At 70.9% G+C, this 45,803-nt stretch carries 43 protein-coding genes; 18 read left to right on the top strand and 25 right to left on the bottom strand.

Annotation, left to right across the window (positions count from 1 at the left end; all coding sequences use genetic code 11):
* The coding region (locus ACI3KY_RS14060) for a sigma-70 family RNA polymerase sigma factor (RefSeq protein ID WP_404930782.1) at nucleotides 1–1,036 on the bottom strand (1,036 nt) is incomplete at its 3' end.
* A gap of 185 nt (nucleotides 1,037–1,221) precedes the next feature.
* The gene (locus tag ACI3KY_RS14055; RefSeq protein WP_404930781.1) at nucleotides 1,222–2,061 is read right to left on the bottom strand and encodes an exodeoxyribonuclease III; all 840 of its coding nucleotides are present in this window, start codon (nucleotides 2,059–2,061) and stop codon (nucleotides 1,222–1,224) included.
* Between the two features lie 60 nt (nucleotides 2,062–2,121).
* Between ACI3KY_RS14055 and pyrE the strand changes: the two genes are divergently transcribed.
* The 3 genes from pyrE (at nucleotide 2,122) to ACI3KY_RS14040 (ending at nucleotide 4,362) form a co-directional block, all read left to right on the top strand.
* Complete coding sequence (gene pyrE / locus ACI3KY_RS14050) at nucleotides 2,122–2,700, top strand: orotate phosphoribosyltransferase (protein WP_194412411.1); 579 nt, start codon at nucleotides 2,122–2,124, stop codon at nucleotides 2,698–2,700.
* Between the two features lie 173 nt (nucleotides 2,701–2,873).
* On the top strand, nucleotides 2,874–3,464 hold the full coding sequence (locus tag ACI3KY_RS14045; protein ID WP_404930780.1) for a carboxymuconolactone decarboxylase family protein: 591 nt from the start codon (nucleotides 2,874–2,876) through the stop codon (nucleotides 3,462–3,464).
* A gap of 10 nt (nucleotides 3,465–3,474) precedes the next feature.
* Nucleotides 3,475–4,362 carry an RNA polymerase sigma-70 factor gene (locus tag ACI3KY_RS14040; protein ID WP_404930779.1) on the top strand — a complete coding sequence of 296 codons (888 nt, stop codon included), beginning with the start codon at nucleotides 3,475–3,477 and terminating at the stop codon, nucleotides 4,360–4,362.
* Between the two features lie 164 nt (nucleotides 4,363–4,526).
* On the opposite strand, the gene ACI3KY_RS14035 is transcribed toward ACI3KY_RS14040, so the two are convergent.
* Both ACI3KY_RS14035 and ACI3KY_RS14030 read right to left on the bottom strand, forming a co-directional pair.
* Nucleotides 4,527–5,099 (bottom strand): YdeI family protein, encoded by a 573-nt coding sequence (locus tag ACI3KY_RS14035; protein ID WP_404930778.1) that lies wholly within the window; start codon nucleotides 5,097–5,099, stop codon nucleotides 4,527–4,529.
* A gap of 9 nt (nucleotides 5,100–5,108) precedes the next feature.
* Complete coding sequence (locus tag ACI3KY_RS14030; RefSeq protein WP_404930777.1) at nucleotides 5,109–6,608, bottom strand: PLP-dependent aminotransferase family protein; 1,500 nt, start codon at nucleotides 6,606–6,608, stop codon at nucleotides 5,109–5,111.
* A 71-nt stretch (nucleotides 6,609–6,679) separates the two neighbouring features.
* Between ACI3KY_RS14030 and ACI3KY_RS14025 the strand changes: the two genes are divergently transcribed.
* A complete protein-coding gene (locus ACI3KY_RS14025; protein ID WP_404930776.1) occupies nucleotides 6,680–7,708 on the top strand; it encodes an aldo/keto reductase in 1,029 nt (342 codons plus the stop codon).
* 245 nt (nucleotides 7,709–7,953) lie between these two features.
* On the opposite strand, the gene ACI3KY_RS14020 is transcribed toward ACI3KY_RS14025, so the two are convergent.
* Complete coding sequence (locus ACI3KY_RS14020) at nucleotides 7,954–8,763, bottom strand: HAD-IIA family hydrolase (protein ID WP_404930775.1); 810 nt, start codon at nucleotides 8,761–8,763, stop codon at nucleotides 7,954–7,956.
* Nucleotides 8,764–8,825: 62 nt separating this feature from the next.
* On the opposite strand from ACI3KY_RS14020, the gene ACI3KY_RS14015 reads away from it, so the two are divergent.
* Entirely contained in the window at nucleotides 8,826–9,767 is a 942-nt protein-coding gene (locus ACI3KY_RS14015; RefSeq protein ID WP_404930774.1) for an SDR family NAD(P)-dependent oxidoreductase, read from the top strand.
* A 21-nt stretch (nucleotides 9,768–9,788) separates the two neighbouring features.
* On the opposite strand, the gene ACI3KY_RS14010 is transcribed toward ACI3KY_RS14015, so the two are convergent.
* Both ACI3KY_RS14010 and ACI3KY_RS14005 read right to left on the bottom strand, forming a co-directional pair.
* Nucleotides 9,789–10,442, bottom strand: a complete 654-nt coding sequence (locus tag ACI3KY_RS14010) for a metal-dependent transcriptional regulator (protein ID WP_404930773.1) — start codon at nucleotides 10,440–10,442, stop codon at nucleotides 9,789–9,791.
* Between the two features lie 41 nt (nucleotides 10,443–10,483).
* Nucleotides 10,484–11,872 carry an Nramp family divalent metal transporter gene (locus ACI3KY_RS14005; protein WP_404930772.1) on the bottom strand — a complete coding sequence of 463 codons (1,389 nt, stop codon included), beginning with the start codon at nucleotides 11,870–11,872 and terminating at the stop codon, nucleotides 10,484–10,486.
* A 176-nt stretch (nucleotides 11,873–12,048) separates the two neighbouring features.
* Between ACI3KY_RS14005 and ACI3KY_RS14000 the strand changes: the two genes are divergently transcribed.
* Nucleotides 12,049–12,696 carry a TrmH family RNA methyltransferase gene (locus ACI3KY_RS14000; RefSeq protein WP_404930771.1) on the top strand — a complete coding sequence of 216 codons (648 nt, stop codon included), beginning with the start codon at nucleotides 12,049–12,051 and terminating at the stop codon, nucleotides 12,694–12,696.
* A 12-nt stretch (nucleotides 12,697–12,708) separates the two neighbouring features.
* Here ACI3KY_RS14000 and ACI3KY_RS13995 read toward each other — a convergent pair whose 3' ends face one another.
* The 3 genes from ACI3KY_RS13995 to ACI3KY_RS13985 all read right to left on the bottom strand — a co-directional run bounded on the left by ACI3KY_RS13995 (nucleotide 12,709) and on the right by ACI3KY_RS13985 (nucleotide 16,425).
* On the bottom strand, nucleotides 12,709–13,932 hold the full coding sequence (locus ACI3KY_RS13995; protein ID WP_404930770.1) for an NAD(P)/FAD-dependent oxidoreductase: 1,224 nt from the start codon (nucleotides 13,930–13,932) through the stop codon (nucleotides 12,709–12,711).
* A complete protein-coding gene (locus ACI3KY_RS13990; protein ID WP_404930769.1) occupies nucleotides 13,929–15,008 on the bottom strand; it encodes a semialdehyde dehydrogenase in 1,080 nt (359 codons plus the stop codon). Before ACI3KY_RS13990 ends, ACI3KY_RS13995 begins: the two co-directional genes overlap by 4 nt.
* Nucleotides 15,009–15,105: 97 nt before the next feature.
* Nucleotides 15,106–16,425 carry an MATE family efflux transporter gene (locus ACI3KY_RS13985; protein WP_404930768.1) on the bottom strand — a complete coding sequence of 440 codons (1,320 nt, stop codon included), beginning with the start codon at nucleotides 16,423–16,425 and terminating at the stop codon, nucleotides 15,106–15,108.
* A gap of 144 nt (nucleotides 16,426–16,569) precedes the next feature.
* Between ACI3KY_RS13985 and ACI3KY_RS13980 the strand changes: the two genes are divergently transcribed.
* The 3 genes from ACI3KY_RS13980 to ACI3KY_RS13970 all read left to right on the top strand — a co-directional run bounded on the left by ACI3KY_RS13980 (nucleotide 16,570) and on the right by ACI3KY_RS13970 (nucleotide 20,720).
* The gene (locus ACI3KY_RS13980; protein WP_404930767.1) at nucleotides 16,570–18,567 is read left to right on the top strand and encodes a M13 family metallopeptidase; all 1,998 of its coding nucleotides are present in this window, start codon (nucleotides 16,570–16,572) and stop codon (nucleotides 18,565–18,567) included.
* 64 nt (nucleotides 18,568–18,631) lie between these two features.
* Nucleotides 18,632–19,543 carry a serine hydrolase gene (locus tag ACI3KY_RS13975; protein ID WP_194413715.1) on the top strand — a complete coding sequence of 304 codons (912 nt, stop codon included), beginning with the start codon at nucleotides 18,632–18,634 and terminating at the stop codon, nucleotides 19,541–19,543.
* Nucleotides 19,544–19,607: 64 nt separating this feature from the next.
* The gene (locus ACI3KY_RS13970; protein WP_404930766.1) at nucleotides 19,608–20,720 is read left to right on the top strand and encodes a 5-methyltetrahydropteroyltriglutamate--homocysteine S-methyltransferase; all 1,113 of its coding nucleotides are present in this window, start codon (nucleotides 19,608–19,610) and stop codon (nucleotides 20,718–20,720) included.
* A gap of 209 nt (nucleotides 20,721–20,929) precedes the next feature.
* Here ACI3KY_RS13970 and ACI3KY_RS13965 read toward each other — a convergent pair whose 3' ends face one another.
* Together ACI3KY_RS13965 and ACI3KY_RS13960 are read right to left on the bottom strand one after the other, a co-directional pair.
* Entirely contained in the window at nucleotides 20,930–21,721 is a 792-nt protein-coding gene (locus ACI3KY_RS13965; RefSeq protein ID WP_404930765.1) for an ABC transporter permease, read from the bottom strand.
* Nucleotides 21,718–22,437: an ABC transporter ATP-binding protein gene (locus ACI3KY_RS13960; RefSeq protein ID WP_404930764.1), complete on the bottom strand. Its 720-nt coding sequence runs from the start codon at nucleotides 22,435–22,437 to the stop codon at nucleotides 21,718–21,720. Before ACI3KY_RS13960 ends, ACI3KY_RS13965 begins: the two co-directional genes overlap by 4 nt.
* 119 nt (nucleotides 22,438–22,556) lie before the next feature.
* Between ACI3KY_RS13960 and ACI3KY_RS13955 the strand changes: the two genes are divergently transcribed.
* On the top strand, nucleotides 22,557–23,105 hold the full coding sequence (locus ACI3KY_RS13955; RefSeq protein ID WP_404930763.1) for a helix-turn-helix domain-containing protein: 549 nt from the start codon (nucleotides 22,557–22,559) through the stop codon (nucleotides 23,103–23,105).
* 255 nt (nucleotides 23,106–23,360) lie between these two features.
* Here the strand turns inward: ACI3KY_RS13955 and ACI3KY_RS13950 are convergent, their stop codons facing one another.
* The 4 genes from ACI3KY_RS13950 to ACI3KY_RS13935 are packed head-to-tail and all read right to left on the bottom strand — an operon-like array spanning nucleotide 23,361 to nucleotide 26,975.
* Nucleotides 23,361–24,311, bottom strand: a complete 951-nt coding sequence (locus ACI3KY_RS13950; protein ID WP_404930762.1) for a VOC family protein — start codon at nucleotides 24,309–24,311, stop codon at nucleotides 23,361–23,363.
* 52 nt (nucleotides 24,312–24,363) lie between these two features.
* Nucleotides 24,364–25,476, bottom strand: coding sequence for a 4-oxalomesaconate tautomerase (locus ACI3KY_RS13945; RefSeq protein WP_404930761.1), 1,113 nt, complete (start codon nucleotides 25,474–25,476; stop codon nucleotides 24,364–24,366).
* The gene (locus tag ACI3KY_RS13940; RefSeq protein ID WP_404930760.1) at nucleotides 25,463–26,176 is read right to left on the bottom strand and encodes a 4-carboxy-4-hydroxy-2-oxoadipate aldolase/oxaloacetate decarboxylase; all 714 of its coding nucleotides are present in this window, start codon (nucleotides 26,174–26,176) and stop codon (nucleotides 25,463–25,465) included. Before ACI3KY_RS13940 ends, ACI3KY_RS13945 begins: the two co-directional genes overlap by 14 nt.
* 43 nt (nucleotides 26,177–26,219) lie before the next feature.
* Entirely contained in the window at nucleotides 26,220–26,975 is a 756-nt protein-coding gene (locus tag ACI3KY_RS13935; RefSeq protein WP_404930759.1) for a PIG-L deacetylase family protein, read from the bottom strand.
* Nucleotides 26,976–27,120: 145 nt separating this feature from the next.
* Here ACI3KY_RS13935 and ACI3KY_RS13930 point away from each other — a divergent pair, with 145 nt between their 5' ends.
* Both ACI3KY_RS13930 and ACI3KY_RS13925 read left to right on the top strand, forming a co-directional pair.
* The gene (locus tag ACI3KY_RS13930; protein ID WP_404930758.1) at nucleotides 27,121–28,542 is read left to right on the top strand and encodes an aminomethyl transferase family protein; all 1,422 of its coding nucleotides are present in this window, start codon (nucleotides 27,121–27,123) and stop codon (nucleotides 28,540–28,542) included.
* Nucleotides 28,543–28,558: 16 nt separating this feature from the next.
* Complete coding sequence (locus tag ACI3KY_RS13925) at nucleotides 28,559–29,419, top strand: IclR family transcriptional regulator (protein ID WP_404930757.1); 861 nt, start codon at nucleotides 28,559–28,561, stop codon at nucleotides 29,417–29,419.
* A gap of 253 nt (nucleotides 29,420–29,672) precedes the next feature.
* On the opposite strand, the gene ACI3KY_RS13920 is transcribed toward ACI3KY_RS13925, so the two are convergent.
* The 4 genes from ACI3KY_RS13920 to ACI3KY_RS13905 form a co-directional block, all read right to left on the bottom strand.
* Complete coding sequence (locus ACI3KY_RS13920; RefSeq protein WP_404930755.1) at nucleotides 29,673–31,304, bottom strand: tannase/feruloyl esterase family alpha/beta hydrolase; 1,632 nt, start codon at nucleotides 31,302–31,304, stop codon at nucleotides 29,673–29,675.
* A 327-nt stretch (nucleotides 31,305–31,631) separates the two neighbouring features.
* The gene (locus ACI3KY_RS13915) at nucleotides 31,632–32,417 is read right to left on the bottom strand and encodes a DUF1932 domain-containing protein (RefSeq protein ID WP_404930754.1); all 786 of its coding nucleotides are present in this window, start codon (nucleotides 32,415–32,417) and stop codon (nucleotides 31,632–31,634) included.
* A gap of 11 nt (nucleotides 32,418–32,428) precedes the next feature.
* The gene (locus tag ACI3KY_RS13910; protein WP_404930753.1) at nucleotides 32,429–33,358 is read right to left on the bottom strand and encodes an IclR family transcriptional regulator; all 930 of its coding nucleotides are present in this window, start codon (nucleotides 33,356–33,358) and stop codon (nucleotides 32,429–32,431) included.
* Nucleotides 33,359–33,563: 205 nt separating this feature from the next.
* Nucleotides 33,564–34,949 (bottom strand): aminomethyl transferase family protein, encoded by a 1,386-nt coding sequence (locus ACI3KY_RS13905; RefSeq protein WP_404930752.1) that lies wholly within the window; start codon nucleotides 34,947–34,949, stop codon nucleotides 33,564–33,566.
* Between the two features lie 302 nt (nucleotides 34,950–35,251).
* Here ACI3KY_RS13905 and ACI3KY_RS13900 point away from each other — a divergent pair, with 302 nt between their 5' ends.
* The 5 genes from ACI3KY_RS13900 to ACI3KY_RS13880 are packed head-to-tail and all read left to right on the top strand — an operon-like array spanning nucleotide 35,252 to nucleotide 40,033.
* Nucleotides 35,252–36,031 (top strand): ABC transporter ATP-binding protein, encoded by a 780-nt coding sequence (locus ACI3KY_RS13900; RefSeq protein WP_404930751.1) that lies wholly within the window; start codon nucleotides 35,252–35,254, stop codon nucleotides 36,029–36,031.
* Complete coding sequence (locus ACI3KY_RS13895; RefSeq protein WP_404930750.1) at nucleotides 36,018–36,728, top strand: ABC transporter ATP-binding protein; 711 nt, start codon at nucleotides 36,018–36,020, stop codon at nucleotides 36,726–36,728. The genes ACI3KY_RS13900 and ACI3KY_RS13895 overlap by 14 nt, the downstream gene beginning before the upstream one ends.
* A gap of 2 nt (nucleotides 36,729–36,730) precedes the next feature.
* Nucleotides 36,731–37,612: a branched-chain amino acid ABC transporter permease gene (locus ACI3KY_RS13890; protein ID WP_404930749.1), complete on the top strand. Its 882-nt coding sequence runs from the start codon at nucleotides 36,731–36,733 to the stop codon at nucleotides 37,610–37,612.
* Nucleotides 37,612–38,742: a branched-chain amino acid ABC transporter permease gene (locus ACI3KY_RS13885; RefSeq protein ID WP_404930748.1), complete on the top strand. Its 1,131-nt coding sequence runs from the start codon at nucleotides 37,612–37,614 to the stop codon at nucleotides 38,740–38,742. Before ACI3KY_RS13890 ends, ACI3KY_RS13885 begins: the two co-directional genes overlap by 1 nt.
* Nucleotides 38,743–38,764: 22 nt before the next feature.
* On the top strand, nucleotides 38,765–40,033 hold the full coding sequence (locus tag ACI3KY_RS13880; protein ID WP_404930747.1) for an ABC transporter substrate-binding protein: 1,269 nt from the start codon (nucleotides 38,765–38,767) through the stop codon (nucleotides 40,031–40,033).
* Nucleotides 40,034–40,097: 64 nt separating this feature from the next.
* Here the strand turns inward: ACI3KY_RS13880 and ACI3KY_RS13875 are convergent, their stop codons facing one another.
* Nucleotides 40,098–40,766 (bottom strand): GntR family transcriptional regulator, encoded by a 669-nt coding sequence (locus tag ACI3KY_RS13875; protein ID WP_404930746.1) that lies wholly within the window; start codon nucleotides 40,764–40,766, stop codon nucleotides 40,098–40,100.
* Between the two features lie 322 nt (nucleotides 40,767–41,088).
* Here ACI3KY_RS13875 and ACI3KY_RS13870 point away from each other — a divergent pair, with 322 nt between their 5' ends.
* The gene (locus ACI3KY_RS13870; RefSeq protein WP_404930745.1) at nucleotides 41,089–42,585 is read left to right on the top strand and encodes an aldehyde dehydrogenase family protein; all 1,497 of its coding nucleotides are present in this window, start codon (nucleotides 41,089–41,091) and stop codon (nucleotides 42,583–42,585) included.
* A 19-nt stretch (nucleotides 42,586–42,604) separates the two neighbouring features.
* On the opposite strand, the gene ACI3KY_RS13865 is transcribed toward ACI3KY_RS13870, so the two are convergent.
* The 4 genes from ACI3KY_RS13865 to ACI3KY_RS13850 form a co-directional block, all read right to left on the bottom strand.
* Nucleotides 42,605–43,186 carry a dihydrofolate reductase family protein gene (locus ACI3KY_RS13865; protein WP_404930744.1) on the bottom strand — a complete coding sequence of 194 codons (582 nt, stop codon included), beginning with the start codon at nucleotides 43,184–43,186 and terminating at the stop codon, nucleotides 42,605–42,607.
* Nucleotides 43,187–43,249: 63 nt separating this feature from the next.
* A complete protein-coding gene (locus ACI3KY_RS13860; protein WP_404930743.1) occupies nucleotides 43,250–44,071 on the bottom strand; it encodes a helix-turn-helix domain-containing protein in 822 nt (273 codons plus the stop codon).
* A gap of 135 nt (nucleotides 44,072–44,206) precedes the next feature.
* Nucleotides 44,207–44,629, bottom strand: a complete 423-nt coding sequence (locus ACI3KY_RS13855; protein ID WP_404930742.1) for a hypothetical protein — start codon at nucleotides 44,627–44,629, stop codon at nucleotides 44,207–44,209.
* Between the two features lie 485 nt (nucleotides 44,630–45,114).
* The coding region (locus ACI3KY_RS13850; protein WP_404930741.1) for a DUF222 domain-containing protein at nucleotides 45,115–45,803 on the bottom strand (689 nt) is incomplete at its 5' end.

Here is a 45,803-nt window from a genome sequence, read left to right as displayed (position 1 = left end):
AGGGCTCCTCGGCCGGCGCACTCCAGGACGGCGCCAGCGCGATCGCGACGGCTGCGGCGGCGGCCACCGCGAGCACGGCGACCCCGATCCCGATCGCCGCGACGGGGAGGGCGGTGGTGCCGGCGCCCCCGGCGCCGACACCACTGCCGGAGGCGCCCCCCGGCGCCTGTCCCCCGGAGCCGGACGCCCCGCCACCCCCGGAGGGCGATCCGGCGACCACCGATGCCGCGGCCGGGGCGGCATCGGAGGTGTAGGCAAGGGCCCCAGCCCCGCCGAGGACAAGAGGCAGCAGCACCGCACGGAGCTTCTGCGACACGTGTTCGAGGTCGGCCGCGACGATGCGGCAGGCCTGACATTCCTGGAGGTGCGCGTCGAGGCGTCGACGATCCGCCCGTGCGACGGGCTTCTTGTCACTCGCGACGAGCAGCTCGCACACCCAGCGGCATTCGGCCGGCCGGGCCGGGTCGCTGATGTGCGCCTCGAGCCACGCCTGCTTGAACCCTTCCCGGGCGCGGTACGCGAGCGCCGAGACGGCGTTCGCACTCATACCGAGGAGGGGCGCGACCTCGCGCGGCTTCATCCCTTCGACCTCGATGTACCAGAGCAGCTCGCGCCAGCGCTCGGGCAGCTCGCGGAACGCCTGCGCCAGGACCGACCGGTCCGCCACCAGCTCGGCGAACTCGGCCGCCGAGTCGGCGGCCCGATCGTCGAGATCGTCGATCGGCAGCTCGTGCGTGCGGCGCCCCCACGAGGCGGCGACGTTGCGGATCGAGGCGAACAGGTAGGGACGGAATCCCTCCGTCGGGCCGCCGCCCCTGCGGATCGCCGACAGGATCGACGTGAACGCCTCCGAGACGATGTCGTCCGGGTCGACGTTCGGGCTCACGGCGCGCGCCGCGCTCCGCCCGCTGGCGACGTGCCGTTCCCACAGCACGGCATAGGCCGCATCGTCGCCCGCGCGCGTCGCGGTGACGAGGTCTTCGTCGGAACGCTCGCGCAGCGGCTCGCCGATGGCGGCGCTGTGGGGAGCGGTCACGATGTCTCCTCGCCGGGGGGCGCTTCGGGTTTCCGCCGGCGACGGCAGATCGGCGCCAGGCTAACGATGCGCGCTGGGAAACCGCTGTTGGAGGCTCCCGGGGTGCGCGCAGAACGGGGGGTTCACCGGGCAAGACGCCGCCGGCGCCGGATCATGACGCGAGCGGGAGAAGTTTTTCGAGATCGTCAGAAGATCATGGGGCGATCGTCGTCGTCGGGGCCCTCGAGATCGAGGTCTACGACGACCGGCACGTGGTCGCTGGGCGCTTCGCCCTTGCGCTCGTTGCGGTGGATCGTCGCGCCGGTGACGGCATCCGCGATCGCGTGCGAGCCGAGGATGAAGTCGATGCGCATGCCCTCGTTGCGGGGGAAGCGCAGCTGCTTGTAGTCCCAGTACGTGAAGCCGGACGGCACCAGAGGGCGCACCACGTCCTGCAGCCCGGCGGTCTCGAGCGCAGCGAACGCCGCGCGCTCGGGCGGCGACACGTGGGTCGCGAAGCCCTGCACGACGGCGGGGTCGCCGTTGTCGGCATCCGTCGGAGCGATGTTGAAATCGCCGACGAGCGCGAGCGCCAGATCGGGGTTCGCCGTCAGGGACTCGCGCGTGTACTGCTCGAGCGCCGACAGCCAGTCGAGCTTGTAGAAGTAGTGCGGGTCGCCGAGCGAGCGGCCGTTCGGGACGTACAGACTCCACACTTCGACGCCGCCGACGGTCGCGCCGATCGCGCGGGCCTCCTGCGGCGCGTCGGGCCCGTTGTGCCCCTTCTCGAATCCCGGCATGCCGGGGAACGCCGTGCGCACGTTCGTGAGCGGCTCTCGGCTCGCGATGGCGACACCGTTCCACTGCGAGAAGCCGTACGCCTCGACGTGGTAGCCCGCCTCCTCGAAGCGGTCGAACGGGAACTGCTCCGTCTTGCACTTGATCTCCTGCATCGCCAGCACGTCGATGTGCTCGCGCACCGCGAAGTCGACGATGCGGTCGATCCGCGCGCGGATGGAGTTCACGTTCCAGGTGGCCAGGCGCATGCGATCAAGCCTAGGCGGGGCCGAGGACGTCGACGGAGCGGCATCCGTAGACTCGTCACCATGACCGTCGCCTCCACGCCCGCGCTCGAAGCCGATCGCCAGTACCTGATCGCCCTCATCCAGGACGAGGCGGTGTTCCACGGCGACTTCACGCTCTCGAGCGGCAAGAAGGCGACGTACTACGTGGACATGCGCAAGCTCACCCTCGACCACCGGGCGGCGCCGTCGATCGGGCGCATCATGCTCGACCTCATCCGCGACGTGGACGGCATCGTCGCCGTCGGCGGCCTGACGCTCGGCGCCGACCCCATCGCGAACGCCGTGATGCACGAGTCCGCACGCACCCACACCCCGCTCGACGCGTTCGTCGTGCGCAAGGAGCCCAAGGACCACGGTCGCGGCCGTCAGGTGGAGGGGGCGGATGTCGCGGGCAAGCGTGTCGTGGTGCTCGAGGACACCTCGACCACGGGTCAGTCCGCGCTCAAGGCCGTCGAGGCGCTCCGCCGCGAGGGGGCGGAGCCGGTGGCCGTCGCCGTCATCGTCGACCGCAAGACGGGCGCGCAGGCCGCCGTGGAGGCCGCGGGTCTGCAGTGGCTGGCCGCGATCGACCTCGACGACCTGGGGCTCGAAGCGCAGTAGCGCTCGGCACACCTGCAGCGACGCGAGCGCGGCAGTATCCGGCGAGCGCGGCGTCGCGCGGCGCAGCGCTCGCAGCGAACTGCCGCGGTCGCGTTCTCCGCGGCGATGTCACACGCCGGCGCCGGCCGGTGTCTCCATGTCGAAGGACTCGTTCCCACGACACGGAGGAAGACATGACTGAGACGACCCGCATCCCCGCGACCGAGGTCACCGGCGTCTACGGCGCCCTCGTCAAGGCGGCGGCGCGCAAGATGATCGGCCGCGTGCCCGAGTCGGTCGGCGTGCTGTGGCACCACAAGGCCGTGATGAAGGACTCGATGGGCATCGGCCAGAAGGTCGAGCACTGGCACGAGCTGGACGCCGACCTGGCGACGTACGCCGCGATGGCGGCGGCCGCGACGATCGGCTGCAGCTTCTGCCTGGACTTCAACTACTTCATGTCGCGCAATCGCGGCGTCGATGCGGAGAAGGTGCGCGAGGTTCCGCGCTGGCGCGAGTCGACGCTCTTCACCCCGCTCGAGCGGCAGGTCATGGAGTACGCCGAGGCGGCCAGTCAGACGCCCCCGGCGGTGACGGACGAGCTGTCGGCGGCGCTGCTCGAGCAGCTCGGTGAAGCGGGCCTCATCGAGCTCGCGGCCCGCGTCGCGTTCATGAACATGTCGGCCCGCATGAACGTGGCCCTCGGCATCCGTTCCGAGCAGTTCTCGGACTCGTGCGGTCTGCCGCCCCTGGCCCAGCGACCGGCCGTCGCAGCCCGCGCGTAGGCTCGCCGTCATGAGCACCGCTCACGTCGCCGATCCGTTCGTGGAGCACCGCAATCTGCTGTTCACGGTCGCCTACGAGATGCTCGGCTCGGCGGCCGACGCCGAAGACGTACTGCAGGAGTCGTGGCTGCGCTGGGCCGCGGTCGACCACGACACCGTGCAGGAGCCGCGCGCCTATCTGGTGCGCATCGTCACGCGCCAGGCGCTCAACCACCTGCGCACGGTGTCGCGGCGTCGCGAGGACTACGTGGGGGAGTGGCTCCCCGAGCCGCTGCTCACGAGCCCCGACGTCGCGGAAGACGTCGAGCTCGCCGAGAACCTCTCCATCGCGATGCTCACCGTTCTCGAGACGCTCGGCCCCGCCGAGCGCGCCGTATTCGTGCTGCGCGAGGTGTTCGACGTGCCGTACGACGAGATCGCGGATGCCGTGGGCAAGAGTCCTGCGGCGGTGCGGCAGATCGCGCACCGGGCGAAGGACCACGTCGCCGCCCGCCGCCCGCGTGTGCGCGTCGTTCCGGCGGAGCACGAGGAAGCCGTCCAACGGCTCGTCACCGCGCTCAACACGGGCGATCTGCAGGGGCTCATGGATGTGCTCGCCCCCGACGTCGTGTCGGTCGCGGACGGCGGCGGCAAGGTGCGGGGTGCCGCGCGGCGGCCGATCGTCGGCGCGGAGCGCCTGGCGCGTTACCTCATCGGCGGGATGTCGAAGGTCGACGGCACGCTCGTGGCATCGCCGAGCTGGGTCAACGGGCAGCCGGGGATCCGGGTGGAGCTCGACGGCGAGCTCGCCGGTGTCGTCAGCCTCACCGTCGAGGAGGGGCGCATCACGCGGATCTACTCCATCGCCAACCCCGACAAGCTCGGCTGGCTCGACGCCGAGGCGGAGGTGGCGCGCTGACCCGGTGAACCCTGGCGCGCTGATCCTGCGGGCGGTCGCACGCTGATCCTGCGATCAGTCGTCGCGTCCCCGTCCGCGCCACAGTCGCCAGACCAGGAGCACCAGGGTCGTGAGCGCGATGAGGGCGGAGATCGAGAGCAGCAGCGTCTGCTCGGCGGGCGAGATCACGGCCGCTTCCCCTCGACGGCATCCGCGACGACCCTCGCGATGCGCGCGGCGCGGGTCTCGGGCCGGCGGGCCGAGTCGACGCTCGCGATGCCGATCTTGCGACTCGAGGGCGGGAAGGCGTCCCAGGCGCTGCGCGCGGACGGCACGGCGTCGAGGGCCGCCGCGAGGTCGTCGGGCTCGCGCATCGCCTCCGCGTTGTCGAGCACGGCCCACGACCCGTTCTGCTTCGCGAGTTCGATGGCACGGATGCCGGCTTCCGTGAGCAGCCCGTCGGCCTCGAGCTCTGCGATCCGCGCCTTGTTGGTCGCCGCCCAGCCGCTCGAAGGGCGTCGTGGGGCGAACCAGAGCCCGCCGCGCTGCTCGTCGAACGAGCGCACCGGGCCGTCGATCCACCCGAAGCACAGCGCCTGCCTGATCGCGTCCTCGTAGGCCACGAACTCGAGCCCGGAGCCCGGCCGCGCCCGCACCAGCCACGCGCCCTTGGAGGCGCGATGGTTCGCGTCCAGCCACGCGCGCCAGGCCGCGGCATCCGCTGCCTCCACCTTCTCGCCGTCGTCGAGCGCACCCATGCGGCGACCCTATCGGGCGGTGCCGTCGCCACGCGGGGATTCGCCGCCGGCGACGACCTCCGCGGGCGCCCCGCCTCGCCCCGCCGCCCCGCGGACGGCGGCGGCGAGGAGGTTCACGGCCTCGTCGACCAGCGGGTCGGCGAGGTCGCCGTAGCCGATCACGAGCCGCTCCGGAGCGAGCGCATCGGGCGAGACGCGGTACCGGCGGATGTCGGTGAGCGCGACGTCGTGTGCGGCACCGGCGCGCACGACATCGACCGCGCGCACCCCGGGAGGCAGGTCGAGCACGAGGTGCAGCCCCGCCGCGATGCCCGACACGCGGCAGTCCGGCAGGGCGCGGCCGAGGGCCGTGAGCAGCGCCTCGCGACGGCGCCGGTAGCGCGCGCGGGCGCCGCGCAGGTGGCGGTCGAGGCCCCCTGTCGTGAGGAAGCGGGCGAGGGCGAGCTGGTCGATGGTCGACGGCGCGGCGGCATCCGCACCGCGGACACCGGCCGGTGTCATGGCATCCCGCAGCCACGGCGGCAGCACCAGCCACCCGATGCCGAGCGCCGGCGTCGCCGTCTTGCTGAGGCTGCCGGCGAGCACGACCCGGTCGGGTGCCATCGCCTGGAGTGCGCCGATCGGGCGGCGGTCGTAGCGGAACTCCGCGTCGTAGTCGTCCTCGATCACGACGCCCTCGCACGTGCGGGCCCAGGCGATCAGGCCTTCGCGTCGCTCGGCCGAGAGGGGCACGCCGACGGGGAACTGGTGCGCAGGGGTCACGAGCGCGGCGCGCGCACCGGTGCGGACGGATGCCGCCACCAGCGCGTCGACGTCGACACCGTGTTCGTCGACCCTGACGGGCACCGGGGTGAGACCCTCGGCCGCCGCGACGTGGCGCATGCGGTGCCACGACGGATCCTCCACCAGGAGCGCGCGGTGCCCCAGGCCGTGCAGTGCCCGCGCGACCCGTCGCATGCCGTCGGCGGCGCCGTGCGTGACGACGACCGCGTCGGCATCCGCCCGCGCGAAGCGGGAGCGCGCCAGGTAGGCGGAGAGCGCCACCCGGGCCGCCGGAACGTCGCCGTCGAGCGGGAAGAGCTCCGCGTCGGGCGTGTGCGCCAGTGCCTCGGTCATCGCCCGCAGCCACAGCGCGCGCGGGGCGTGCCGCAGGTCGGGGACGCCGGGGGTGAGGTCGAAGCGCGCTCGCCGCTGCTGCCCTGCGGGGGGCGGCGCCGTGCGGGCCGCGGCCACGGCGACCCGTGCGGCGACGCGGGTGCCCGAACCGGTGCGGGCGTCGAGGATCCCCTCGGCCGCGAGACGCCCGTACACCTCGGTGACCACCCACCGGGAGACACCCAGCGACGTCGCGAGCAGCCGGCTCGGCGGAAGCACTGCGCCGGAGGGCAGCCGACCGGTGGCGACGGCATCCCTCACGGCCAGTTCGAGCCGCACGTGGCGGGGACCGGCGTAGGCCGAGAGGTCGAGGAGCGTCTCCCACGCGACCGAATTGGTCTGGACTTCTGCCATGGAATCGGATCGTACTCCCAGACCGTTCGCGCATCACGATGGGAGCACGCCAACCCCAGGAAGGGACCGCCATGCAGTACCGCACCATCTCCAGCGGATCGACCTCGTTCGAGGTCTCGACCCTGTGCCTCGGCACCATGTTCTTCGGCACGCGCACCGACACCGCGACATCACTCGCGATCCTCGACCGGTTCGCCGACGCGGGCGGCACGTTCGTCGACACCGCGAACAACTACAACGCGTGGGTCGGCGGCCACGGGCGCGACAGCGAGGACGTGCTCGGCGAGTGGATCCGCCGCCGCGGCGGCCTGGGCGACGTGCGCCTGGCCACCAAGCTCGGCGCCGCCAAGAAGGACCCCGCGCTGCCGCTTCAGAACGTCGAGCCGACGAACTTCCAGGGGCTTTCAGCCGACGTCGTTGCCCGCGAGGCGCGCCTCAGCCTGGAGCACCTCGGCATCGACCGCCTCGACGTGCTGTACGGGCACGTGGACGACCGCGAAACGCCCCTCGCCGAGACCGTCGCCGCCTTCGGACAGCTGCAGCGCGAGGGGCTCGTCGGCATCGCCGGCATCTCGAATGTCGCGCTCTGGCGTCTGGTCGAAGCGCGGGAGGAGGCGCTGCGGCAGGGCGTCGACCCGTACGGCGTCGTGCAGCAGGGCTACAGCTACGTCTACCCGAGCCCGGCAGCGGGGCGTACGAACGACGTGTCGGTCGAGCTCCTGGACTTTGCGGCCTCGGCAGGCGTCGACGGCCGGCCGCCGCTGACCATCACGGCCTACTCGCCGCTGCACCAGGGCGCCTTCACGCGCGACGACAAGCCGATGTGGGCTCCCATGCGCCACGCGTCGAACCGGGAGCGCCTCCGTGTGCTGCACGACCTCGCCGCCGAGATCGGTGCGACGCCCAACCAGGTGGCGCTCGCATGGCTGCTCGGCGGGCCGGTGCCGGTCATCCCGGTGGTCGGCATCTCGAGCGTCGCCCAGCTCGAAGAGGCGCTCGCCGCCGTCGACCTCGTGCTGGAGCCCGAGGAGCGCGACCGCCTCGACGCCGCCGACCTCGTGCTGGACGCCGAGGTGCGGGCGCGCCTCGAGCCGGCGTGACCGGACCGGGTGCGGCGGGCGCTGCGGAAGCCCGCCGCGCCCGCGCCCCGTGTTCGAGGCGCGCCGCGTGCCTTCGTGCCTCAGGCCTCGCACGGCCCGCGGCTGCGGCATCCGTTCCTCATCTGAGGACGTGAGCCGAGATGAGGGCGTGACCATGCGTTTCGCTCCTCATCCCGGCAGGGCTCCTCAGCTGAGGACGCGCAGGCCCCGCGGATGAGGGCGAACGGATGCTGCGGCGCGGAGCGCTACAGCAGCTCGGGGTCCTCGGACTCGACGGGCTCTGCGTCGAGGAGGTCGGCGACCGAGTCGAGCACCTCGTCGGGCCGGAACGGGTAGCGGGCGATCTCGGCCGCATCGCTGATCCCCGTCAGGACGAGGACCGTGTGGAGGCCGGCCTCGATGCCGGCCACGACGTCGGTGTCCATGCGGTCGCCGATCATGCCGGTGTTCTCGGAGTGGGCGCCGAGGCGGTTCATCGCCGAGCGGAACATCATGGGGTTCGGCTTGCCGACGACGTACGGCTCCATGCCGGTCGCCTTCGTGATGAGGGCCGAGATGGCGCCGGTCGCGGGCAGCACGCCCTCGGTCGACGGACCGGTGGCGTCCGGGTTCGTCGCGATGAAGCGGGCGCCGGTGCCGATGAAGCGGATCGCCTTGGTGATCGCCTCGAACGAGTAGTTGCGGGTCTCGCCGACGACGACGTAGTCGGGGTCGGTCTCGGTCATGATGAAGCCCGCCTCGTGGAGGGCGGTTGTGAGGCCCGCCTCGCCGATGACGAACGCCGTGCCACCGGGCATCTGCGACTTCAGGAAATCGGCGGTCGCGAGCGCCGATGTCCAGATCGACTCCTCGGGCACGATCAGTCCCGACGCCCGCAGCCGGGCCGAGAGATCGCGCGGCGTGAAGATCGAGTTGTTGGTCAGCACGAGGAACGGCACGCCCTGCGCGCGCCACTGCTCCAGCAGGTCGGAGGCGCCTGGAACAGGGATGTTCTCGTGCACCAGCACGCCGTCCATGTCGGTGAGCCAGCATTCGATGTCGGACCGGGTGCGCATGCGTCCAGGCTATGCGGTCGCGTGGCGTGATCAGGGTCTCGCGCGGGCGTAGGGTCGAAGCCGTGACGTGGGACCCCCGGAGCCTTCCCGACCTGTCCGGACGCGTGTATCTCGTGACCGGATCCAACGCCGGCCTGGGCTACTTCGCGTCCGAACAGCTGGTGCGCGCGGGGGCCAAGGTGCTCATGTCCGCCCGCCACCCGAACCGGCTGTCCGCGGCGCGCGCCGCGATCCGGCGGCGGGTTCCGGATGCCGCGCCCGACGCGACCGAGCCCCTCATCCTGGACACGAGCAACCTGGCATCGGTGCGGTCGGCCGCCGCCAGCGTGAGAGGGCGGGGCGGGCTGGACGGCGTGCTGCTGAACGCCGGCATCGTGCATGCCCCCAAGACCCGCGAGACCACGATCGACGGCCACGAGGTGGTGTTCGCGACCAACGCGCTCGGCCACTATGCGCTCGGCGGAGAGCTGCTGACGGCGCTGGCCCAGGCATCCGGTCGCATGGTGTGGCTCGGCAGCATGTCGACGTCGCTCACGCCGTACGACCCCGTCGACCCGCAGCTGGCCGACGGGTACACCGCCTGGCGCGCGTACGTCCAGTCGAAGGTCGCGACAGCTGCGCTCGGCTTCGAGGCCGATCGGCGCCTGCGTGCCGCAGCGGTTCCGGTGACCAGCGTCGTCGCACACCCGGGGTACTCCACCGGAGGCCGGACCCCGGGCATCGTGGGGGTCAACGAGCCTTCGCGCGCCAAGCGCTTCCGCGACAACCTGCAGGCCGCGATCGCTCAGTCGAAGGAGCGCGGGGCGTGGTCGCTCGTACGGGCGCTCACCGATCCCGATGTCGAGGGCGGAGAGTTCTGGGGCCCGCGCACCGGCTCACGCGGCGAGCCGCGCCTGCAGACGGCCGCCAAGATCACCCGTGACCCCGAGGTGGGCGCACGCCTCTGGGACGTGGCCGAGACGGCCACGGGTGTGCACTGGCCGTTCGAGGTCGCCGCGCGGTGACCCGTCGCCGGCGCCGCGCCCTCAGGCGCTGAGCCAGACCGCCTGGCCCGCCGCGGCGGGCAGCGCGACGTCGACAGCCCCGGCCGGGTCGTCTGTCACGAGCCGCAGGGTGGAGGCGTCCGTCACGGTGACGACGGCGCCGACCGCGACGCCGGCGGACTCCACCGCCCGCAGCAGCTCGGGGTCTCGGTCGCTCACGCGCAGCACCCGCCCGACGTGGCCCGCCGGCGCCGAGCCGAGGACCACGAAGGACTCGCGGTGGACGTGGCCCGCGGCATCCGGAATCGCATCGCCGTGCGGGTCGAAGCGGGGGCGCCCGAGGCGGTCGTCGATGCCCTCGAGCAGCCGGTCGCTGATCGCGTGCTCGAGCACCTCGGCCTCGTCGTGCACCTCGTCCCAGGCGTAGCCGAACTCGCGCACCAGCCACGTCTCGATGAGCCGGTGCCGGCGGATGATGGCGGCTGCGCGTCGCTCGCCCTCGGCGCTCAGGGACACCGGCCCGTACGGGCGGTGGGTGACGAGTCCCTGCGCGGCGAGCTTCTGCACCATCTCGGTGACGCTCGACGGCGCGAGCCCCAGCTCGGCGGCCAGCTGCGAGGGCGTGATGCGGTCGTCCTGCCACTCGGTGTGGTGGTAGATCGTCTTGAGGTAGTCGTCGACGGCAGGAGAGGCCACGGCTTCAGGGTACCGGGCGCCCTCGCATCGCCTCCGGCCGGTCACGCCCCCGACAGCATGAGGAACAGCAGCAGGCCGTTGAGGGCGATGAGGAAGACGGATGCCCCGACACCGGCTACCGTCGTCCACACCCGGTTGCGGAACCCGCCGAGGATCTCGCGGTTCGCGGTCAGGGCGACCAGCGGCACGAGTGCGAAGGGGATGCCGAAGGACAGGACGACCTGGCTGAGGACCAGCGCCACCGTCGGGTCGAAGCCGATCGCGAGGATCACCAGGGCCGGGATGAGCGTCACGAGGCGCCGGGCGAGGAGCGGCACGCGGATGTGCAGCAGGCCGTGCATGATCTCGGCGCCGGCGTACGCGCCGACCGACGTGCTGGCGAGACCGCTGGCGAGCAGGCCGAGCGCGAAAAGGGTCGCGACCAGGGGGCCGAGCCCCGCGTAGAGCGCGTCGTAGGCGCCCTCGAGCGAGTCGGTGCCCGGCACGCCGGCCAGGTTGGCCGCGGCGAGCAGGAGGATGCAGAGGTTCACGGTGCCCGCGATCAGCATCGCGATCGAGACGTCCCACTTCGTCGCGCGCAGGAGTCGGCTGGTCGGGATGCCGCGGAGCTCGGCGAGCGTCGGGTCCGGTGCGCTGCGGTCGCTGAGCGGACCGAGACCGAGGTTGACCGTGTGCTCGGCGCGTTTCGTCTCGCTCGTTCCTCGCTCGCTCAACGACCGGGATACGCGAGGGGGCGCGAAGCGGTCCCGTGCCAAGGCGCTGTGCGCGTAGATCGCGTGCGGCATGATCGTCGCGCCGAGGATCGAGGCCGCCAGCAGGACGGAGTCGGTGCCCTCGAAGCGGGGCACGAGGCCCGCCACGACGCTCGCGCCGTCGGGCGGCGCGACGAACACGCCGAACGAGAAGCCCAGGGCGATGATCGCGAGGAGGCCGATGATCACGAACTCGAACGGCCGCGGGCCGCGGCGCGACTGGATGAGCAGCAGCGCGATCGACACGGCGCCCGTGATCGCGCCGCCCCAGAGGAGCGGGATGCCGAACAGCAGGTTCAGCGCGACGGCGCCGCCGATCACCTCGGCGATGTCGGTCGCCATCGCGACCAGCTCCGCCTGCAGCCAGTACGTGCGGCGCCCCCATTTCGAGCGGATGCGGTCGCCCAGGGTCTCGGGGAGGCTCTTGCCCGTGACGATGCCCAGCTTGGCGGAGAGGTACTGGATGAGCCACGCCATGACGTTGCCGAGCACGACGACCCAGACGAGCAGATAGCCGTAGCGGGCGCCCGCCGTCATGTTGCTCGCCACGTTGCCCGGGTCGAGGTACGCGACGCCCGCGACCAGGGCCGGCCCGATCAGCCACGCGACGCGGGGCACGGCTGACGCGCGGCGGCGTTGCGCGCGCGGGACATCCGTCCACTCCGCTGTTTTCGGCATGCCGAAAACATACCTCGATTTCGGCGAGCCGAAAAGTGCCAAAACTGCCGCTCGACTCCTCGTCTGCGACGCGTGCGGGCGTTTCGTCTCGCTCGTTCCTCGCTCGCTCGACGACGGGGCTGCGGGTTCGGCAGCTGCCGACCGGGACCTGCCGCACGTGCGGCTAGCCTGGGCCGGTGACCTCGCCCGAACCGACCGCCCCGGAGCCCGCCGAGCCGACGCTGCCGGTCGGCGTCGGACCGTGGCCGGGCGGCCCCGACGCGTGGCCCGACGATCCGCGGTACGACCCGGAGCTGCTGGCCCACGGCGACGCCCGCAACGTCGTCGACGCCTACCGCTACTGGACGATGGACGCCATCGTCGCCGACCTCGACACGCGCCGCCACCGGTTCCACGTCGCGATCGAGAACTGGCAGCACGACATGAACATCGGCTCGATCGTGCGCAGCGCCAACGCGTTCCTCGCGGCCGAAGTCCACATCATCGGCAAGCGCCGCTGGAACCGCCGGGGCGCGATGGTCACCGACCGCTACCAGCACGTGCGCCACCACGAGACGGTGGAGGCATTCGTGGCGTGGGCGGATGCCGCATCCCTCCCCGTCATCGCCATCGACAACGTCGAGGGCTCGAAGCCGCTCCCTGCCGCCGACCTGCCCGAGGCGTGCGTGCTGCTGTTCGGGCAGGAGGGGCCAGGGCTGTCTCCGGAGGCGCTGGCCGCGGCATCCGTGACCGTCCAGATCGAGCAGTACGGCTCGACCCGCTCCATGAACGCGAGCGCCGCGGCCGCCGTCGTCATGTACGAGTGGTGCCGCCGCTGGGCGTGAGCCGCGGGCCTCTTACGCCGCTTCGGCGCTCACCACGCGGCGGGCGGTCGAAGGTGTCGCCACCTGGGCGACCCCCGCGCGTGCGCGGCGCGGAGTGACGGCGAAGCGGGCGAGGTCGGACACGACGCCGGCGGCGCGCGCCCGCGACGGCATGAAGCGCAGGAAGAACACCAGGCGCAGCGTCCACGCGAGCGCGCCCGTGAACGGCACGCCGTACAGCTCCGAGATGGCGCGGCCGTAGCCGAACGACGCCGCACGACCCAGCCCTCGATACGAGAAGGGCCGGGGCGCCTTCCCGCCCAGCCGCCGCGCGATCGCGCGGCCGATGTGGTCACCGCCCTTCATGGCCCACAGCGCGTTCGCCGGCACGGGCTCTCGCGTGCTCGGGTGCTCCACCCGTGCACCGTCGCCGGCGGCCCACACGGCGTGCCGCACGGCGAGTGTGCGCCCCGTCCGCAATCGTCCGCGCTCGTCGCGCCACGGGTCGAGTCCGGGCAGGTACACCGGACGCTGCCCTGTCGCCGCGACGACGGTCGCCGCGGCCAGAGTCGTGCCGTCGGACAGCACGGCCGTCGTCGGGGTGGCCTCGGTGAGACGCACACCCGGCACCACCCTCACGTCCAGGCGCTCGAGCTCCTTCTCTGCGCGCGCCACCAGCCCGGTCTGATCGGACCACTCGCCGAGGATCCGGCTTCGCGAGTGCACGAGGGTGACCGGATGCCCGCGGTCGGCGATCGCCGCGGCGAGCTCGGCGCCTGCGATCCCGCCGCCGGCGACGACGACGGGCGATCCCGGAACGGTCGCAAGGTGGTCGGCGAGCGCGGCGATCTCGTCGGGACCGCGCAGCGTGCGGCCGTACTGCTCGAGGCCCGCGACCTCCGACGCCGGTTCCTTGGCTCCGGTGCCGACGACGAGGTGGTCGTACGTCAGCACCTCCACCGGGTGCTCGCCGCGCCGGTACGCGACCGACTGGTGGACGGCGTCGATGCTCAGGGCCCGGCCGTCGATGATGCGGGCGAGCGGCATCGCCTCGGCGAGCGGAGTGGCGACGCGGTCGGGGTCGATCATGCCGGCGACGAGCTCGCCCGTGAAGCCGTGGAACCGGTGCGCGTGATCGGCCGAGATGACGACGATCTCGAGGTCGCCCCGGCGGACGTCCCGCGCGCGGCGCCGCACGAGCGTCGCATAGGCGTGCAGCGTCACGTACCCGCCGCCGAGAAGCACCACGCGGGTCATACGATCACCGCCGCGTGCGCCTCGAGTGCGACGGGTCTGCCGAAGCTCGTCGGCGCGGCCGCGTGGAAACCGAACTGGGCGAGGCCGCAGGCCCGCTCGCGGATCGCGTCGACCTGCTCGAGTGTCGGATTGCCCAGCGAGAAGTGTCCGGAATGGCCGGAGAGCGCGAGGATCGCGGTCTCGGCGAAGCAGGCGTACGAGCGGCCGTCAGGAAGGCCGATCTCGCCCCCGGTGAGGCGGAGGCTCGGGATCGAGACGATGCCGCCGTCGACGACGAGCACATCGGGGCGGGCCGATGCCAGCGCCGGCGAGGTGTTGCGCGGCTGTGTGGCGTCGAGCACCACGGCACCCGGCGCCAGGTGCTCCGGACCCAGGAGTGCATCGGCCGACGCGGTGAGCAGCACGACGAGGTCGGCATCCCGGACCGCATCCATGGTCTGCGCGATATCGACGTCCACGTCGTCGGCGACCGCGGCGGCGAGCGCCTTCAGCCGCCCCTCCGTGCGCGCGACGAGCGTCAGCCGGGCGCCGGCGCTGTCGCGGGCGAGGAGCTTCGTCACGGCCGTGCCGACGCTGCCGGTCGCGCCCACGATGGCGACGTGGGGCCGCCCTCTCCGCGAGGAGACGCCTGCCCGTGAGGAGACGTTCGGCAGCAGCATCCGGATCTGGTCCTCCACGATCGCCGCGGTGAAGGCGTTGCCGTTCGTCACGGCGATGTCGGTGCGCTCGCGCAGCGTGAGGCCGCCGGCGGTGACCGTCGCGGTGAGTGCTCCGAGGCCGACGACGTCGGCGCCGAGAGTGACGGCGCGGTCCACCGCGCGGCTCACGCGGCGCCGGCCCTCGTCGATGTGGGACAGCAGGTGCCGGGCGCCGAAGGGGACCAGCACGACGTGCCCGACGCGCTCGCCGCCGATCTGCACGCCCGCCATCGTGACCGGGGGGAGCGGCAGGCGGCGGAGCGCCGTGTCGTAGACGCGTTCGGGGACGAGTCCGAGCGGCCGCCAGGCGCGCGCGAGATCTTCGCGCAGGCGTGCGCGCGGGTGGACGGTGAACGCGAATGCGCCGCTCTCGGACATGTCTGCCTCTCCTGGCGTCGCCGCGTGCGCGCCATGCGAGCAAGGAGTGGGCGGGGACGGCGCTGATACCGTCCGTCAGAAGTTCAGGATGCCGGTGTCAGGCGCCCGCGGTGAGCCAGGCCGATCCGCGCACGCGCCAGCCGAGCGTCACGAGGCGGGCGAGCATGTAGACGCCGAAGAACGACAGCGCGAGCCACGCGAGCCCCGCCGCGCCGACCGGATGCAGCACCGCGACGAGCACCAGCGCGGGGACGAAGGGCACGAGGTTCAGGATGCCGACGATGGCGAGGTACCTCGCGTCGCCCGCGCCGATGAGCACGCCGTCCAGCACGAACACGATGCCGCACACCGGCTGCGCGATCGCGAGCACGATGAGCGCCGGCTGCACCAGCGCGGCGATGCCGGGGTCGCCGGTGAACAGCAGCCCGATCACCCCCGACAGCGCGGCGATCAGCGCTCCGGTGATCACGCCGAACCAGCCGCCCCACGCCACCGTGCGGCCCAGCACGCGACGCACGAGCCCCTGGTCTTCGGCGCCGAGCCCCTTGCCGATCAGTGCCTGGGCCGCGATCGCGAGCGCGTCCAGGGCGAAGGCGGCGGTCGAGAAGATCGTGAACGCCACCTGCCAGCCCGCGAGCTCGACCGTGCCCAGGCCGGTGGCGACCACCACGGTCGCCAGCAGCGCGGCGCGCAGCGACAGCGTGCGCACGAAGAGCCACCCGCCTGACCGTGCCGACCCGCGAACCCCCTCACGATGGGGGCGGATGGATGCCGCGTGCCGGCGCGCCAGCCTGCCCACGACGAAGGCGTAGGCGGCGACCATGCCCCACTGCGCGACCACGGTGCCCACCGCCGAGCCGGCGATGCCCCAGCCGAAGCCGTAGATGAACGCCCAGTTGAGGAGGGCGTTGGCGCCGAAGCCGAGCCCGGCGATCCACAGCGGCGTCACCGTGTCCTGCATGCCGCGCAGAAGGCCCGTCGCGGCGAACACGACGAGCATGGCGGGCAGTCCCCACATCGAGATCCCGAGGTAGATCTCGGCCTGCTGCGCGACCTCGGGCGTCGCGCCGAAGAGTCCGACGAGGAAGGGGGTCGCCAGATAGCCGACGAGGGCCAGGACCGCGCCGATGCCCAGCGCGAGCCACATGCCGTCGATGCCGACCGAGACCGCGCGTGACGGGTCGCCGGCGCCGAACCTGCGCGCCACCGCCGGCGTCGTCGAGTAGGCGAGGAAGACCATCAGCCCGACGATGGTCTGCAGCACCGCCGACGCGATGCCCAGTCCCGCGAGCGGCTCGACCCCGAGGTGACCGACGAGCGCCGAGTCCACGATGAGGAACAGCGGCTCGGCGATGAGGGAGCCGAGCGCCGGCACCGCGAGTCGCAGGATGTCGCGATTCAGGGTGTCGGTCGTCACCCTCCGAGCCTAGGAGGCGCCGGCGACGCCGGCCGCGCGCTCGCACACCGGGCCGGGCATCCCTCATCATCACAATGCGGTCACGGCCCTCGATCGATGCCTCGCCGGGGAATCCCCCGCCCGCAGGCGGCTACCCTGGAACGCATGACCGACGCCCCCCGTTCCGGTCTCGCGCTCGAGGAACTCAGCGCCGAGATCCGCCCGCAGGACGACCTGTTCCGCCACGTCAACGGCGCGTGGCTGGACCGGACCGAGATCCCCGAGGACAAGGCGAGGTGGGGCTCGTTCCACCTGATCGCGGAGCAGGCCGAGAAGGACGTCCACGCGATCGTCGAGGAGTCGCAGCAGGCCGAGCCCGGCACCGAGGCGCGCAAGATCGGCGACCTCTACACGAGCTTCATGGACACCGAGCGCATCGAGGCGGAGGGCGCCGCACCGCTCGCGGACGTGCTGGCGCGCGTCGATGCGATCGACGACATCCCCGCGTTCCTCCGCACGATCGGCGAGTTCGAGCGCGAGGGCATCGCGGCGCTCATCCACCTCTACATCGAGCCCGATCCCGGCAACCCGCAGCGCTACGTGCCGTTCTTCATCCAGGGCGGCCTGTCGCTTCCCGACGAGAGCTACTACCGCCTCGACAACTTCCAGGAGACCCGCATCGCGTTCCGCTCGCACGTGCAGCGCATCCTGGAGCTCGCGGGCGTCGCCGACGCCGAGGCATCCGCCGATCGGATCGTCACGATCGAGACCGAGCTCGCGACGCACCACTGGGACAACGTCGCCAGCCGCGATGCGGTCAAGACCTACAACCTGAAGACCTGGGACGACGTGCAGGCGCTCGTGGGCGTCGACCTGACGCCGTGGCGCGATGCGGCGGCCGCCGGCCACGCGGACGCGTTCGCGGAGATCAACGTGTACCAGCCGAGCTTCTTCGAGGGCCTCGGCACGCTGCTCGTCGAGGACCGCCTCGAGGACTGGAAGGCGTGGCTGCGGTTCACCGTCGTGCACTCGGCGGCGCCCTTCCTGTCGGACGAGTTCGTCGCAGAGAACTTCGGCTTCTACGGCACGCAGCTCACCGGCGTCCCGGTGAACCGCGAGCGGTGGAAGCGCGGCGTCAGCCTCACGGAGGCGGCGCTGGGCGAGGCGATCGGCCGCGTGTACGTCGAACGGCACTTCCCGCCGGCGTCGAAGGTCGCGATGGACGAACTGGTCGGCAACCTCATCGAGGCCTACCGCCAGTCGATCTCGGAACTCGAGTGGATGACGCCCGAGACCCGCGAGCGTGCCCTCGCCAAGCTCGACGCCTTCACCCCGAAGATCGGGTACCCGGTGAAGTGGAAGGACTACTCGACGCTCGAGATCGACGCCGCAGACCTCGTCGGCAACATCCGCCGCGCGCACGTCTGGGAGCACGACCGCCAGCTCGCCAAGGTCGGTCAGCCGATCGATCGCGACGAGTGGTTCATGACGCCGCAGACCGTCAACGCGTACTACAACCCGCTGATGAACGAGATCGTGTTCCCGGCGGCGATCCTGCAGTACCCCTTCTTCGACGCCGAGCGTGACGCGGCGGCCAACTACGGCGGCATCGGCGCGGTCATCGGCCACGAGATCGGTCACGGCTTCGACGACCAGGGCAGCCGCTTCGACGGCGACGGGCTGCTGCACGACTGGTGGACCGACGACGACCGCGCCGCCTTCGAGGAGCGCACCAAGAACCTCATCGCGCAGTACGACGCGCTCGTGCCGCTGGGTGCTGACGGCGAGCGGCTCGCCGCCGAGAACCACGTCAACGGCGCGCTCACGATCGGCGAGAACATCGGCGATCTGGGCGGCCTCGGCATCGCGATCCGGGCCTACGCCCTGTCGCTCGGCACGGACGCGGAGGGCGCGCCCGTCGAGGCGCCCGAGATCGACGGGCTGACCGGCATCCAGCGCCTGCTGCTCAGCTGGGCCCAGATCTGGCAGCAGAAGGGCCGGGATGCCGAGACCATCCGTCTGCTGACGATCGACCCGCATTCGCCCAACGAATTCCGGTGCAACCAGATCGTGCGCAACATCGGCGCGTTCTACGATGCATTCGGAGTGACCGAGTCGGACGCTCTCTGGCTCGACGAGGACCAGCGCGTCACCATCTGGTGATGTGCGGGCCGCCTGCGGCCCGATCACCCCGCACCACCAACAACGGGAGGGAAACTCCGTGGGCATCGAGCCCAGAAAGGATGCCGAGTCGCTGCGGGGGGCGCGACGGAGCACAGGTCGGCGGCTGCCGAAGAGGGCGGCTGCCGGTCGTCGTTCGTTCACGTCGACGCTGAAGGCGCTCGACGACCTCGCTGCGTCGGGAGCCAAGATCTCGGTGCGCATCACCGACCTCGATCGCGGCACCTCCGTGCTGTCGGGAGACGACTTCGTCACCCTTCCGGTCGCGGGTCTCGGCGTCGTGCCCCTCCTCATCGAGGTGGCGGCAGCGTTCGAGGCGGGGCGGCTGGAGCCGCTCGAGATCATCGATCGCGCGCACCTCGAGCCCGTCGGCGTCGGGGGCGTGTGGCAGCACCTCAAGGCGCCGGCCCTGCCGCTGTCGGACCTCGCCGTGCTCACCGCGTCGACCGGGGATGCGATGGCGGCCAACGCGCTGCTCAAGCGGGTGGGTCTGCCGGCCGTGCGGGCCCGCATCGAGAACCTGGGCCTGACCCGCGCCGCGCTGCTCGACCGCTTCCGCGACGAGCGCGGTCCCGACGACGCCCCGCACTTCGCCCTCGGCTCCGCCCGCGAGCTCGCCGAGGTGTTCGCGGCCCTGGTCAACTCGCAGGTCGTCTCGCCGAGCGTGAGCGCCCAGGTGGCCGAGTGGCTGAGCCTCAATCACGACCTTTCTCTCGTGGCATCCGCGACCGGCCTCGACCCGTTCTCGCACGAGAACGACGAGCACGGGCTGCTCTTCATCAACAAGACGGGCCGGGATGCCGGCATCCGCGTCGAAGCGGGTGTGCTGGCCGGCCCGCGTGCCGGGGTGTCGTACGCACTCATCGTCTGCTTCGACGACCTGTCGATCTCGCACCGCCTCCGGGTGCACGACGCGTTCCGCATCCTCGGCACGGACCTCATGGAGTACGTGTTCTGACGCCGGCGTCGTTTCGTGACGCGGGGTTTCCCTACGTCCGGAGGCATCACGTACCATCGCAAGGGTGTCAACACCGCCGTTCCGCGCCGATATCGTCGGCAGCTTCCTCCGTCCCGCTGAACTCGCCGAGGCTCGTCGGCGCTTCGCCTCCGGCCAGATCGACGCCGATGCGCTGCGCATCGCGGAGGAGACGGCGATCGCCGAGCTCGTCGTGCGCGAGGCCGATGCCGGCCTGAAGCTCGCGACCGACGGCGAGTTCCGCCGCTCGTGGTGGCACTTCGACTTCTTCGGCCTGCTCGACGGCGTGGAGGTGGTCGAGCTCGATCACGGCATCCAGTTCCAGGGCGTGCAGACCCGCCCGCGCGGCCTCGAGATCAGCGGCAAGATCGGCTTCAGCGACACCCACCCGTTCCTCGACCACTTCCGCTCGCTCAAGAGCCTGCTCGAGCGCACGACCGGGGCGGTGCCGAAGTTCAGCATCCCGGCCCCGACGGTGCTCGACTTCCGCCTCGAGCCCGGGCACATCGACGGCGCGGCGTACGACGGCCGTGACGACATCGTCGACGACCTCGTCCAGGCGTATCGCGATGCCGTGGCGGCGTTCTACGACGCCGGCGCCCGCTACCTGCAGTTCGACGACACCGCCTGGGCCTATCTCTGCTCGGACGTCGAGCTCGAGAAGGCGCGGGAGCGCGGCATCCGCACCGACGGCATCGCCGAGCGGTACGCCGGCATCCTCAACCGCATCCTCGACGGCAAGCCCGACGACCTCACCGTCACGACCCACGTGTGCCGCGGCAACTTCCGCTCCACCTGGATCTCGTCGGGCGGCTACGAGCCGGTCGCCGAGCAGCTGCTGGGCAACACGGCGTACGACGGCTACTTCCTCGAGTACGACAGCGAGCGCGCCGGCGGCTTCGAGCCGCTGCGCTTCCTGCCCGAGGGCGACAAGACCGTGGTGCTCGGACTCATCACCTCCAAGAGCGGCGAGCTGGAGGACGTGGATGCCGTCAAGCAGCGCATCGACGAGGCGTCCGCGTTCGCCCCGCTCGAGCAGCTCGCCCTCAGCCCGCAGTGCGGCTTCGCCTCGACCGAGGAGGGCAACGTCCTCACCGAGGACGAGCAGTGGGCCAAGGTGCGCGAGGTCGTCGACATCGCCGCCGACGTCTGGCGCTGACCCGCGCTTCGTCTCGGTCGCTGGCGCTCCCTCGCTCAGCGACCGGGGGTTTGTCTCGGTCGCTGAGCGAGCGCCAGCGAGACGAAGCGTCTGGCGCTGACCCGCGCTTCGTCTCGGTCGCTGGCGCTCCCTCGCTCAGCGACCGGGGGTTTGTCTCGGTCGCTGAGCGAGCGTCAGCGAGACGAAGCGTCGGAAGACGACGCACCCGCTCAGCGGAGATCCCGGCGCAGGGGGGCGACGAGCGCCGCGCCGGCCGCGAGCAGCGCGTAGAGGACGAGGATCGCCGCCCCCATGAGGGGTGAGGCGAGCGGTGCCGCGGTGAGCGCGGTCTGCTCGGCGATGGCGTCGGTGAGGAACGTGAAGCGCGTGAGCGACGCGGTGGCTCCGCCCGGCAGGACGGGGTAGAGCGCGTTCACGCCGGGGATCAGCATGAGGACGTGCTCGAGGAAGTAGAAGTATCCCAGCACGATCCCGATCGCGAGGAGCTGGTGGCGCGCGAGCGCACCGATGCCGACTCCCAGCACCATATAGACGGCGGATGCCGCGGCCAGCTGCGCCAGCATCGCCACGAGATGCTCGGTGCTGAGCCCGATGCTCACGCCGCGCACGGCGGCGGCGCCGATCAGAGTCAGACCCGCCGTGACCGATGCGACGACGCCGTAGAGCAGCCCGAGCATCGTGTACACCGCGAGCTTCGCGCCCAGGACCCGCCCGCGTCGCGGGATTGCGAGGAACGTGGTGCCGATCGTGCGGTGCCGATATTCGCTGGTGATCGCGACGGTGCCGATGAGCGCGGGGACGAAGAGCATCAGGGCGCCGAGCCCGACCACGAGGCCGGCGCCCTCGGCGGTGTCGATGCCGGGCATGGGAGTCGTCGAGTTCTCGGGTCCGATCAGCGCCAGAAGGCCGGTGATGCTGCCGGTGCAGACGGCGGCCAGGAGCGTCCACAACGGCAGCCGGGTCGCGAAGAGGCGGACGAACTCGCCGTGGATCGCGTTCATCGCTGTGCGCCTTCCTGTGTGAGGTGAAGGAACGCCTCTTCGAGGGAGGGCCTCGTCGTGAGGACGTCGGCCAGGGCGCCCGACCAGGTGACTCGACCCCGGTCGATGAGCACCACGTCGTCGATGCTGTGCTCGAGGTCGTTGAGAAGGTGGCTCGAGATCAGGACGGCACCCCCCTCAGCGGCGAACTGTCGCAGGAATCCGCGCAGCCACACGACGCCCGCGGGGTCCAGGCCGTTGGAAGGCTCGTCGAGCACCAGGATCTGCGGCTCGCCCAGCAGCGCCGTCGCGAGGGACAGGCGCTGCCGCATGCCGGTGGAGAAGGTGCCGATCCGGCGACCGGCGAAGTCCTCGGCGCCGACGGCGGCCAGCGCTGCGTCGACCCGCTGCGCCGGCAGCCCGGCAAGAGCGGCGACGGTGTGCAGGTGCGCGGAGGCGGTCATCCGGGGATGGGCGGACGCGATGTCGAGGACGGCGCCGACCGTGCGGACCGGAGCAGCGAGGTCCTGATACCGCTGGCCGCCGATGCGGGCGGTTCCGCCATCCGGGCGGATGAGACCCAGCAGCATGCGCAGGGTCGTGGATTTACCCGCGCCGTTCGGCCCGAGGAAGCCGGTCACACGCCCGGCCCTGACGGTGAAGCTCGCGTCCGTGACCGCGTGAAGCGCGCCGAAGCGCTTGCTGAGACCCGTCACCTCGATCGCTGCACGCGTCATGCGCGCACCTCGCGCTCGGCTCCGGTCGCTGTCCTGATCGTCTTCATCGCGCACCCCGTTCGGTAGAATCGTTCCAACATCGAGAACATTATCACGATGATAACAATGGGAGACCTGCGATGGACGACCCTTCGATCGCCGATGTCGTGATGCATCCGGTGCGGCTGCGGATCATCCAGCAGCTCGGCGGTCGCAGCCTCACCACGGCGCAGCTGCGCGCCGCGCTGCCGGATGTCACGCAGGCGACGCTGTACCGGCATGTCGCGACGCTCGTGGATGCCGGCATCCTGTCGGTTGTCGAAGAGCGCAGGGTGCGCGGGGCCGTGGAACGCACACTGGCGCTGGGGGAGCGAATGGCTCATGTCGACCAGACCGAGCTGCACGCCATGAGCGATGCCCAGCTGCGTTCGGCGTTCCTGGCCTTCCTGGGTGATCTGTCGGCGGACTTCGACCGGTTCGTCGACAGCGAGGATGCGACGCTGCGAGACTTCGTCGGATTCGGACGCGTTCCGCTCTATGTCGACGCCACCGACCTCGCTGCCATCCAGGCCGGGCTCTCGGAGCTCCTCACGCCGTACCTGTCCCAGGCTGGCGGCGAGGGCCGGCGCCGGGTCAGCTTGGCGACGGTGCTCGTGCCGGAGGCCGCGCTGCCCTCGTCGGCCGACTGATTCATCCGCCCGCGGCGCGGCGGCGGGGCAGCCCGCGCTCTCACTCCGCCGACGTCTCGCGCTGACCCGCGCTTCGTCTCGGTCGCTGGCGCTCCCTCGCTCAGCGACCGAACCTTTCTCCCGGTCGCTGAGCGAGCGCCAGCGAGACGAAGCGTCGGCCCATTGACCCGCGCTTCGTCTCGGTCGCTGGCGCTCCCTCGCTCAGCGGCCGAGCCTTTGTCCCGGTCGCTGAGCGAGCGCCAGCGAGACGAAGCGTCAGACCACGGGGGTGCCGTGGGTGTGGAAGGTCTCGATCGTCTTCATGCCCCACGCCTGACCCTTGCGGCGTTCGGCCTCGGACCACTCCACGACGGGCTGGTCAGGGTCGAGCAGCAGCCGCGCGCCGGCGTTGGCGAACTCGATGCGGTTGCCGCCCGGCTCCCACACGTAGAGGAAGAACGTCTGGTTGATGGCGTGCTTGTGCGGGCCGGACTCGATGTGGATGCCGTTCTCGAGGAAGATGTCGGCGGCCTTCAGGATGTCTTCGCGCGTGTCGGGCGCGAACGCGATGTGGTGCAGGCGGTTGCCGTGCTTCGTCCAGTCGTCGGAGTACACGACGTCGTACGACTTCAGGGAGAAGTGGAACCACCAGGCGGCGAACTTCCCGCTGTCGAGGCGGATGCGCTCCGACTCGCGCATGCCGAGCGCGTCGCGAAGGAACTCGCCGTTCGCCTCGACGTCCTTCGCGAGGTAGTTGATGTGGTCGAGGCGGCGGGCATTGACGCCGCGCCCCGGGAATCGTGAGGCCTGGTTCTTGAGCGCGGGCCGGTCCTCGTCCCCGGCGACGTAGCGCTCGGCCTCGTAGAAGATCGCCATCGCGTGGCCGTCGGGGTCGGTGAAACCGTACGTCGGCCCGCAGCCCACGTCGCCCTCGGTCCATCCGGTGCCGTGCCCGGCCGCCTCGATGGCGGCGACGCGACGTTCCAGCGCCTGCGGCGACGAGGCGCGGAACGACGTGCGGCCCACGCCCGCGGCATCCGAAGCGGTGAGCTTGATCGTGTACAGCTGGTACTCGTCCCAGGTGCGCAGGTAGATCGAGTCGCCGTCTTCGGCGACGACGCGCATGGCGAGGAGCTCCTCGAAGAACCACCGGCTCTCCGCCGGCTTCGGGGTGAGCAGTTCGACGTGGGCGAGATGGGCGACGTCGAACGACGTGTCGGCGGTCATGGGGCGTCCTCTCTGACGTGTCTGGTGTGGGGAGGGGCGGACGGATGCCGGTTCAGCGGCGTGGCCGCGGGAACACGACGCCGTCGAAGAGCTTGCGGGCGGTGCGGAGGGAGAACGAGGTCGCACGCCAGGTGCCATCGCCGTCGCGGGTGACGTTGACGCGCGACGGGAACGTGCCGCCGGGATGCTCGACGGAGGTCTCGTCGCCGGTGAGCGGGCCTGCGATGTCGTGGCCGACGGCGCCGGGGATCCGTAGCGCGGCCGCGACGGATGCCGCCATCAGCACGCCGATGGACGTGTGCACGCGCGTCGGGATGAAAGCGCGGGTCGAGATCGCGCCGCCGCTGCGAGGCGGCGAGAGCAGGATCATCTTCGGCACCGTCTGCTCCGCGACGTCGCCCAGTCCCATGAGCGGACCGGCCGCGAGCCGGAGGTGCTCGAGGCTGTCGGCCAGCACGGCATCCCCCTCGAGCGCCGTCGGCGACTCGGTGCCGACCACGCCGAACTCCTCTGCGCGCAGCAGCACCACCGGCATCCCGTTGTCGATGAGCGTGACGGTGTGCCCGTCGATCTCATCGGACGCGTGGCCCGTCGGCAGGAGCGGCTTGTCCGCCCCGCCCCCGACCTCGAGCTCGATCGCGGCCGCCGTTCCCGGCACGCCGTCGATCGTCGCGTCGCCGTCGTATTCGGGGCGCCCGTCGAGGGTCGGGAACTCGGCGGTGGCGACGTCGCCGGTATTGAGCAGCCGGATGCGGACGGTCCTGCTCTCCCCGGTCGCCGGCACGAGACCGCGCTCGACCGCGAACGGCCCGATGCCGGCCAGCAGGTTGCCGCAGGTCTGCGCGTCGCCGACGGTCGCGGTGTCGACGCCGATCTGCAGGAAGAGGTAGTCGACGTCGATCCCTTCGGCCGGCGAGGGCGACACGATCGCCACCTTGCTGGTGAGCGGGTGCGCGCCGCCGATGCCGTCGATCTGGCGCGGGTCGGGCGAGCCCATGATCCGCAGGAGCAGGTCGTCTCGCGCCGCGGGGTCGCTCGGCAGGTCCGTCGCGAGGAAGTACACGCCCTTCGAGGTGCCGCCGCGCATCAGCATGCAGCGGATGCCGTCGCGCACCGCCGCGGCCACCGACGGACCGGTCACGGCCGCCGCGTCAGCCGCGTTCACGGTCCCGCGCCTCCCAGTCCGCCTGCGTGAGGTACTCGACGCCGAGTTCGGCCAGCAGCGGCCGCAGCCCCTTGCGATCGAGGCTCAGATCGCCGGCGCGGTACGCCGCGCGGTCGGCCTCCTCCTTCGCGAGGCGCGCGTCGGCGGCGGCGAGGGCGGCCTCTGCCCCGCGCCGGGGCACCCGCAGCACGCCGTCGTCGTCGGCGACGATGACGTCGCCGGGAGCGACCGTGACGGCACCGAGGGTGATCGGCACGTTGACCGAGCCGGGCGTCGCCTTGACCGTTCCCTGCGCGAACACCGCGGCCGACCACACGGGGAACCCCAGCGCCCGGAGCTCGGCGACGTCACGCACCCCGGTGGTCGTGACGAGCCCGCGCACACCGCGGGCGTGCAGCGCCGTGGCGAACAGCTCGCCGAACGCCCCGTCCACCGAGGGAGAGGTCGTCGTCACGACGAGCACGTCACCCGCGCGGCACTGCTCCACCGCGGCGTGGATCATGAGGTTGTCGCCAGGGTGACTCAGCACGGTGACGGCGGTGCCGGCGATGCGCACCCCATCCTGGATCGGACGGATGCCGGGGCCCACGAGGCCCGTCCGGTTCATGGCCTCGTGCACCGTCGCGACACCGTGCACGCCCAGCCCGTCGGCGGTCGCCGCATCCGCGCGCGCGATGTCGGTGACGATGACGGCGGTCACGGCATCCGTCCGTCCCACACCGCGCACACGCGGGTGCTCGCGCTCACGACAGCACCTGCGCGACCTGCGGGAAGCGCCGCATGTACGCCTCGCCCATCGTGTCGTGGGGGAGGCCGAGATTCGGTCCGGCGTTGCGCTTGAGCTGCACGCCGCGGCGGACGGCGAGGTCGGTGTAATACGACCACATGTGGTTCTGGGCGGGCAGGCACTCCATCGCGGCGCGCTTGCGAGGGAAGGCCTCCGTGATGTCGAGGAGCACGTTCGGCGTGAAGTCGCACTGCTCGGGCTGGTGCGGCTCGAAGAAGAAGACAGGCGGGGCCCCGATGATGTCGTCTTTCGCGGGGTACGACCCGTCGGAGTTGGCCACGCCGATCGCCTGCGCGAGCACGCGCGCCTCGAGCGCCATGCGCGCCGCGGCGGGGTGGTCGCCGTTGTACGGATCGCGGAGGGTGTGCGTCAGCACCACCGTGGGCTGCACGCGCCGGTACAGGTCGACCAGGCGCGAGACGGCCTCACGCGACTCGACGAGCGGGTAGTCGCCGAGGTCGAGGAATTCGATCTCGGCTCCGAGAGCGGATGCCGCGGCCTCGGCCTCATCGCGGCGGATGCGCTTGATCTCGTCCAAGGACTTGCCGTCGAGCCACTGGCTGGCCGACTCGCCGCGTTCGCCGTACGACAGGCAGGCGACCACCGCGCGCTCGCCGCGCAGGGCCGCGGCCGCGATCGCGCCGCCCGCCCGCCAGACGAAATCACCGGCGTGGGCACTGACGACGAGGAGCGTGTCGGCAGGGTCTGTCATGGGGCCAGCGAATCACACCCATGGCGGAATGGTCAACAAATTGTCTACAATCGTGGCGACCAAATACCTTTGGACGTAGGTATAGCGGACACGTAGCATCGCGCTCAGGTCACCCGAACCACTGGACGAGGAAGTCGAGGAACTCATGGCGAGCAACCTGCAGGAGCTCATGTACGAACGGGGGAGCGTCGTCGAGATGCTGCGCAACTCGCAGCTCGGCACGTACATCTACCCCGTCGTACCCGCGGAGTTCACGAACTGGCGGCGCGAGCAGAAGGCGTGGCGCGAGACGGCGGTGCTCTACGACCAGACGCACCACATGGTGAACTTCTTCATGACGGGTCCCGACGCGCTGAAGCTGCTGTCGGACACCGGCATCAACTCGTTCGCCAACTTCCCGGTGAACACCGCCAAGCAGTTCGTGCCGACCTCGTCGACAGGTGGCGTGATCGGCGACGGCATCCTGTTCCACCTGGCCGCTGCTTCTGAAGGGCGCGACGAGTACGTCTACGTGGGCCGCGCGCCCGGCGCCAACTGGCTGCAGTTCCACGCCGAGACCGGCGGCTATGACGTCGAGACCCGCTACGACGACCGCTCGCCGTCGCGCCCCTACGGCGAAGCGGTGACGCGGGAGTTCTATCGCTTCCAGATCCAGGGCCCGAACGCCTGGCAGATCATCGAGAAGCTCGCCGGCCGCGAGGTCGAGCAGGTGCGGTTCTTCCACATGGGCGAGCTCGAGATCGCGGGCGAGCACGTGCGCACGCTCCGCCACGGCATGGCCGGTGCTCCCGGTCTCGAGATCTGGGGACCGTATGAGCAGCACGGCAGGATCCGGGATGCCGTGCTCGAGGCAGGACGCGAGTTCGGCATCGAGCCGTGCGGTTCGCGCGCGTACTCGTCGAACACCCTCGAGTCGGGGTGGATCCCGTCGCCGCTCCCCGCGATCTACACCGGCGGAGACATCGAGCGGCGCTACCGCGAGTGGCTGCCGGCGAGCAGCTACGAGGCGATCAACGCCCTCGCCGGATCGTTCGTGTCGGAAGACATCGAGGACTACTACCTGAACCCATGGGATCTCGGCTACGGCTCGTTCGTGAAGTTCGACCACGACTTCATCGGTCGTGCGGCCCTCGAGCGCGTCGACCCCGAGGCGCAGCGCAAGAAGGTCACGCTCGCGTGGAACGACGAGGACCTCGGGCGGATCCTCACCAGCGTTCTCGACCGCGAAGGCCCCGGGTACCAGTTCTTCGACCTGCCGAACGCGAACTACGGCTCGTCGAACTACGACGCCGTGATCGATGCAGACGGCAGCACGGTCGGGCTGTCGCTCTTCACCGGCGTCACCGCCAACGAGAGGCGCGGCCTGTCGCTGGCGACGGTCGACCGCGACGTGCCGATCGGCGCGGAGGTGCGTGTGGTGTGGGGCGAGCCCGACGGCGGGTCGCGCAAGACCACCGTCGAGCCGCACGAGCAGATCGCGGTGCGCGCCGTCGTCAGCCCGGTGCCGTACGCCGAGACGGTGCGGCAGGAGTATCACGGCGGCTGGCGCACTGTCGGAGTGGCGTAGCTCAAGGAGGTTCGACGTGGCACGCGGCTCGGACGGCGAGTCCGTCCTGCACAAGCATCTGCGGGTGCTGCAGGCGTTCGACGTGCTGCGCCCGTTCCTCACGCTGACCGAGATCGTGGAGACGACCGGCCTCGCGGTGTCGACCACCCACCGCCTCGTCGCCGAGCTCGAGCGGGAAGGCCTGCTCGAACGGATGCCGGACCGCTCGTATCGGCTCGGCATCCGGTTGTGGGAGTTCGCGTCGCGGACGCCCGGGGCGCTGGGCCTGCGGGAGCTCGCCCGGCCGTGGCTGGAGGCCGTGCACTCGCGCGTGCGTCAGCACACGCAGCTCGGGGTGCGCAGCGGGCGGGACGTGCTCTTCATCGAGCGGCTCTCGACCAGGGAGGCGGTGGTCAACGCCACCGTGATCGGCGGGCGCGTGCCGCTGCCGGTCAGCTCGAGCGGGCTGGTGCTGCTCGCCCACTCCGAGCCGGGCGTCGTGGCGGACGTCATCGCGGCCGGCTGGCCGGCGTACACGTCCGCGACCATCCGCACCGGCGAGGAGCTGCGGGCGCGTCTGCGTCGCGTGCGGGCGGACGGGTTCGCCGTCACCGACGGGCACATCCATCGTGAGTCGCGGGGCATCGCCGTGCCGGTCCTCGATGCCCACGGCCTGGTGCACGCGTCGCTGGGCGTCGTCGTGCCGAACGACGGCACCTCGCCGCAGGCGGCGGTGGAGCTGCTGACCGTCGCGGCGGCCGGCATCTCGCGTGCGCTCGAGGCGGCGGGCGGCGGGGGCGCGCAGGGCATGCGCACGCTCGCCAGCACCTCGCGGAGATCGATGGACTACTTCTCGTCGCTCGACGTCCACACCCTGCCGTCGGCATCCGCCGGCTGACCGGTGCGCGTAGGGGTGGGCCGGCGCGTTCGGGGGTCGCGAAGTGTCCCTTCGGGGTGGAGGTGACGGCGTGTCGTGACACGTGAGCCCCCCGCGGGCGTGGGCCGGCGCGTTCGGGGGTCGCGAAGCGTGGCTTCGGGGTGGAGGTGGCGACGTGTTGCGACACGTGAGTTGCGGGCGGCCCCGCACGTGGAAGGCCCGGGCATCGGAGGATGCCCGGGCCTTGCGTGTCATGACGAGACGGGTTGCGAGGTCAGCCCGTCACGCAGGTGTACGAGCTCGCGTCGTCGATCGACCCGGAGCCCGAGTACTGCGGCCAGGCCGGGTACTCGCACATCGGGCGCGTACGGTCGGCGCCCGCGTTGCCGTCGCTCGCGACGAGGCCGGACGGGGCGACGCCCTGCTCGACCCAGTCGACGATGGCGTCGAGCCCGTCGTACTGCGCCAGGAACCGGCCCTGGCCGTGGCCCCAGCCGGGCACCATGTAGAACTTCGCGAACCTGTCGAGGCGCTTGCCGAACTCGTCCTGCAGCGACTGCCAGTACTGCACGGTGTTGTGCGGCGTGATGAAGTCGTCGATGGTGCCGTGCGTCAGGATGATCTTGCCGCCGTGTGCGCGGAACTGGTTGAGCGAGACATCCGTCACGTCCATGATCTCGCCCACTTCCTGCACTCGGTCGGCATAGTCCAGCGGATCGACCGTGTACGGGTCGAAGCCGGGAGGGTTCCCTGCGACGCCGTACCGCATCGTGGCCTCGAACACGGCGAACTGCAGTCCCTGCGCCTGGGCGCTGGTGCCGAATCCTGCGAACCCCTGATACAGGGCCCCTTCGAGGAGCGCGCTCTTCGCGAAGATCGAGTTGCCCTCGATGTCGATGCCCAGGTCGTAGTCGGTGCTGATCTTCACCGCCGCCGCGATCTCGACGTCCGAGAGGCAGGTGTCGACGGTGGCGGCATCCACTCCTGCCGGGCAGGCGAGGGACTGGATGTCGAACGCCGCGTCGCAGCCGGCGACATCGCTGATGATCCCGTCCCCGGCGCCGTCGAGCCCGTCGCAGGTCGCGTAGACCGCGTTCGTGATGGTCGCCGTCTCGGCGGAGTTGAGGTGCCCCGCGCCGCCCTCGAGCTGCAGCGCGTCGCGGAAGTTGACGGCGCCCACGTGCATCATCGTGACGTTGTAGGCCGGGTAGTTCGCGATGACGCCGTCGTAGTCCTTCGGGTAGCGCGCCGCCGCGTCGAGGGCCTCGTGCCCGCCCTGCGAGCCGCCGATGAAGTACGACCACTCGGCGTCGGTGCCGTAGGCCGCCTGGATGACGACCGCTGCCGCATCGTGAGCCTTCTTGACCGACCACTGGCCATAGTTGAGGAACAGTTCCTCGTCGAGCTGGAAGGTGCCGTCGAATCCGGGCGCGCCCTGGTGCCCGCCGTCGGAGCCGAGCGTGACCCAGCCCTGCGCCAGCGCCGTCGGGGTGCCGGCCGGCTGAGCGGTGTAGGCGCCCGTCGCGGTGACCAGGGATCCGTCGAAGCCTCCGCCGCCGAACTGGAGCGTGCGCTCATTCCAGACGGCCGGAAGGTTGACCTGGAACTGCATGTCCTGCGGCGCGGAGACCGCGCGGATCCAGCCGGTGACCGCGCAGTAGCTGCCGGCGGCATCCCACACCGCCGTCTCGACGTCGGCGCCGCTCGTGGGGAGTCCGATCTCCTTCGCGGGGATGGTGAGGCCGGCGAGCGACGTGCACTCGGATGCCGTGAGGGTGGCCGGGCCGGCGTGCGGGCCGCCGGAGCCGCCCGGCGCTGCCGTGGCCGACGAGACGCCGGCCGTGAGGACGAGAGCTGCGGCGATGCCCAGCGACACCGCTGACAGCCGCCTGAACGTGGATTTCATCGACGCTCCTTCGCGTTGTGAACCCGCCGTCGCCGTGGGGCCGGCGCCGTGCGTGTGGCGAGGATGCCATCCGCTCGCGTGGGCGGCAACGGCGCTTCCGCCCAATGCGCTTCGCCGTTGTGCCCGGCGCGCGATCCGGGTATCGTGCCGGGTTCGCGTGGCGCGGGGCAACGGATGTCGGTCGTTGAGCGGAGGGCGCTCCGGCGCCGAAGACGAAACGCCTGCGACCGAGGGTTCACGCCGGGTCCGGCGCGTTTCGTCTCGCTCGTTCCTCGCTCGCTCAACAACCGGGTTCGGCGCGTTTCGTCTCGCTCGTTCCTCGCTCGCTCAACGACCGGAATCGTCGCGCTCGGCGACGAGCCGCTCGAACCACGCCAGTGTCGCGCGGGTCATGTCGGCGGGCTGCCCCGACGACTCGAGTGCGGCCAGGGCCGCGCGCACCTCGTGCTCGCGGCGGACGGCGTGCAGGGTCGAGCCGTCGACGAGCCGGTCGACGAGCGCGGCGCCGTCGGGACCCAGCTCGTCCGCCATCTGCCCGCGCAGCCACTCCTCGGCGCCGGCGGCGCGCGCGGCGCCGAGTCCTTCGAGCACGAGCGCCGCCAGTCCCTTCATGAACACGCTCCGCAGCAGCCGCAGGCGTGCGGCCTCGCCCGCCTCGCCGTCGATGACCTCGACCGGCACCTCGAACGGGCCCACGCGTTCGGCGAACGCCCGCGCTCCCGGCCCGCTCGCGAGGAGCGGCGTCCGATGCCCGGCGCGCACCACCGGTGCGAGCACCGCGACGTCGGCCATCGCCAGTCCGCGGTCGGCGGCGAGCCGCGCGATGCGCTGCTTGAGGTCGGGGGCGGCGGTGTTGAGATCCGCGTAGACAGCGCCCGCAGCGATGTGCGGCAGTGCCTCGCGGGCGACGGATGCCGCGGCATGGCCCGTGACCAGACTCAGGGCCACATCGGCCCCGGTGACGGCGTCGGCCATCGTGGCGAACTGCGGCACGTCGGGGTCGCTCAAGTCATGAGCCGGGTCGAAGGCGCGGATCTCGGCCCCCGCGTGCGCCAGACCGCGGGCGTATCGACGGCCGGCCTCGCCGAGGCCGAGGATCGCGATCGTCGTCATGGCCGACAACCCTAGAGCACCGGCGCAGACCCGAGTGCGCGGCCGGCGGCGGGCTCGGCGGCATCCGCAGCGGCCGGCGAGCCGGCGTCGTGCGGGTCGGTGTCGAGGCTCTCGAGGTATTCGAGCGAGCGCCGCGACCCGCTCACGAGCGAGCGGATGCCGTGGGTGCGCTCGTCGACGTCGGGCCGGTACGCGACCGCGAGCTCGCGCGCGATGCCGGCGGCCGCGCGGCGCAGCAGTTCGGCGTACGCGTGGGTCGAGGCGCCGTCGTTGGGCACCACCACGCCGATCGCGGCGTAGACGGTGCCGCCCGGCCCCGTCACCGGCACCGCGATGCCTCGCGACTCGGGGTGGATGGCGCCCTCCGTCACCGCGTACCCGTCGTCGCGCACGCGCCGCAGCTGAGCACGCAGCTCCGCGCCCGTGCGGATCGTGTTCTCGGTGTACGGTCGCAGCCCGCGCGCGATCACGTCGTTCACGAGGGCGTTGTCGGCGTACGCCAGCAGGACGAGACCGCTCGACGACGCGTGCAGCGGGATGCGGCCGCCGATCAGCGTCGCGTTCACGACGGCCTCGCGTGTCGACATCCGGTCGATGAAGAGCACGTCGCGGCCACTCAGCACACCGAGCTGCGCATGCTGCCGCACCCGTTCGTGCACGGCGCCCAGCCACGGGCGCGCGATCTCGCGCAGACCGACAGCGCCCGGCGTGCGGCTCGCGAACTCCCACAGCCGCACGCCGAGGCGGTAGGTGCGGTCGGGCAGCCGCTCGAGCAGCCCTTCGCGCTCGAGTTCGGCGATCAGCCGGTGAGCGCTCGATCGGGGCACGCCGGCGGCATCCGCGATCTCGCTGAGGGTGAGGAACGGATGCCACGCATCGAAGCTCTCCAGCACGCGCAGGTGCCGGTGCAGGACCGACTCGCCCGCAGATCCTCGTGCCACGGCATCCTCCTCGATGACGCCGCCATCGTAACCCCGCACGTTCGACGAAGTTCCGTTGAGCGGAAGCCCATGGCGTTTCGTCTCGCTCGTACCTCGCTCGCTCAACGACCGGTACCGCGGTCGCTCAACGACCCGAACCCCCCGGTCCTTGAGCGAGCGAAGCGAGACGAAACGCCCTTCGACAGGCTCAGGGACCGCGGGCGGCTCAGGCGTTCGCGCGATAGACCGTCCGGGCGTAGTCGTGGTACGGCGCGGGGGCGACGGTCGCGCGGATCCGCACCTGCCGGTGGTCGGCGTCGACCGAGTCCTTGCGCGAGATCGGATCCTCGCCCCACACGATCTCGACCTCGTCGCCGTCGCGGAGCGCCACGTCCAGGGTGGCCAGCGACATGTAGAGCTGGTCGTACGCCACGTAGCCGGCATCCGTCGAGATGCCCACGCGCTCGCCGTCCTTCAGGATCTCGTCCATCTGGTACAGCCCGTAGCGGGCCTTGGGGAATTCGAGGTACTTCGCGGGCGTACCCGGCTCGACCTGCGAGCGCACGACGGCCGCGACATCGTCGGCGTTCCAGATCAGCGTGACCTTGCGGCGGCGCTGGTTCTCGGCGTGCTTCTCGAGCGCCTCCCGTCCGTGGAAGTCGTGGTCGAAGCGCACCGACCGGCCCAGGCCGATGTCGAACGGCGTCATGTAGAACTCGTGGACGTCGGCCGAGTACAGCGAACCCGCGACCGAGCCGATGCGCGCGGCCGGCAGCCAGGCGCGGTACTCGGCGAAGTCGTCGTCGAACACCGCGGGGAAGGGCGTCGGCACCCACCCCGACTCGAGCGGCGACGACGAGTAGGCCTTCGCGCCGACCCGGCGGATGTCGTGCTCGGCGCCCGCCTCCATCAGCGCGTTCAGGACGATCTCGTTGTCCTCCCACGGTCCGTAGAACTCGAACCCGGGCTGCCCCGCCATGCCGTGGCGCAGCGCCTTGACCGGCCGTCCGGCGATCTCCACATCGCCGATGTGGAAGAACTTGATGTCGGGCGCAGGGCCGCCGAACACCTTCTCCATCACGAGGTCCGCGTGGGGGCCTTGCAGCTCGTAGCGGTAGAACGTCGGGGGTCCCTGACGCATATGCGAGTTCGCCTCGAGCCGGTAGCGGACGTCCTTGCCGGCATCCTGAGCCTTCTCGATGTTGAAGCGCACCCAGTCGATGAGGATGTGGTGCCCGATGAGCACGAGCCCCTCGGGCCCTTCGGCGTTGTAGAACAGGATGCCGTCGCCGATGAGGTAGCCGTCCTGGTTCACCGCGATCAGCTGCTTGGCGACGCCCGGGCGGAACGTCGCGAACGTGTTCGGCGAGATCGAGCTGAGGAGCGGGATCAGGTCGGCGCCGTCCAGGAACAGCTGCGTCATGTGGTGCGACTGGTCCATGAGGGCCACCGACGTGTTCCATGCCCGCTGCTCGTCGCGCCAGTTCGTGAACTCCGGCGCGACGGGGAACGTGAAAGCCGGCCAGTTCTGGTTGCGCAGCAGTTCCACCGGGCTGCCGGCGCGTTCGATCGCCTGGGCGAGTGTCTCTGCTGCGGTATCGGTCGCGGTCATCGTCGACCCTCCTTCGTTGTTGCGGAAGCTGCGGTCAGCGTAGGAGCGTGTCGCAGCCACGTCGGCCGGCAGTTCCGTTGAGTGGAAACGGATGCCGCGGGCCGCCGCTTCTCGCGACACGATCGAGTCGCAAGGTCACGGTCGCGGAACTTCACACCAAAATCGTTGACAATCTCGACGCACCTCCGTAGTTTCCCAGCAGGGGAGGACTCGAGTCCCCAGTACGACCGCGACGACGCGAGATGCGAAAGCGCGATGACGCGACAGTGCGCAAAGCAGGGCGATGGGCGAAAGGTGGAGCGATGGGCGCTCGGCTCGAAGTCCGTGATGTCAGCCTCCAGTTCGGTGGCGTCAAGGTGCTCGAAGACGTCAGCTTCACGGTGGAGGCCGGACAGATCTTCGGTCTCGTCGGACCCAACGGTGCCGGCAAGACGTCGCTCTTCAACTGCGTCAGCGGGCACTACCGGCCGAGCGCGGGCTCGATCACGATCGACGGCGACGAGGTGCTCGGCTCGCCGCCCGCCACACTCGCCCGCCACGGACTCGCCCGCACCTTCCAGCATCCGGCGCTGCAGCTGCGGGAGACCGTGCTCGAGAACGTGCTGCTCGGCGCCCACAGCAGGCTGCCAGGCGGACCGGGGGAGTGGTCGCTGCGTCTGCCGCGCACGGTGCGGTCCGAGAAGGCGCTGCGTGGGGAGGCGCTCGACCTCCTCGAGAGTCACGGGCTCGGCTGGGCCGCGAAGACGCGTGCCGACGAGCTCTCGCACGGACTTCACAAGGGCGTCGAGCTGTGCCGGGCCCTCCTCATGAAGCCGCGGCTGCTGCTGCTCGACGAGCCCGCCGCGGGCCTGCCGCACTCCGAGGTCGAGCAGCTCATCCAGACGGTCCGCCGCGTTCGCGACGACGACATCACCGTCGTGATCGTCGAGCACAACATGGGTCTCATCTCCGCCCTCACCGACCGCGTCGTCGTGCTCGACCACGGCCGCAAGCTCATGGAGGGCTCTGCCGCCGAGGCCCAGTCCGACACACGGGTCATCGAGGCGTATCTCGGAAAGGACGCCGTCGATGACGCTGCTTGAGCTCGCCGACGTCCGGGCGTTCTACGGACGCGTGCAGGTGCTGGAGGGCGTGTCGCTGACCGTGCCCGACGGCGGGGCGGTCGGCATCCTCGGTGCCAACGGCGCCGGCAAGACGACGACCCTGCGTGCGGTGTCGGGCACCGTCCGCTCGACGGGCACCATCCGCTTCGACGGCAAGGACCTCCGGGGCCTCCGCCCCGACCAGGTGGCGGCGCTCGGCATCGCCCACGTGCCGGAGGGACGTGGCACGCTGTCCGACCTCACGGTGCGCGAGAACCTGCGGGTGGGTGCCTACCGCCGCAAGGACGCCCAGGGCATCCGCACCGATATCGACTACTGCCTCGACCTCTTCCCGCAGCTGCAGGACCGCGTCCGCTCCGCCGGCTCCGCGCTCTCGGGCGGCGAGCAGCAGATGCTGGCGATCGCCCGCGCGATCATGTCGAAGCCGCGGCTGCTGCTTCTGGACGAGGCATCCCTCGGCCTGGCACCCAGCACGGCCAAGGCCGTGTACCAGGCGATCGGCCGGCTGCGCAGCGAGTCGGGGATCGCGATGGTCGTGGTCGAGCAGAACGCCAACCTCGCCTTCACGCTCGTCGACAGCGCCATCGTGCTCGAGACCGGTCGCAGCGTCCTGACGGGCTCGACGGCGGAGCTCAAGGGCATGGACGAGATCCGCCGCGCGTACCTGGGAGGCTGACGGTGGGCACCTTCATCCAGCTCGTGATCGACGGCCTGTCGACCGGATCGATCTATGCCGCACTCGCGCTCGCGATCGTCCTGGTCAACCAGGCGACGGGCTTGATCAACTTCGCGCAGGGCGGGATGGCCGTGCTGTCCGCCTACATCGCGTGGGCGCTCAACGGCTTCGGCGTGCCGATCCTGCTGGCGATCCTCGCCGCCATCGTCGCGTCCTTCGTCCTCGGCGCGGTCATCGAGCGGTACCTCATCCGCCGCTTCGAGCGGGGCGATCCCGACACCGCCGTCGTCGTCACGATCGGCCTCCTGACCCTCATCACCGGGTTCTGCGCCTGGGTCTGGACGTACAACAACCGCCTGTTCCCATCGCTGTTCCCGCTCGAGACGATCCAGGTCGCAGGCGCCGTGATCAGCGTGCGCTCGCTCGGGACCATCATCGTCATCGTCGTGATCATGCTGCTGCTGCAGGCGCTGTTCCTCGGCACGAAGCTCGGCCTGGCCCTGCGCGCCGTCGCCATCAACCCGGCCTCGGCCGCCTTCTCCGGCATCAACGTCGGCCGCAGTCTCATGACCGGATGGGGCCTGGCCGCCGTGCTCGGCGCCGTCGCCGGCGTACTGGTCGCCCCGCAGCTCACGCTGACCCCCGGGATGATGGACTCCGCCCTCGTCTACGCGCTCGCCGCGTGCATCCTCGGCGGTCTCTCGAGCCCCATCGGCGTGGTCGTCGCCGCATGGCTGATCGGCGTGCTCGAGAACCTCGCGGCCGTCTACATCCCCTTCATCGGCCACGACCTCAAGATCGCGGTGCCGTTCATCCTCATCTTCGTCGTGCTCATCGTGCGGCCACAGGGCCTGTTCGGCCGGAAAGCGGTGGTGCGCGTCTGATGCCTTCGACCGCGGAGTCCACGAGCCGGACGCCCTTCTTCGCCCGCCCCTGGGTGAGGTGGGCGGGGACCGGCCTCGTCGTCGTGCTGCTCGTCGTGGGGCCGCTCATCCTGCCCGAGTTCGCCAACCAGACGATCGCCCGCATCGGCGTCTTCGCCGTCGCCGTGCTCGGCCTCAACGTGGTGATGGGCTACACGGGCCAGGTGTCGCTGGGGCAGATCTTCTTCGTGGGCGTCGGCGCGTACGCCACCGCGTGGGGAATCGAGCACGACTGGAACGTCGTGCTCGTGTTCCTGCTGGCGTGCCTGGTGCCCGCGGTCATCGGGCTCCTCATCGCCCTCGCCGCGGCGCGGCTGGGCGGGCTCGCGATCGCGATGGTGACGATCGCGCTGCCCATCGTGGGCGTGCCGCTCGCGAAGCGGCTGTCGGATCTCACCGGCGGATCGCAGGGCACTTCTGCCCGCTTCTCGGACGCCCCGGAATGGACCGGGCTGTACGACGACCAGTGGCAGCTGTACATCGTGATCCTCATCGCCGGGATCACGTTCCTCCTCACCCGCAACCTCGTGCGCGGCAAGTACGGTCGCGCCTTCGCCATCGTGAAGGGCAACGAGGCCGTCGCCGGCTCGATGGGCATCTCGCCGTACCGCTACAAGGTGCTCGCGTTCACGATCGCCTCCCTCATCGGCGGCGTCAGCGGCTTCCTCTACATGGTGGTCATCCAGTACACCTCGCCCGAGACCCTGCACTTCGGGCACTCGATCGAGCTCCTCGCCTCGATGGTGATCGGCGGCGCCGGCAGCATCGTCGGATCGCTCCTCGGCGGGGCGTGGTACGTGCTGCTACCGCAGATCACGAACCTCATCGACCCCAACATCACGGCGATGCTGCAGGGCGCGATCCTCCTCATCGTCCTGTTCATCCTCCCCGGCGGCCTGGTCTCGCTGCCGAGGCTGTGGCGCCGTCGCCGGCGTGACGGAGACGCTCCCCGCGGTGCCGGTACGGCCGGGGTGGGGGGCGGGACGGATGCCGCGGCATCCGTATCCGGTTCCGCCGCTGTCGCCGACGCCCTGGGCGCGCCTGCGGCGCCAGCGCCTACGACCCCACCTCCACCAACGACGCAGTCATAATCCACACAGAGAGGCAGGACCAATGAGTACGAACCGCAGGAAGATGCGTGTCGCCTCGGTCGTCGCAGGGATCGGCATCGTCGCCGTCCTCGCCGCCGGCTGCTCGCGCGGCGGCGGCACGCCGAACAGCACCGAAGACGGAGGCGCCGAGGCGAGCCCCGGCATCACCGACACGTCGATCACGCTCGGCATCACCACGCCGCTGAGCGGCCCGACGGCAGGCCCGGGCACGTGCACGGTCGCCGGCATCACCGCCTACTTCGGCGCCAAGAACGCGGACGGCGGCGTCGAGTTCGGCGACGGCAAGACGCGCACCGTCGAGATCGAAGCGCTCGACGACGAGTACGACCCGCAGAAGGCCAAGGCCAACTACGACCAGCTCAAGAGCAGCGTGTTCGCGATGACGGCGGGCCTCGGCACTCCCACCAACCGTGCGTGGCGCGAGGCGGCGATCGCCGACGAGGTGCCGCAGGCGCTGATCATGTCGGGCGACCCGATCTTCAGCGACCAGGAGGAGAGCCCGTGGTCGCTCGGGTTCGTGCCGATCTATCAGAACGAGGGCCAGGCGTTCGGCGAGCTGCTGGCGAGCTCGGGCGAGGACCACACTGTCGCGATCCTGTCGCAGAACGACGATTACGGCGAGGGCTACGTCGAGGGCTTCAAGACCGGCATCGAGGGCGCCGACAACATCGAGATCGTGAAGGAGCTCACCTACGAGGCGACCGACACGTCGGTCGACGCGCAGCTGACCGAGCTCGCGGGCTCGGGCGCCGACGTGTTCTTCAACGCGATGTCGATCACGCCGCTCGTCATCTCGTCGCTGCAGAAGACGCAGGAACTCGGCTGGCTGCCCTCATGGTTCCTCCCGTCGAACACCTCGAGCCCGAGTGCGATCCTCGAGCCCGGCGGTGCGTCGGCGTTCCCGGGCGTCTACACCGTGGCGTTCGCCCAGTCGGCGGCCGCCCCGACGTTCGCTGACAGTGAGGACGGCGCCGCCTTCCTCGATGGGCTGAAGGAGTACGCCGACTACTCCGACGTGCCCGCGTTCCCGCACTGCGTCTGGTCGTACCAGGTCGGCGCGACGCTCGAGCAGGTCTTCGCGAAGATGACCGAGCCGACGCGTGACGACTTCATGGAACAACTGCGCAGCATCTCGGGCTACACCGCGCCGCTCATGCTCGAGGGCTCCACCGTCGACACCACTGAGGACGGCCTGCCCGCCGTCTCGACCGTGCAGGTGCAGAAGTACAACGGCAAGGGCTACGCCCCCGCCGAGAGCTGGGGCGAGTGAGCTGAGCCCGCGCGACGCGTAGGCAGGGGAAGGGGCGGCCGGAGCATCCGGCCGCCCCTTCCCGTTACTCCATGCGGTGCAGGACCTCGACGATGCCGGAGAGGTGGGCGCGCGTCGCGGCCTCGGCGGCATCGGGATCCTTGGCGAGGATGGCATCGATGATCGCGATGTGCTCCGGGGCCGACGTCGCGGCGCGACCGGGGTGGAACGCGAGGCGGAACTGGTGACGCGCCGATTGGGCGCGCAGGCGTTCGAGCAGCTGCGTGGCGGTCCCGTGCCGGCTGAGGTCGCGGATGCGGCGGTCGAGCTCCTGGGTGAGGCGGGAGTAGGCCATGAGGTCTCCCGATCCGATCGCCGCTTCGATGTCGGAGCGCAGCGCGCGCAGGCGCTCGGCGTCGGCGGGCGTGAGGTTCTCGGCGGCCTTGCGCGCGCACAGCGTCTCGAGGCCGATGCGGACCTCGACGATCTCGATCGCCTCGTCGACGGTGATCGCGCGCACGCGCGCGCCGCGGTTGGGGAGGCGCTCGACGAGCCCTTCTCCGGCGAGGTTGAGGAGAGCCGTGCGCACCGAGGCGCGCGACGCGCCGTAGCGCTCGCTGAGGTCGGCTTCGATGAGCCGCTGGTGCGGCGCGAACTGCGCATCGAGGATGGCCTCGCGGATGACCTGCGTCAGGTCGGGCCGCTCCATCGCATCGTCGTCGCTGCGCACCGCGGCATCCGTCATCTCGCCCATCCCTTTCGGCGCCTTCGTCCGTGCACTGACACTATCTCTCGACGATGCTCCCACCGGGAAGCATTCGATACGAAATCTTCGCGAATATCGTCGACAATCTTGATTCAGGCGCATGGGAGAGGCACCCTGGGAACAGGTCGACGGCGCCCGGCCGCCGACGCGCTGACAACCCGAACGACGCGCTTCGGCGAGAGCCGCAGTGAAGCAAGCGCAAGGCCCCGGCGAGACCCGGAGCCAAGACACATCGCCCCGGCGAGAGCCGGAGTCAAGAGACACGTGCCCCGGCGAGACCCGGAGCAGAGCGACTGGAAGGTGGCGTTCCATGGGCGAGACCGCGATGGAGACATCGGTGCGGACCGGACTGTACATCGGCGGTGAGGAGCGGTTCACCGATGAGGTGCTGACCATCCCCGACCCCGGCAGGCCCGGTGCGGTCGTCGGCGAGGCGGCCGCGGCATCCGTCTCGGATGTGAAGGATGCCGTCGCCGCGGCGAAGGCGGCCTTCCCCGCGTGGGCGGCACTCACGGCGCAGGAGCGTGCGGCGCAGATGGCTGCGGCCATCGCCGGGATCGCGGACGATCGAGACGCGGATGCCGCGATCCTGTCGCAGGAGAACGGCAAGATCCGGATGGAGGCGTGGATCGACGCGCTGGTGTTCGAGCTCCGCTGGAACCTGGCCCTGATGCTCGCCGACGAGGTCGGCGCGTCGAAGACGCTGCCACCCGTGCCCGGGGCGATTCCGGTGTCGACCGACGTGACCTATCAGCCGCTGGGTGTCGTGACGGTGATCGTGCCGTTCAATTGGCCCATCGCGATCCTCGGCGCTTCGCTGCCGCACGCATTGCTGGCCGGCAACACCGCGATCGTGAAGCCGCCGCCCTCGGCGCCGCTGGCGACCACGCGGGTGGTGCAGCGGGTCGCCGAGAAGCTGCCGCCGGGCGTCCTCAACGTCGTGACGGGACGCGATCAGGACATGGCCGACCTCATCCAGAACCCCGACGTCGCCAAGGTGTGCTTCACCGGCAGTGTGAACGGCGGCAAGCGGATCATGGAGATGGCGTCCAAGAGCCTCACCCGCGTGACGCTCGAGCTGGGCGGCAACGACGCGGCCGTCTTCCTCGACGACGCGATCCTCGACGACGCGCACCTGGACCGGCTCTACGCGGCGATCTACGACACCACCGGGCAGATCTGCATGAACGCGAAGCGCGTCTTCGTGCACCGTTCGCGTCTCGACGACCTCGTCTCGGGACTCAGCGCGCGGCTCGAGAACGCCAAGCTCGGCTACGGGCTGGATGACGGCACGACGATGGGCCCGCTGCATCAGCCGGCGCAGAAGGCGTTCGTCGACGAGATCATCCAGGAGGCGAAGGATGCCGGAGCCGACGTCCGCGAGTACGGGGCGCTGCCCGAAGGCGATCTGGCGGGCGGGAACTTCGTGCGCCCGGCGATCGTCGTCGATCCGGCGCTGCACCTGCGGGTCGTGACGCAGGAGCAGTTCGGGCCGGTCATCCCCGTGATCCCGTTCGACGACGAGGACGAAGCGGTGCGCCTCGCCAACGACACGTGGGGCGGGCTGTGCGGCTCGGTGTGGACCGCATCCCCCGACGCCGCGCAGCGCGTGGGCTCGCAGCTGGAGTGCGGCTACGTCTGGGTGAACGACCACGGCGCGACGCGCCTGGACCTCCGCGCCCCGTTCGGTGGCATGAAGCAGTCGGGCTTCGGCCGCGAGCAGGGCATCGAGGGCGTCCGCGCCTTCCAGGACACCCGTTCGATCGCGACCATCGATCCGGAGGCGCTCGCGTCGATGGCCCACTGACCGGCGGCGCCGCGAACGGTCAGCGACGCACCGGGAAGCGCAGGTGAAGCACCCGGCTGCCTCGCACGACGACGTCCGGGTCCTCCAGGAGGTGCGGCGAGTCGATGGAGCCGAAGTAGCGTTTGCCCGACCCGAGCACGACGGGTGCGACATCCATGCGCACCTCGTCGACCAGCCCTGCGGCGAGCACCTGGCCGCCGACGTCGCCGGCAGCCACCTCGACGGTGCGGTCGCCCGCGAGCTCCTGCGCCTTGGTCACGGCGGCTTCGATGCCGTCGACGAAGTGGAACGGCGCGTCCGGGTCCCAGCCCTCGGGCGCCGGCCGGTGTGTCACGACGACCACGTGGTCGATCCCGCTCGGAGGCTGCCCGTCCCAGCCGTCAGTGATGTCGAAGCTGTGGCGGCCGACGATCGTCACGCCGATCTCGTCCCAGTACGGCCGGATGTGGTCGTACGAGGCCTGGGACACGTTCAGCACGCCGCTACCGTCCAACGGCACGTCGCCGTTGACCAGCCATTCGAAGAGTGGACCGGGATCGTCGTTCTCAGCCGCGATGAAGCCATCCACCGAGACCGACGCATTCATGACCACCCTGCCCATGGGCTTCTCCTTTGTTCGGAGTCACAAGTCTCGTGTGTCGTTTCTGGTCGATCTTGTAAGAAATCAATCGACCGGCACGGGCCACCCTTCCAGTACGTGGTCGGGATGTTCGCGGAGGAAGCGCTGCCGAGCTTCGACATACCGGGTCGGCGTGAGCCCGGTGAACTCCCGGAACTCGTGGACGAAGTGGGCCTGATCGAAGTAGCCGGCGCGAGCGGCGACGTCGCCCCAGTCGATCGGCGCGGCCACATCGATCGTCAACACGGTCGCCGTGAATCGGTAGCTGCGCGCCAGCCGCTTCGGCGTGACGCCGATCACCTCCTTGAACCGCTTCGCCACGTAGGTGCTGCTGGCGCGGGCTGCCACGCCGAGGTCGCTGATCGGCACGGCGCCGCCGCTCTCCGCGATGGCGCTGCTCAGGTGGCGGACGAGGTCGAGGCCGTTGATTCTGCGCATGCGTCGCACCAGCTCGTCCTCGAGCAGCATCAGCATCTCTTCGGGGGCGTGTGCCGAGGTCAGTCGTTGCCGCAACTCAGTGATAGCGGGCCGCCCCCAGATCTGTTCCACCGTCGCGGGTCGGTCGCATAGCTCGGCCGCGGGCATGGGAAGGAACGGTGCCAGTCCCCACGGCCTGAAGTGGACACCCACGGACCGCGTCGGGGTCGGGTAGCCGAACTCCCACGCACGGGTGGGAGTGGCGACCGCACAGCCGTCGGCGTACTCCACCGCTTCTGGATCGGCGCCCGCGCGGAGCAGAAACGGCGCCCCGAGGTTGACGATGAGGAGGGGCGCGGGCGCCGCCGGCAGCATCAAGCGAGGGTATGGCGGGACACCCTCCAGGTAGTAGAGGTCGTCGATCAGCCTGTCGAGCGGCGGACCGGGCACCCGCGATACATACTCCACGCTGACATCATCGCCGCCCGGCGGGCCTCATGTGCCGCACGCATCGAGCTGTCGCCGGTCTCTGAGGGGCATCCCTGCGCGATCGCGCCGGGGGTCTGGACCCGCGCCGGTGCGGTATCACGGACCGAGTGGGCCCCGGATCGCGGTGGCCGACTCGGACAGCGGAATCCTCTCCGCATCGCTGTCGGGGTAGGCATCGGTGCCGACGGCGATGGTGAGATCCTGCGTGATTCCGCTCGCCATGGCGGTCCCTGCCGACCAGGGACTGCAGCCGATGGACGTGGGGATGCCCGCGCGGTATGCCAAGACGCACACCTGCGATTGCCCGCGGCTGGTGCCGAGGTAGACGTCCACACCATCGATCTTCGCCACAAACCGGGTGCTTCCGGGGTCGATCGAGTCATCGACCACGTCGAGGACATCCTCTTCCGTCGCGGGTCTCAGCAATTCAGGCGGCAGGCCTTCGGACTGCGATGCTGCTGAGGGCTGCCCAGGCGTTCCCTGGGCAACCAGCCATCCCAGTGCTCCGCCGAGGATCACGCATGCTGCGGCGACGAGCAGCGTCGCTCCTCGTCGCCGCCTCGCGGGCGGTGGCGTCGCGGAGGCTTCGGATGTCGATGCGGTGGTCGAGGCAGCCGTGGGCCGATCCTCGGCTATCGACTCGGGCTGGGGATACCCAGTTGACGACTCCGTCTGCTGAACCGCAGCTGAGGACTCCGTCGGCTGAGCGAGCGGTTCTCGCTTCTGCACCTCGAGCTGGTGCAGTCGCTGCTTCTCGGAGTCGGTCAGGGGCACGGCAGGATCGGGTGCATAGAACCGGGCACCCAAGCGCCGGAGTTCCTCGGCCTCTGCGTCATCAAGCATGCGTCTGATTCTGCCCTTGCCGGCAGCTCCTTCACCGCGAACGCGCGCTCGACAGTCGCGTCCGTCGCCGGCATCCTCGGGTGCGAACCGAACCACACGTCTGGGTCCCGGCGGGCAAGGGGACCCACCGGCGCGCGGAACTCTTGAACTCGACGTGCCGGTCACGTTCGCTGGGCGATGAGGTCGCGTTTTCGGGTGGGGGATTTCGTGGCGGGTCGCCATTTCACGTGGGCGTCCCACCAGTAGGGGCCTTTCACGTAGGGGATGCCGTTTTGCATGCGGATCTGCCAGCCGCAGGTGTCGAGGGTGCGGTGGTGGAACCAGCAGAGCAGGACGCCGTTGTCGGTGTGGGTGGGTCCGCCGCGGGAGTGTTCTTGCACGTGGTGGATCTCGCACCAGTGGGGTGGGACGTGGCAGCCGGGGATGAGGCAGCCGCCGTCGCGGAGGGTGATCGCTTTGCGCTGGTGGTGGTTGAAGATGCGGTCCAGGGTGGTGATCGACACGATCCGGCCGGTCTCGTCGAGGATCACGCGTTGGATGGCGCCGGTGCAGGCGATGTGCCGGGCGACCGCGAGCGGGACGGGCTGGTCGTCACCGGGGAGGTGGGCGTGGCCGTGGCCGGCGGCGAGGTCTTCCGCCCGTACCGACACGACCAGGGTGGGCGCGGCCCCGCCGAGGGTGGGCAGTTCGCCGGAGGCGGCGGCCGCGGTGAGCAGCACCGCGAACGCGTCGTGCTGCTTCTGGGTGTGGCTGCGCTGGTCGGCCGCCGATGCCACGGGTTCCGAGGGGTCGCGGTCCGCATCCTCGACGAAGCAGGGTCCTGGTGCGGGGGCGCCGTCAGTGCGGGGGT

The organism is Microbacterium sp. ZW T2_14, from assembly GCF_044987405.1.
Lineage (GTDB): Bacteria > Actinomycetota > Actinomycetes > Actinomycetales > Microbacteriaceae > Microbacterium.
Note: the sequence above shows the minus strand (reverse complement) of the source record. Positions and strands in the feature narration are given on the sequence as shown.

Excerpts from the sequence above, each read along its gene's own strand:
- ACI3KY_RS14055 (WP_404930781.1), bottom strand. The coding sequence starts at position 2,061 with ATGCGCCTGGCCACCTGGAACGTGAACTCCATCCGCGCGCGGATCGAC.
- pyrE (WP_194412411.1), top strand. The coding sequence starts at position 2,122 with ATGACCGTCGCCTCCACGCCCGCGCTCGAAGCCGATCGCCAGTACCTG.
- ACI3KY_RS14045 (WP_404930780.1), top strand. The coding sequence starts at position 2,874 with ATGACTGAGACGACCCGCATCCCCGCGACCGAGGTCACCGGCGTCTAC.
- ACI3KY_RS14040 (WP_404930779.1), top strand. The coding sequence starts at position 3,475 with ATGAGCACCGCTCACGTCGCCGATCCGTTCGTGGAGCACCGCAATCTG.
- ACI3KY_RS14035 (WP_404930778.1), bottom strand. The coding sequence starts at position 5,099 with ATGGGTGCGCTCGACGACGGCGAGAAGGTGGAGGCAGCGGATGCCGCG.
- ACI3KY_RS14030 (WP_404930777.1), bottom strand. The coding sequence starts at position 6,608 with ATGGCAGAAGTCCAGACCAATTCGGTCGCGTGGGAGACGCTCCTCGAC.
- ACI3KY_RS14025 (WP_404930776.1), top strand. The coding sequence starts at position 6,680 with ATGCAGTACCGCACCATCTCCAGCGGATCGACCTCGTTCGAGGTCTCG.
- ACI3KY_RS14020 (WP_404930775.1), bottom strand. The coding sequence starts at position 8,763 with ATGCGCACCCGGTCCGACATCGAATGCTGGCTCACCGACATGGACGGC.
- ACI3KY_RS14005 (WP_404930772.1), bottom strand. The coding sequence starts at position 11,872 with ATGCCGAAAACAGCGGAGTGGACGGATGTCCCGCGCGCGCAACGCCGC.
- ACI3KY_RS13995 (WP_404930770.1), bottom strand. The coding sequence starts at position 13,932 with ATGACCCGCGTGGTGCTTCTCGGCGGCGGGTACGTGACGCTGCACGCC.
- ACI3KY_RS13990 (WP_404930769.1), bottom strand. The coding sequence starts at position 15,008 with ATGTCCGAGAGCGGCGCATTCGCGTTCACCGTCCACCCGCGCGCACGC.
- ACI3KY_RS13980 (WP_404930767.1), top strand. The coding sequence starts at position 16,570 with ATGACCGACGCCCCCCGTTCCGGTCTCGCGCTCGAGGAACTCAGCGCC.
- ACI3KY_RS13965 (WP_404930765.1), bottom strand. The coding sequence starts at position 21,721 with ATGAACGCGATCCACGGCGAGTTCGTCCGCCTCTTCGCGACCCGGCTG.
- ACI3KY_RS13960 (WP_404930764.1), bottom strand. The coding sequence starts at position 22,437 with ATGACGCGTGCAGCGATCGAGGTGACGGGTCTCAGCAAGCGCTTCGGC.
- ACI3KY_RS13955 (WP_404930763.1), top strand. The coding sequence starts at position 22,557 with ATGGACGACCCTTCGATCGCCGATGTCGTGATGCATCCGGTGCGGCTG.
- ACI3KY_RS13950 (WP_404930762.1), bottom strand. The coding sequence starts at position 24,311 with ATGACCGCCGACACGTCGTTCGACGTCGCCCATCTCGCCCACGTCGAA.
- ACI3KY_RS13935 (WP_404930759.1), bottom strand. The coding sequence starts at position 26,975 with ATGACAGACCCTGCCGACACGCTCCTCGTCGTCAGTGCCCACGCCGGT.
- ACI3KY_RS13930 (WP_404930758.1), top strand. The coding sequence starts at position 27,121 with ATGGCGAGCAACCTGCAGGAGCTCATGTACGAACGGGGGAGCGTCGTC.
- ACI3KY_RS13920 (WP_404930755.1), bottom strand. The coding sequence starts at position 31,304 with ATGAAATCCACGTTCAGGCGGCTGTCAGCGGTGTCGCTGGGCATCGCC.
- ACI3KY_RS13915 (WP_404930754.1), bottom strand. The coding sequence starts at position 32,417 with ATGACGACGATCGCGATCCTCGGCCTCGGCGAGGCCGGCCGTCGATAC.
- ACI3KY_RS13905 (WP_404930752.1), bottom strand. The coding sequence starts at position 34,949 with ATGACCGCGACCGATACCGCAGCAGAGACACTCGCCCAGGCGATCGAA.
- ACI3KY_RS13900 (WP_404930751.1), top strand. The coding sequence starts at position 35,252 with ATGGGCGCTCGGCTCGAAGTCCGTGATGTCAGCCTCCAGTTCGGTGGC.
- ACI3KY_RS13895 (WP_404930750.1), top strand. The coding sequence starts at position 36,018 with ATGACGCTGCTTGAGCTCGCCGACGTCCGGGCGTTCTACGGACGCGTG.
- ACI3KY_RS13885 (WP_404930748.1), top strand. The coding sequence starts at position 37,612 with ATGCCTTCGACCGCGGAGTCCACGAGCCGGACGCCCTTCTTCGCCCGC.
- ACI3KY_RS13880 (WP_404930747.1), top strand. The coding sequence starts at position 38,765 with ATGAGTACGAACCGCAGGAAGATGCGTGTCGCCTCGGTCGTCGCAGGG.
- ACI3KY_RS13875 (WP_404930746.1), bottom strand. The coding sequence starts at position 40,766 with ATGGGCGAGATGACGGATGCCGCGGTGCGCAGCGACGACGATGCGATG.
- ACI3KY_RS13870 (WP_404930745.1), top strand. The coding sequence starts at position 41,089 with ATGGGCGAGACCGCGATGGAGACATCGGTGCGGACCGGACTGTACATC.
- ACI3KY_RS13865 (WP_404930744.1), bottom strand. The coding sequence starts at position 43,186 with ATGGGCAGGGTGGTCATGAATGCGTCGGTCTCGGTGGATGGCTTCATC.